Annotated in this window: 61 protein-coding genes and 2 pseudogenes (2 of these 63 cut by a window edge); 27 read left to right on the forward strand and 36 right to left on the reverse strand. The window is 48.0% G+C overall.

Annotated features, from left to right (window positions below):
- Together RIF25_RS04950 and RIF25_RS04955 are read left to right on the forward strand one after the other, a co-directional pair.
- A protein-coding gene (locus RIF25_RS04950; RefSeq protein ID WP_322877439.1) for a Rad52/Rad22 family DNA repair protein crosses the window boundary here: on the forward strand, nt 1-358 show its 3' end. 380 nt of this gene lie to the left of the window's left edge; the window shows 358 of its 738 coding nt (coding positions 381-738); the start codon falls outside the window, past its left edge; it ends in the stop codon at nt 356-358.
- A gap of 64 nt (nt 359-422) precedes the next feature.
- Nucleotides 423-611, forward strand: a complete 189-nt coding sequence (locus RIF25_RS04955) for a hypothetical protein (RefSeq protein WP_322877440.1) — start codon at nt 423-425, stop codon at nt 609-611.
- A 58-nt stretch (nt 612-669) separates the two neighbouring features.
- On the opposite strand, the gene RIF25_RS04960 is transcribed toward RIF25_RS04955, so the two are convergent.
- The 5 genes from RIF25_RS04960 to xisR form a co-directional block, all read right to left on the reverse strand.
- Nucleotides 670-1,377, reverse strand: coding sequence for a phBC6A51 family helix-turn-helix protein (locus RIF25_RS04960; protein WP_322877441.1), 708 nt, complete (start codon nt 1,375-1,377; stop codon nt 670-672).
- Nucleotides 1,378-1,437: 60 nt separating this feature from the next.
- Complete coding sequence (locus RIF25_RS04965; RefSeq protein WP_322877442.1) at nt 1,438-1,905, reverse strand: RuvC family protein; 468 nt, start codon at nt 1,903-1,905, stop codon at nt 1,438-1,440.
- A gap of 177 nt (nt 1,906-2,082) precedes the next feature.
- Entirely contained in the window at nt 2,083-2,742 is a 660-nt protein-coding gene (locus tag RIF25_RS04970; RefSeq protein WP_322877443.1) for an MT-A70 family methyltransferase, read from the reverse strand.
- Entirely contained in the window at nt 2,739-5,789 is a 3,051-nt protein-coding gene (locus RIF25_RS04975) for a hypothetical protein (protein ID WP_322877444.1), read from the reverse strand. Before RIF25_RS04975 ends, RIF25_RS04970 begins: the two co-directional genes overlap by 4 nt.
- Nucleotides 5,790-5,913: 124 nt before the next feature.
- Nucleotides 5,914-6,168 carry an excisionase family protein gene (xisR, locus tag RIF25_RS17140; RefSeq protein ID WP_407682327.1) on the reverse strand — a complete coding sequence of 85 codons (255 nt, stop codon included), beginning with the start codon at nt 6,166-6,168 and terminating at the stop codon, nt 5,914-5,916.
- Nucleotides 6,169-6,283: 115 nt separating this feature from the next.
- Between xisR and RIF25_RS04980 the strand changes: the two genes are divergently transcribed.
- The 3 genes and pseudogenes from RIF25_RS04980 to RIF25_RS04990 form a co-directional block, all read left to right on the forward strand.
- The gene (locus RIF25_RS04980) at nt 6,284-6,874 is read left to right on the forward strand and encodes a helix-turn-helix domain-containing protein (protein WP_322877445.1); all 591 of its coding nucleotides are present in this window, start codon (nt 6,284-6,286) and stop codon (nt 6,872-6,874) included.
- Nucleotides 6,864-7,964 (forward strand): tyrosine-type recombinase/integrase, encoded by a 1,101-nt coding sequence (locus RIF25_RS04985; RefSeq protein WP_322877446.1) that lies wholly within the window; start codon nt 6,864-6,866, stop codon nt 7,962-7,964. The genes RIF25_RS04980 and RIF25_RS04985 overlap by 11 nt, the downstream gene beginning before the upstream one ends.
- A 322-nt stretch (nt 7,965-8,286) precedes the next feature.
- Nucleotides 8,287-9,045: pseudogene (locus tag RIF25_RS04990) on the forward strand (IS1 family transposase); the annotation flags it as partial.
- Between the two features lie 40 nt (nt 9,046-9,085).
- Here RIF25_RS04990 and RIF25_RS04995 read toward each other — a convergent pair.
- The 7 genes from RIF25_RS04995 to RIF25_RS05025 all read right to left on the reverse strand — a co-directional run bounded on the left by RIF25_RS04995 (nt 9,086) and on the right by RIF25_RS05025 (nt 14,140).
- Nucleotides 9,086-9,592 (reverse strand): SH3 domain-containing protein, encoded by a 507-nt coding sequence (locus RIF25_RS04995; protein ID WP_322877447.1) that lies wholly within the window; start codon nt 9,590-9,592, stop codon nt 9,086-9,088.
- 169 nt (nt 9,593-9,761) lie between these two features.
- Complete coding sequence (locus RIF25_RS05000; protein ID WP_322877448.1) at nt 9,762-9,995, reverse strand: hypothetical protein; 234 nt, start codon at nt 9,993-9,995, stop codon at nt 9,762-9,764.
- A 47-nt stretch (nt 9,996-10,042) separates the two neighbouring features.
- Nucleotides 10,043-10,294: a KGK domain-containing protein gene (locus RIF25_RS05005; protein WP_322877449.1), complete on the reverse strand. Its 252-nt coding sequence runs from the start codon at nt 10,292-10,294 to the stop codon at nt 10,043-10,045.
- A gap of 30 nt (nt 10,295-10,324) precedes the next feature.
- The gene (locus RIF25_RS05010) at nt 10,325-10,696 is read right to left on the reverse strand and encodes a KGK domain-containing protein (RefSeq protein WP_322877450.1); all 372 of its coding nucleotides are present in this window, start codon (nt 10,694-10,696) and stop codon (nt 10,325-10,327) included.
- A gap of 41 nt (nt 10,697-10,737) precedes the next feature.
- Entirely contained in the window at nt 10,738-11,271 is a 534-nt protein-coding gene (locus RIF25_RS05015) for a KGK domain-containing protein (RefSeq protein WP_322877451.1), read from the reverse strand.
- 19 nt (nt 11,272-11,290) lie between these two features.
- Nucleotides 11,291-11,641 carry a KGK domain-containing protein gene (locus tag RIF25_RS05020; protein ID WP_322877452.1) on the reverse strand — a complete coding sequence of 117 codons (351 nt, stop codon included), beginning with the start codon at nt 11,639-11,641 and terminating at the stop codon, nt 11,291-11,293.
- A gap of 30 nt (nt 11,642-11,671) precedes the next feature.
- On the reverse strand, nt 11,672-14,140 hold the full coding sequence (locus RIF25_RS05025) for a dynamin-like GTPase family protein (RefSeq protein WP_322877453.1): 2,469 nt from the start codon (nt 14,138-14,140) through the stop codon (nt 11,672-11,674).
- 811 nt (nt 14,141-14,951) lie between these two features.
- Here RIF25_RS05025 and RIF25_RS05030 point away from each other — a divergent pair.
- From RIF25_RS05030 to RIF25_RS05040, 3 genes are all read left to right on the forward strand, one after another.
- Nucleotides 14,952-16,064 carry a sodium-dependent bicarbonate transport family permease gene (locus RIF25_RS05030; protein WP_407682331.1) on the forward strand — a complete coding sequence of 371 codons (1,113 nt, stop codon included), beginning with the start codon at nt 14,952-14,954 and terminating at the stop codon, nt 16,062-16,064.
- 88 nt (nt 16,065-16,152) lie between these two features.
- Nucleotides 16,153-16,485 (forward strand): P-II family nitrogen regulator, encoded by a 333-nt coding sequence (locus RIF25_RS05035; protein ID WP_322877455.1) that lies wholly within the window; start codon nt 16,153-16,155, stop codon nt 16,483-16,485.
- Between the two features lie 722 nt (nt 16,486-17,207).
- Nucleotides 17,208-17,618 carry a hypothetical protein gene (locus RIF25_RS05040; protein ID WP_322877456.1) on the forward strand — a complete coding sequence of 137 codons (411 nt, stop codon included), beginning with the start codon at nt 17,208-17,210 and terminating at the stop codon, nt 17,616-17,618.
- On the opposite strand, the gene RIF25_RS05045 is transcribed toward RIF25_RS05040, so the two are convergent.
- On the reverse strand, nt 17,586-18,230 hold the full coding sequence (locus RIF25_RS05045) for a phosphoribosylanthranilate isomerase (protein ID WP_407682328.1): 645 nt from the start codon (nt 18,228-18,230) through the stop codon (nt 17,586-17,588). The genes RIF25_RS05040 and RIF25_RS05045 overlap by 33 nt on opposite strands.
- A 215-nt stretch (nt 18,231-18,445) precedes the next feature.
- Entirely contained in the window at nt 18,446-18,781 is a 336-nt protein-coding gene (locus RIF25_RS05050; protein WP_322877458.1) for a slr1957 family protein, read from the reverse strand.
- Nucleotides 18,782-19,182: 401 nt separating this feature from the next.
- Here RIF25_RS05050 and psaD point away from each other — a divergent pair, with 401 nt between their 5' ends.
- Complete coding sequence (gene psaD / locus RIF25_RS05055) at nt 19,183-19,605, forward strand: photosystem I reaction center subunit II PsaD (RefSeq protein ID WP_322877459.1); 423 nt, start codon at nt 19,183-19,185, stop codon at nt 19,603-19,605.
- Between the two features lie 99 nt (nt 19,606-19,704).
- Nucleotides 19,705-21,099, forward strand: coding sequence for a dihydroorotase (locus RIF25_RS05060; protein ID WP_322877460.1), 1,395 nt, complete (start codon nt 19,705-19,707; stop codon nt 21,097-21,099).
- Nucleotides 21,100-21,117: 18 nt separating this feature from the next.
- On the opposite strand, the gene RIF25_RS05065 is transcribed toward RIF25_RS05060, so the two are convergent.
- Entirely contained in the window at nt 21,118-23,397 is a 2,280-nt protein-coding gene (locus RIF25_RS05065; protein WP_322877461.1) for an FUSC family protein, read from the reverse strand.
- Between the two features lie 53 nt (nt 23,398-23,450).
- Between RIF25_RS05065 and RIF25_RS05070 the strand changes: the two genes are divergently transcribed.
- Both RIF25_RS05070 and RIF25_RS05075 read left to right on the forward strand, forming a co-directional pair.
- Nucleotides 23,451-24,410 (forward strand): alpha/beta fold hydrolase, encoded by a 960-nt coding sequence (locus RIF25_RS05070; protein ID WP_322877462.1) that lies wholly within the window; start codon nt 23,451-23,453, stop codon nt 24,408-24,410.
- A 172-nt stretch (nt 24,411-24,582) separates the two neighbouring features.
- Nucleotides 24,583-26,004, forward strand: coding sequence for a cation:proton antiporter (locus RIF25_RS05075; protein ID WP_407682332.1), 1,422 nt, complete (start codon nt 24,583-24,585; stop codon nt 26,002-26,004).
- Between the two features lie 194 nt (nt 26,005-26,198).
- Here the strand turns inward: RIF25_RS05075 and RIF25_RS05080 are convergent, their stop codons facing one another.
- The 5 genes from RIF25_RS05080 to RIF25_RS05100 form a co-directional block, all read right to left on the reverse strand.
- Entirely contained in the window at nt 26,199-26,852 is a 654-nt protein-coding gene (locus RIF25_RS05080) for an LbetaH domain-containing protein (RefSeq protein WP_322877464.1), read from the reverse strand.
- A gap of 33 nt (nt 26,853-26,885) precedes the next feature.
- On the reverse strand, nt 26,886-28,862 hold the full coding sequence (locus RIF25_RS05085; protein WP_322877465.1) for a ribulose bisphosphate carboxylase small subunit: 1,977 nt from the start codon (nt 28,860-28,862) through the stop codon (nt 26,886-26,888).
- Nucleotides 28,863-28,870: 8 nt separating this feature from the next.
- Nucleotides 28,871-29,173 carry a EutN/CcmL family microcompartment protein gene (locus RIF25_RS05090; RefSeq protein WP_322877466.1) on the reverse strand — a complete coding sequence of 101 codons (303 nt, stop codon included), beginning with the start codon at nt 29,171-29,173 and terminating at the stop codon, nt 28,871-28,873.
- Complete coding sequence (locus RIF25_RS05095) at nt 29,173-29,514, reverse strand: carbon dioxide-concentrating mechanism protein CcmK (protein WP_012627077.1); 342 nt, start codon at nt 29,512-29,514, stop codon at nt 29,173-29,175. Before RIF25_RS05095 ends, RIF25_RS05090 begins: the two co-directional genes overlap by 1 nt.
- A gap of 138 nt (nt 29,515-29,652) precedes the next feature.
- Nucleotides 29,653-29,961, reverse strand: coding sequence for a carbon dioxide-concentrating mechanism protein CcmK (locus RIF25_RS05100; RefSeq protein ID WP_015124453.1), 309 nt, complete (start codon nt 29,959-29,961; stop codon nt 29,653-29,655).
- 632 nt (nt 29,962-30,593) lie between these two features.
- On the opposite strand from RIF25_RS05100, the gene RIF25_RS05105 reads away from it, so the two are divergent.
- The 4 genes from RIF25_RS05105 to RIF25_RS05120 all read left to right on the forward strand — a co-directional run bounded on the left by RIF25_RS05105 (nt 30,594) and on the right by RIF25_RS05120 (nt 35,485).
- A complete protein-coding gene (locus tag RIF25_RS05105) occupies nt 30,594-32,450 on the forward strand; it encodes an NAD(P)H-quinone oxidoreductase subunit F (RefSeq protein ID WP_322877467.1) in 1,857 nt (618 codons plus the stop codon).
- 4 nt (nt 32,451-32,454) lie between these two features.
- Entirely contained in the window at nt 32,455-33,948 is a 1,494-nt protein-coding gene (locus RIF25_RS05110; RefSeq protein ID WP_322877468.1) for an NADH-quinone oxidoreductase subunit M, read from the forward strand.
- A 10-nt stretch (nt 33,949-33,958) separates the two neighbouring features.
- Nucleotides 33,959-35,101 carry a CO2 hydration protein gene (locus tag RIF25_RS05115; RefSeq protein WP_322877469.1) on the forward strand — a complete coding sequence of 381 codons (1,143 nt, stop codon included), beginning with the start codon at nt 33,959-33,961 and terminating at the stop codon, nt 35,099-35,101.
- Nucleotides 35,102-35,281: 180 nt separating this feature from the next.
- Nucleotides 35,282-35,485, forward strand: a complete 204-nt coding sequence (locus RIF25_RS05120; protein ID WP_322877470.1) for a DUF2442 domain-containing protein — start codon at nt 35,282-35,284, stop codon at nt 35,483-35,485.
- Between the two features lie 33 nt (nt 35,486-35,518).
- Here RIF25_RS05120 and RIF25_RS05125 read toward each other — a convergent pair whose 3' ends face one another.
- The 9 genes and pseudogenes from RIF25_RS05125 to RIF25_RS05165 all read right to left on the reverse strand — a co-directional run bounded on the left by RIF25_RS05125 (nt 35,519) and on the right by RIF25_RS05165 (nt 41,574).
- Nucleotides 35,519-35,716 carry an antitoxin gene (locus tag RIF25_RS05125; protein WP_322877471.1) on the reverse strand — a complete coding sequence of 66 codons (198 nt, stop codon included), beginning with the start codon at nt 35,714-35,716 and terminating at the stop codon, nt 35,519-35,521.
- A 55-nt stretch (nt 35,717-35,771) separates the two neighbouring features.
- A pseudogene (locus RIF25_RS05130) lies at nt 35,772-36,206 on the reverse strand (Eco57I restriction-modification methylase domain-containing protein); the annotation flags it as partial.
- Between the two features lie 102 nt (nt 36,207-36,308).
- Nucleotides 36,309-36,971, reverse strand: coding sequence for a hypothetical protein (locus tag RIF25_RS05135; protein WP_322877473.1), 663 nt, complete (start codon nt 36,969-36,971; stop codon nt 36,309-36,311).
- A 2-nt stretch (nt 36,972-36,973) separates the two neighbouring features.
- Nucleotides 36,974-37,978: an ImmA/IrrE family metallo-endopeptidase gene (locus tag RIF25_RS05140; RefSeq protein WP_322877474.1), complete on the reverse strand. Its 1,005-nt coding sequence runs from the start codon at nt 37,976-37,978 to the stop codon at nt 36,974-36,976.
- A 313-nt stretch (nt 37,979-38,291) separates the two neighbouring features.
- Nucleotides 38,292-38,531: a hypothetical protein gene (locus RIF25_RS05145; protein ID WP_322877475.1), complete on the reverse strand. Its 240-nt coding sequence runs from the start codon at nt 38,529-38,531 to the stop codon at nt 38,292-38,294.
- A complete protein-coding gene (locus RIF25_RS05150) occupies nt 38,512-38,760 on the reverse strand; it encodes a hypothetical protein (protein ID WP_322877476.1) in 249 nt (82 codons plus the stop codon). The genes RIF25_RS05145 and RIF25_RS05150 overlap by 20 nt, the downstream gene beginning before the upstream one ends.
- A gap of 2 nt (nt 38,761-38,762) precedes the next feature.
- Nucleotides 38,763-39,485 carry a hypothetical protein gene (locus RIF25_RS05155; RefSeq protein ID WP_322877477.1) on the reverse strand — a complete coding sequence of 241 codons (723 nt, stop codon included), beginning with the start codon at nt 39,483-39,485 and terminating at the stop codon, nt 38,763-38,765.
- An 80-nt stretch (nt 39,486-39,565) separates the two neighbouring features.
- On the reverse strand, nt 39,566-39,841 hold the full coding sequence (locus RIF25_RS05160) for a nucleotidyltransferase family protein (protein WP_407682333.1): 276 nt from the start codon (nt 39,839-39,841) through the stop codon (nt 39,566-39,568).
- 125 nt (nt 39,842-39,966) lie between these two features.
- The gene (locus RIF25_RS05165; protein ID WP_322877479.1) at nt 39,967-41,574 is read right to left on the reverse strand and encodes an NAD(P)H-quinone oxidoreductase subunit 4; all 1,608 of its coding nucleotides are present in this window, start codon (nt 41,572-41,574) and stop codon (nt 39,967-39,969) included.
- A 483-nt stretch (nt 41,575-42,057) separates the two neighbouring features.
- Between RIF25_RS05165 and chlP the strand changes: the two genes are divergently transcribed.
- Complete coding sequence (gene chlP, locus RIF25_RS05170) at nt 42,058-43,281, forward strand: geranylgeranyl reductase (RefSeq protein ID WP_322877480.1); 1,224 nt, start codon at nt 42,058-42,060, stop codon at nt 43,279-43,281.
- Nucleotides 43,282-43,515: 234 nt separating this feature from the next.
- The gene (locus RIF25_RS05175; protein ID WP_322877481.1) at nt 43,516-44,124 is read left to right on the forward strand and encodes an HPP family protein; all 609 of its coding nucleotides are present in this window, start codon (nt 43,516-43,518) and stop codon (nt 44,122-44,124) included.
- Nucleotides 44,125-44,164: 40 nt separating this feature from the next.
- Here the strand turns inward: RIF25_RS05175 and RIF25_RS05180 are convergent, their stop codons facing one another.
- Complete coding sequence (locus RIF25_RS05180; protein WP_322877482.1) at nt 44,165-45,730, reverse strand: protein kinase domain-containing protein; 1,566 nt, start codon at nt 45,728-45,730, stop codon at nt 44,165-44,167.
- Between the two features lie 200 nt (nt 45,731-45,930).
- On the opposite strand from RIF25_RS05180, the gene RIF25_RS05185 reads away from it, so the two are divergent.
- From RIF25_RS05185 to RIF25_RS05200, 4 genes are all read left to right on the forward strand, one after another.
- Nucleotides 45,931-46,878, forward strand: a complete 948-nt coding sequence (locus RIF25_RS05185; protein WP_015124465.1) for a F0F1 ATP synthase subunit gamma — start codon at nt 45,931-45,933, stop codon at nt 46,876-46,878.
- A gap of 102 nt (nt 46,879-46,980) precedes the next feature.
- Entirely contained in the window at nt 46,981-47,235 is a 255-nt protein-coding gene (locus tag RIF25_RS05190) for a DUF433 domain-containing protein (protein WP_322877483.1), read from the forward strand.
- 14 nt (nt 47,236-47,249) lie between these two features.
- Nucleotides 47,250-47,510 (forward strand): DUF5615 family PIN-like protein, encoded by a 261-nt coding sequence (locus RIF25_RS05195; RefSeq protein ID WP_322877484.1) that lies wholly within the window; start codon nt 47,250-47,252, stop codon nt 47,508-47,510.
- An 11-nt stretch (nt 47,511-47,521) separates the two neighbouring features.
- On the forward strand, nt 47,522-48,580 hold the full coding sequence (locus RIF25_RS05200; RefSeq protein WP_322877485.1) for a glycosyltransferase family 4 protein: 1,059 nt from the start codon (nt 47,522-47,524) through the stop codon (nt 48,578-48,580).
- Here RIF25_RS05200 and RIF25_RS05205 read toward each other — a convergent pair.
- From RIF25_RS05205 to RIF25_RS05215, 3 genes are read right to left on the reverse strand one after another with little or no spacing between them, the layout of a single operon-like run.
- Complete coding sequence (locus RIF25_RS05205) at nt 48,569-49,639, reverse strand: DUF3326 domain-containing protein (protein ID WP_322877486.1); 1,071 nt, start codon at nt 49,637-49,639, stop codon at nt 48,569-48,571. The genes RIF25_RS05200 and RIF25_RS05205 overlap by 12 nt on opposite strands.
- Nucleotides 49,624-49,827: a hypothetical protein gene (locus RIF25_RS05210; RefSeq protein WP_322877487.1), complete on the reverse strand. Its 204-nt coding sequence runs from the start codon at nt 49,825-49,827 to the stop codon at nt 49,624-49,626. Before RIF25_RS05210 ends, RIF25_RS05205 begins: the two co-directional genes overlap by 16 nt.
- A 24-nt stretch (nt 49,828-49,851) precedes the next feature.
- A complete protein-coding gene (locus RIF25_RS05215; RefSeq protein WP_322877488.1) occupies nt 49,852-50,184 on the reverse strand; it encodes a 2Fe-2S iron-sulfur cluster-binding protein in 333 nt (110 codons plus the stop codon).
- A gap of 30 nt (nt 50,185-50,214) precedes the next feature.
- Here RIF25_RS05215 and RIF25_RS05220 point away from each other — a divergent pair, with 30 nt between their 5' ends.
- From RIF25_RS05220 to RIF25_RS05240, 5 genes are all read left to right on the forward strand, one after another.
- Nucleotides 50,215-50,352, forward strand: a complete 138-nt coding sequence (locus RIF25_RS05220; protein WP_322877489.1) for a hypothetical protein — start codon at nt 50,215-50,217, stop codon at nt 50,350-50,352.
- Between the two features lie 174 nt (nt 50,353-50,526).
- The gene (locus RIF25_RS05225; protein WP_322877490.1) at nt 50,527-51,033 is read left to right on the forward strand and encodes a hypothetical protein; all 507 of its coding nucleotides are present in this window, start codon (nt 50,527-50,529) and stop codon (nt 51,031-51,033) included.
- Between the two features lie 12 nt (nt 51,034-51,045).
- Nucleotides 51,046-51,798, forward strand: a complete 753-nt coding sequence (locus tag RIF25_RS05230; RefSeq protein WP_322877491.1) for a Uma2 family endonuclease — start codon at nt 51,046-51,048, stop codon at nt 51,796-51,798.
- 62 nt (nt 51,799-51,860) lie between these two features.
- Nucleotides 51,861-52,748, forward strand: a complete 888-nt coding sequence (locus tag RIF25_RS05235) for a hypothetical protein (RefSeq protein ID WP_322877492.1) — start codon at nt 51,861-51,863, stop codon at nt 52,746-52,748.
- 313 nt (nt 52,749-53,061) lie between these two features.
- A complete protein-coding gene (locus RIF25_RS05240; RefSeq protein ID WP_322877493.1) occupies nt 53,062-54,306 on the forward strand; it encodes a cation:proton antiporter in 1,245 nt (414 codons plus the stop codon).
- Between the two features lie 20 nt (nt 54,307-54,326).
- Here the strand turns inward: RIF25_RS05240 and RIF25_RS05245 are convergent, their stop codons facing one another.
- The 3 genes from RIF25_RS05245 to RIF25_RS05255 form a co-directional block, all read right to left on the reverse strand.
- Nucleotides 54,327-54,533 (reverse strand): hypothetical protein, encoded by a 207-nt coding sequence (locus tag RIF25_RS05245; RefSeq protein WP_322877494.1) that lies wholly within the window; start codon nt 54,531-54,533, stop codon nt 54,327-54,329.
- Nucleotides 54,534-54,738: 205 nt separating this feature from the next.
- On the reverse strand, nt 54,739-55,065 hold the full coding sequence (locus tag RIF25_RS05250) for an STAS domain-containing protein (RefSeq protein ID WP_322877495.1): 327 nt from the start codon (nt 55,063-55,065) through the stop codon (nt 54,739-54,741).
- A gap of 106 nt (nt 55,066-55,171) precedes the next feature.
- On the reverse strand, nt 55,172-55,738 hold the 3' portion of the coding sequence (locus tag RIF25_RS05255; protein ID WP_322877496.1) for a YdeI/OmpD-associated family protein. Its footprint extends 9 nt past the window's final position; the window shows 567 of its 576 coding nt (coding positions 10-576); its start codon lies beyond the right edge, outside the window; its stop codon occupies nt 55,172-55,174.

The following is a 55,738-nucleotide window of genomic DNA, read 5'->3' on the forward strand; positions in this document are numbered from 1 at the left end:
TCTCAAACAAATCCAATCTGCATTGTCCCGCCCATTGCCCCAGGCTTTACTGGCATCTAAAAAAATGGGAGGTCGTGACATTACCTATATCCCTTGGTATCAAGTCAATCGGATTCTTGATAAATACTGCCCCGGTTGGACTTGGCAGATTGTCCGCATGGAGTTGACCAGCAAGCAATTATTTATGGTCGGTGAGTTGGCAGTCCACACCCGTGATGGCCTGGTCGTGCGCTCTGCCAGTGGCCGTGAGGATTTGGATTGTTCTAGCTATGGTGACCCATCCAGTAACGCAGAATCTATGGCCTTTAGACGCTGTGCTGCCAAGTTTGGCCTGGGTTTGTACTTGTACGACAAATAATGCTGATTTTCCTGGGAAGTGACTAACCAGGGTTTACTATTCACCTACTTTGAGGATTCACCCAATGGACAGCAAAGAATTGATTTCCTCGTTAGAAACTGCGCTTGCTGAAATTGAGGACAATCTGCGTTCAATTCAACTCATTAGCGATGAATGTATTGAAGGTTTTACGGAGCCTAAACCGGAAATGATGATGCAGATTCACATCCTGGCAGAACAGGCACTTAAGCAGGTTAAAACCATCAAATCCTAAACTCTTTAACCAGCCCGTTCTCTCTTAAATTGAATCAGTTGGGTCAATGTTGACATAATTATTCCTCGACTTGCTCAAAATCGACATCCAGGGTCATTTTTGTAACTAGTTTCTCATACCACCTATCCCGTTCCGCCTCCATCCAGGCCAAGGTAAATTCTGGGGTTTCTTTGATTCTGGCTTCTTGATACCAGGCTGCTAAATCTGGGTCAACTGCGGTGGATTCTGCGCCCTCTAGCCGTTGTTTTTCAATATCAAGAATGATCGCATAGATTGCTTTTTGGGCCTCCGACCAGGCCATGTATTCCTGAATAGATTCAACAAATCCAAGCTGGACAAAATGATGCCCAATATTTTCCCATTTGGATAGGAAAAGTTGCTCAGCGAGTTCAGAATACTCATTCAACAAAGCTTGATATCGTTGTGGATCAACGCCTTGGGTGGGTGCTTGTGGTTCCATTCCCTTAACCCGGTCTAGCACCTCTTTAGAAGCTGCTAGTTGAACGTGATACGGGCACTCATCCTCACTGATTAGTTCACCAAGCCGATTGGCGGCATCTAGGGCGTAGCTTCGTAATACTCGCTTGCAATCTTTTTGCAGTGCCTGGAGTTCAGCATCTACAACCGCCATAAAATCAGGGTCTTTTTTCCATCGAATAATTGTGCTTCGGTCGCAGCCGATTTCCCGTGCTACAGCTGCATTGGATTGGCCTTGAGCCAAAAGGGTTGCAGCCTGGGTTTGTTGGAGGGAAATTAGTTTGTTCATGGGTTATTTTCCGTTGCATAGTGTTTCAACTTTCTGCATTTCACCTGGTTTCACCTGGTTTTACCTCGTTTCACTAAAAACACGCCGTCCATATTCCAGTAAACACAGCGCATCAGCCATCCCGTCATGGGGCTTGCGACACCGTGGGCCTGGGAGTAACGACACCTGGGGGAACGCTCTACGACAATAGTCAATGGCGGCATTTTTGTCTTTTTGGCTACCCGCCAAGACGACTTTCTTCCAGGCCTGGGGCGTAACCAGTTCAACCGAGATATTCAGGGCGGCGGCGATTCCCAGGATGGCTCCAAAGCCTTTACCAAAGGTGAACATACTCGCAACACCTTGGCCTGGCATGGAGTGAACTTTTTCTACCACTACCAGGCCTGGGTTTGATTCCTTAAGCCATTGGGCCAGGGTAGCCAAATCTAAATCCTTCCCGGCAATAGGTAGGGGTTTCGCGATGACGTTCCCGCCGTGGAGGATAGCCAGACCTCCTGACAGGCCTGGATCAACTGCCGCTAGATTCACTTTTCACCTCCTGTAGATATTTCTCGATTTCTTGCGCCCGCAATCCTGTGACACAACCGCTATCGGCTTCCAAAAGTTGGATTCCCCACTGGTTAGGGGCAGTCGTGACCGTATACCAGGCCGGCTTCTTGAAGTGAAGCGGGGTTCTGAGTAGGAGCCTTTGCCCGATCTGGTACCTCATGCGGTAGCCTCCTGTTGAACTTTTCCGAGATACTTTGAACGCTTACGCCCTTGCTCATCCCGCCAACATCGGTATTTATAGCGGTTGCCTTTGATGAGCTTGGTTTCTTGCCATCCTTGGTTAGGTGGCATTGATACAGACTTGCTCCCTAACTCGTTGCCAAAGCTGTCCCATCCCGGCCGTGTCTCCCTGGCAAACAGTTCTAAGTAAGGGCCTGGTAAATTCCGCTCTGCATAGTCATGGAGTGATTCAGGTTTGCGACTATGCTTAAACCGCTCGCTGCATAGAATCCCCAGGTCTGAACTGCGGGGAGCTTGAGCATTGCCCCTGGATGCAATCAGGATCAACTCACTGCATCCTCTAATCCAATAACCAGTCCCATAGACTAAAGTCTCACTCTCAGCATTTTGGAGCTTGATCCAAGGGAATGCAGTTTTGTAAGTGAATCCCCAGGCCTGGATGACATCTAGGGCATTGGGTAAACATGGGTTGGTTGCCCATAGCAGTAGAACACAGTCTCTCTCTGCCAACTTGCTAACAGGCAAGGCTTTGATCTGCGCTGCCGTCATCGTGGGGTAATGCTTTGCCGCCGCCCCATTTTGACGGTTGCTGTAAGCCCAGGGAGGATCCGCAATGATGCAACTGTACTTAGTCATGATTGCCCACCTTCACAGGCCCGCACTTTTGCCATCGGATAGGTTTCAGGATGCCCTGGTGCTTCGGCTAACTCCACGATTGCCAGGCCATTGATGTTTTTTCCTCTGTAGATGTAGCCGTTCTCCCACCCCAAAGTGGGATGCTTCACCTCACAGGGTTGGCCTGGTTGCAAACCACCAGAAAAGTTGTTTTTAGCTAACTGCCCAAGATGGTCAAGATGCCCAAGATTGTCATCACTAGAAGCCTTATCTGGTAAAGGTTTGAGGCTGTCTTGACCAGTTTGCATCTCAGGCTCAACTGCCCAAGATTTAGGGGGCAACTGCCCAAGACGCGAGCCATTTTGACTGTTCAAAGTAGGTTGATGCCCATTGCCAGTGCTTAAGTTTTTCAGTCCCGACTCTGGGGGAAGTTCGGCCTCATCATGGGCAGATATGGCTTTTGTCTTGGGCAGTTTGGGGTCTATCTTGGGCAGTTGTGAAACTGGTAAAGATTGCTGTACCTCTTGCCCTGTTTGAGTTTCAGAGCCTCTATCTTGACCATCTTGGGCATCTTGGGCAGTTTTACCAAAACAACTTTCTTGGGGAGTTTCTTTGAACGAAATTCCATGAATGACGGGATGGTAGTTCTTAGAATCTTCAACCTGTTCTCTGAGCTTCTTGGCTTTGGGGAAGACTTCAAGAAACCGGGCTGCAACCTGATTAACGCCCCGGACGTTCTTATCGGAGCGTTTGGGCTGATCCACCCAAGTCAGTTTCTCCTTTCCCTTGGCAGTTGTGGGAGGCTCAACAATCAACGTGCCTTGTTCGATGTACCAGGCCCGGAGCCGTTCCCATAGCTCCTTAACTGTCTCCTTACCGTCAGGATTGGCCACCAGGCCCGTATCTTGGCAAAACTGCAGCAGGTGACAGCTTTCCCGCTGAATTTCCTCCAGGTAGTGATCCGTTGCGCTGTAGTCAATCCCCTCGGTCACCACTAACTGAAGGTGCTTAATCAAGTCATTCAGGAAAGCCGGGAGTAACTTTTCTTGGATAAATTCAGGGTCTTCCTTGTAGCGTGAATCTGCCTGTAGTTGGCCTGGGACTGGGTTTCTGGCATAGGTTTTGTTGAAAGGGATAAATCCCCACCGGGATTTGGTTGCTTCCAAATGAGCCACCAAGTCAGGAGCCTCGTTGACGTTGAACAGAAACACGGCTTGGGGAGACTCTTGGATGGAGTCAAGATACTTCCGTTCAAAGTCAATCGGATCCCCGGTGATAGCTGCCCTTAATCCCTTGAGTTGGTCAATCCGTCCCACATCTACGTTTTCACTGGGCCAACTAATTGAACTACCCCGTAAGGAGTAAACCCCAAACTTTCGTCCGCTATCATAGGCTTGCCAGTCAGTTACAGACACTCCACAAATGCGGCCATGCCCCATGAGTAACTGGCATAGAACTCTCAGAGTATCTTTACCGTTAGAGCCATCGCCTTTGAGAAAGACAGCCTTTACGCCCCGCCCTTTGTGCTTCCGCACCGTTGCAACATCAAAGCTGGCGGCAATGGTTTTTAGGAAAATCTCACGGGGTTTATCCTCCAAGCACTCCATCAGTTGTTGGTATTCAGTTGGATCCGCCTTGGGGTTGTAAATTACTAAGGGTTCACCGGTGTAGAGATGTTGAGCTGGATCGTGGGGAACTAACTCAGTCTTGAGAGTTTTACCCTCCCAGTGAAAGGTCAAAACACCATTGCGACAGTTCAGACCTGGGGGATTGATTTCTGTAACTGTGCAGCCCTGCTTTTGCCATTCCAAAATTTGCTTGACGAATCCAGGCTTTGCAAATGGATAGGTTGAGAATTCCCCTTCTGTGGATTTATTGATTTTCTTGACCGCGTAACGGTTGCAAAACTCCCTTAACCTGGGGTATTCCGCCTCATCTGGGACTGGTTTGTAGTAACTTCCCTCCCACTGGTGAAGCACACCGCCAAAGCAAATCCAATGCTCATCACTGGGATACAAGGCTGCACAGGCCTTCTGTAGGAATTCGGTGCCATCCTCTGTTTTCCCTTGCGGTGTCTCACCTGGGGCCTGGGTTGCCTGGGAACCTGCCACCTTAGCCTTGGGTTGCTTCGTAGCCGCCGTCAAACAGTTCTCTAATTTATCCTCAGATAAAGATGGGCCTGGGTTATCACCTTCCGCGGATCTCCAAATCATCTCGGCTTCACGGGGTTCCAATGGGGGAGAGCAACGCCCACAGTAGTTATCGAATAACGCCCGCGGGTTGGGATAAACCTCTTTGCCCCGTAGCCATTGAGTCGTTCCGATCAAGTCTCTGGCCAATGCTGCCCCTGACTTATTCCGGGTTCCTTCCGCTGCCCCACTATTGACCAGGCCACGGTTAGCCACTGCCAAACAGGCCAGCAAAATCTCATCATCAGATTTTGAGATGGCCGGCTGTGAAGCTGGGGCCTGGGAACCCTGTTCAGTTGGGATAATTGCCCGTAGCTCGCCAAAGCTATACCTTTTTCCCGAGTTCAGGATAATGGTTGATTGCTCACCGGTGGCCTGGTGAAAAGCCCCAGCAAGCCGCAATACCCGGCTAGGATCCTTTAACGCCCGGTCAGCATCGGCAAAATCCAATAAGTCAGCCTGGAGTTTCACCCAGAGAGCGGGGCTAATCGGCTCGCTTAAAACCCAATAGGAATGGATAGATTTGCCTCCGGTATCAATTTGCAGCGTGGGTTCAGGTAATTCCAGTCCACGCCATAGCTCGGCCGAGATGGCTTTATCAAGATTGTCATGTTCATAGAAGACGGCCCGACACTGGTGAACATCACTCTTGCGGTGGCCACCACCATTGACAACAAAATAAACACCCCGCCCCTGTTGCTGCCAGGCCTGGATTTGCTCAATGGGTAAATCACTCGCTACGGCCTCACACTTGCGGCCTTTGTCCCCTGCCTGCCTGGGGTCGTTTGAAGAATAGAACGACCTTAGAAATACCGTTTCGTCTTTGCTGTAGCTAAGGGCTTTGAGTTGGGCCTTGGCCTGGTCTAGATTGAATTTCACAAGGTTTCTCCATTAAGTAATTGGACAGAGAGAAAACCTGTGCATTAGACTTAAGTTGTTGCAAAAGCCTAATACACAAGCTTTTTGAAACCCTGGAGATTCGCCTCTCCGGGGTTTCGCGCGTTCAAGGGCCGCCGCCCATCAAACTTTCCTGATATTGCAAACAAAACTTTTCGTGAAGCTCCGGCTCGTGACGGGTTTGAAGCCAATGTTGGCAATTTTCTAGGTGATAAAGGATTTTCCTAGGCCCTCGGCCGGTCTTGGCACGCCAACAATTCCGATCCCCCAAAGCCTGGTAGTGGATCCCTTGGATCCAAATCCCCCGGAGTCGGTAATTTTTGGCGGTCCCCTCCGAAATTCCTAGTTTCTCAGCAACCACCCTTTTATCCACCCAGGCCATGCGCCCCTCCTTATCTAAAATTCCCTAGTCATCGCCAAGAATAACAAAATAAAATAAGCTTGTGTTATATCTCGCTGTAGCTATACTTTTGCTTATGAGCCTTTATTGCTGTTTGGATGAAATTCTGAAAAGCCGCCGGATATCCATGAAATCCTTAGCCGCTAAGACAAAGCTTGCCTATAGCACTGTGTTTAGAATTTGCAAAAATGATTTTGAACGCATCGAAGTTCATTCCATCGATGTCATTTGCCAGGCCCTCGACTTAGTGCCGGGTGACTGGCTCCGATGGAGGAGTGACAAACCCGGTGAAGTGAAATTAGTAGATGGGATGTCGGGGGCGCGGGTCATGGCCATGCTCCAAACTATCCCCCTCACCACTGCGATTTATCGCCACAGTCGCAACCTCAAGGATCAAGAATCCCGGCATATCCAAATCGCCAAGAGTATAGACACCCATCTCCGGGGATTGCTGGCAGAAGAACGCCAAGTCATTGAGCAGGAAAATATCGAGACATTGCGGAATACAACCAACTTTCTTTTGGATGTCATCGCAAATTATTCCGGGGATACTGCCGCCGATGAAGCTCGGAATACCGTTAACGCTCAACTAAAAGAGCGTGGTATTCCCCTCGCTTTAGAACGTCCCGACTTTAGCCTGTTAGAGGATTTGGAAAATGAAGAATAAAAGGGGTTCTGTCTCAGTTGGGGTTCGGTCTCAGTTGCTCCGGTTGCGGTGGCGTTATCAGGAAAGGGAATTTCACTTATCCCTAGGGATGCCTGATACACCACTAAATCGCAGTATTTCCCGCCGCAGGGCAAGCGAAATTGAGCAGGACATTCACCTGGGACAGTTTGACTCAACTCTGAAAAAATACCGCCCCCAGTCCCACAAAGGAACCCTAACCACCGTGCAACTGTTTGAGCAGTTCACCGCAACCCGTGAAGGTTTGGCATCCCCCCAAGCCATCAAAAGCCGCTATTATCCGTTGCTGAATAACCTAAAACGGTTTGGGCAGGACATCACCAGCGAAACCCAGGCCAGGTCTTTTGTGGATATGCTCCGGTCTCGACAATCTGCACTCATCGCCAATCAAAACCTCTCACTCTTAAAGAGTTTCGGGGATTGGGCTATCAAATCAGAACAATGGGAAACGAATCACTTTGCCAACATTGAACGGCTAAAAGCCACCCGTACCATTAACCCTAAGCGGTTGCCATTCACCAGAGAAGAAACCCGCAAGCTTTTAGACGCTGCACGACTGCATCCCCGCTGGCATGGCTACCACGATTTTGTGATGACATTGCTTTACTTGGGGTTGCGCCCATCTGAAGCTATCGGGCTGAGATGGCAACACCTCAACTGGCAACAAAAGACAATCACGATCTGCGAAAGTCTGAGCCGTTCACCCTCTGGCCGCCGGGCAAAACCAACTAAAAACAACAAAACCAGAGTCATTGATTTGCATCTCGATTTGTTGGCTATGTTCCAGGGCCGGCTCTCCGGTGGCAGGCCACCCCAGGAACTCATCTTTACCACTGCCACAGGCCAACCGATTGACGATCACAACTTTTGCCAACGAACTTGGAAAGACCTCTGTAAAGCGGCTGGTATTCCCTACCGAGTTCCCTACGCAGCCCGTCATAGCCTGGGGAGTCATTTACTAGAAAATGGAGCATCCATCCCGCAAGTTGCAGAAATTCTGGGGAACAATCCCGAAACCACAGCCCGGTATTATGCCCATGCCATTAACCGCCCTCAGATGCCAGGTTTTTGAACCTCTGCACGTAATTTGCACGCAAACTAATCTAGTCCCACTAAAAAATAACTAAATTTAGCTAACAAATTTGGAGCATAAAAACCCGCAAAACCTTACACAGAGCCTACAGCGTTCACCTGGCATGGGTTCCAGAAATTACTTACAGTCACTTTGACATCGTGGGGGTCACTGGTTCGAGTCCAGTTGTGTCCATAAAGCTAAAACCCTTATTTGACAAGGCTTTCAGGGATTGAAAAATTTGGTAATCTCTTTTAGTAAAGGGCAGATAAAATAAGGGAAGATTGTTCTTTTAGTGCCTATGTGAAACGTCCCTGGTTTCCTACGTTGCCCGACCTGTGGCTCAGACGACATCATGAAGAATGGGACGACCAGACGGGGGAAGCAAAACTATAAATGCCGTGATTGTGGTCGCCAGTTTGTGGAGAATCCTGAGTGGAAACGACGAGCCCCAGACACGACGGCAATAATTGACAGCTTGCTATGAGAGAAAATCCGATTGGCCGGTATTGCTCCTGTGCTTCAGGTGTCAGAGTCTTGGTTACAAGGATATGTCAATCAATACGATGAAACAGCCGTGACACGCCAATTGCAGGTCATGCCTAAGCCCAAAGGAGCATTAACAGTACAAATGATGAGTTGTGGTCATTTGTCGATGACAAAGGCAACAAGCAGTGGGTATGGCTGGCCCTTGATGTCACAACATGAGAGATAGTCCGTTGTCACATTGGTCTTCGCTCAAAAGACTCTGCTCTAAGATTATGGCAATTACTGCCAGCAGTGTATCGACAATGCGCCATGACTTACACCGACTATTGGGAAGCGTACAAGACCAGATTACCGAGTAAGCGACATTGTGCCGTGGGCAAGGAAACGGGCTTGACCGTTACATTGAACGCTTCAACAACACGTTATGACACGGGTATCACGATTAGTGAGACAGATGTTATCGTTCTCCAAGAAGCTGGAGAATCACATTAGTGCTATTTGGGATTTTATCCATTACTACAATGAACAGATTCGTTTAGAGAAGGCAATGAGTGCAAATCAAGCTGTCTTTTCCTCATCCGTCACTAAATAGGACTACCGATAAGCTTATTGAAGCCACATAACACCAAAATTTATTGGGAATTGGAGTTAATGTTGGGGCTGGGGGACTCTGGGGATGGGCTAGGGATAGGCGAATTGGCTTGTACCCCGGCAGCGATGACCCAACCTTCCAGGCCACCACTGGTTTTAACTCGGTAGAACTTCCCATCAGAACTGGCTTCGAGAATAGTGACGGTTTCATTCAAGGCTACTCCCCCTAAGGTGACTTCTGCACGACTGGGGCCACTACGAACACTCAAGCCAATCGGTTCGATCACCGTTCCATTCGACTCTGGGGCTGCGACTGTGGAAGTTGGGCTCGGGGTTGGGGTTGATTGAGGCACAGGTGGACTGGCAACTGGGGTAGGTTTGGGTTTGGGAGGCGGGCCCGTAATCGGGAATTCATTTTCAAATTCGGGGCGCGGAGGTGAACCAGTCAAGGGCATAACCAGTAAATAGTATCCACCAGCCAAAAGAAACAGGATAATTCCCAGGCCCAGGATTGTTCCTAAAGTTTTTGACCACATCAGTTTTGCCATCTCAACACGGATCAGCCGCAACAATTTTAGATAATCATAATCAAGACTTTAACTAATCAACTGTCATTTGTCGAATTTCATCTAGAGTCGTTTAATCTGTAGAATCTGAAGAATTGGAGTCAAACTCAATTGCAAATTTAATGCGAGCTTTGCCTTTGATCCAACTTGTTTAACCTAGCTCTAAAAGTTCTGCATCAACACCCGTTGTAGAAATTTCTGGGTTTAACTCAACATAACCTTTATTTAGTTCGCTAATAGCTGAAGCTAAATCATCTAAAAATTGATAGGAGTCGCTGATAATTCCTTGAACTAGTGGATTTAACAGGAGAGAAAGACGAAACTCTCCCATACTTAAGGACACTACTGAGTTTTCATTTTGGACATGCTTAAATCTAGGTTCCATTTCAAATCTCCAATTTATTCTAAAAATAAGTAGTTATTCAACATTCATTATTTTCCACTCACCCAATCTCCAGAACCAGGTTCGAGACTTTCGCAGTTTATACCAATGTTAAAAATATTTGTATCTTGAGTAAAGTTACCTAGACCAGCTTGCTGAATCGTGCTAAATAGCTCATTGAGACGAGTCTGAGATGTAAAGTATTGATCAACGCTTCTCTGCAATTTGTCATATTTGAAAGCAGTTTCGCCAACAAGTAAAACCATTTTTTCGTTGTTAATTGGCTTAAATTCAGTATCCATTGATATTTATCCTACTAAATTGGTTTAGAACTAGAGTGTCAAATCTTTCATTTGCCGGAGTGCATCGAGATAAGATTCAGTTTTTGTTTCTTCATCAGGCTCAAATTCAAGAGAGATTTTTATGCGTAGTTTCCCTTTCTTCCAACTCACTTCACCAGGCCTGAGAATTTCACACGGCACGCCCTCTCCTAACCACTTTTCCCGCTCACCATCACCCCAAACCGGAATCCCCCCTTTGGATTTTGTAAAATCACCGAATGCGTCTAGTCCTTTTGTTTCAAATGCTCTAGTTAGTAGATAAATGAATTCACTAAACTTAAACATTGTTTTTGTCTTAAATTCATGAAAGCAAACAGGAGCATCTTTGAATAAGCCTTGAACATCGAGGATTTCAGATTTCATAGCATTACCAGTACCCTAAAATTTAATAAAAAATGATTTAGCTATTCAACACTCATTTGACGAATATCATCTAGAGATGGCTCAAGCAAATCATCTTCTTGATCGGGATAAAAATCTAGCCTAATCTGAGTATCAGACATTAAATCTGGTTCTAACTGAAGTTCATTAAGCAAAGACCGAATTGAGTTTATATCAAATTTGGCATACTCAATTTTAATCTCATTTAAACGTTCTACAAAAACAGGATCAAAAATCTTGAAATTAATATTCATCAAAATTTTGAGCTTGCCATGTAACCATTTTTGCCCTCCGACTTGTAATAACTCACACTCTAAACCTGTCTCTGGAAAGGAACTGCCTGATATCTGCTCAAATCCAAAACGGAAGTATGAATTTAATGTTGAAGAGTGAAGATTGAATAATCCATAACAGAGGATACTATAAGCTAAACTCTCCTTGATGCTTTTTAATAAATCATTTTTGAAATCACCAACTTTGATTAATCCTTTTTTATTGGGCAGGATTACATCACCATCATTTACAAGAAGAATTGGTAAAGATTCCGAGGTACTCATGAAAATAAACTCCTATAGGTTATTCAACACTCATTTGGCGAATTTCATCTAATGTTGACTCCAAGGGCATGTCGCTAGAATCAGGTGCAAACTCAATCACAAACTTAATTCGAGCCTTACCCTTTACCCAAGTTGTTGAACCTAGCTCTAATAATTCTGCTGGTACACCTGTGGCGAAAAATTCTTGAGTGAGTTCAATGTCTCCTTTGTCCATCTCGCTAATTGCTGAAGACAAATCATCTAACATTGCATAGGAATCATCAGTAATCCCTTTAGACAATAAAGTTGAAAGCAAAGCTAAACGAAACTCTCCAGTACTCAAAGAGATAACTGAGTTTTCATTTTGAACTTGCTTAAATTTAGGTTCCATAATTAGGCCTCCAGTACAAAAATGGAAAGTTTACGAATTGACAGTTACAGAATCAGTATTAGGCAAAGGTGGCAACTCAGGCGAGATAACATAAGCAGTGGCAGGGTTTAAGACTAAATCAGTTTTTGCAATTAACGGTAATTTCTTCCGATCTAGGCCCATGAGTTCCAAACAAGAATTGATGCTGTTCACAGAAGAATTATAGGCTTGAATTTTTTCCTCCAGTTCGGCTTGTTTACGTTGATTAGCTTCGAGAGTTTTTTCTGCTTCTTTAGCCAAGGTTTTCCCTAAAAATTGCCTTGCATGATCGTATTGTTGCAAAATCGCCTCGGCTTGAGACGTTAAGACATCCAAAAGCGTACTGTTTAAGGTTTGGTTGACCTTTTGGCGATAGGTAAAGACAATCGTGCCACGGACTTTCCGCTCAAAATCTAACTTCAACAGGTCACGAATTGCGGGTTCTGCATCAATTAAGCTCTGACAATCCGATTGTTGACAGGCCCGTTGAAAGGCTTGCCGGAGTTGCCAAATAAAGACCGTATCCTCTGTGTAAAATTCTGGCCGTTCCCGCACATAACTATCACACTCATTAACCGCCGTAGTTGTAATCGCATCCAAAGCCCGTTGCTTGACCTGCCCTAACCGTTGTTCAATGCCGCCATCATGGCCCAACATTCGATACAGATCACGATAGTAGGGTTGTTGTCGCACTTGTTCTAGCAATTTATTGAAAAAGTTATTCACCGTTTCTTGAGAGGCTGCGACTAAGGTTTCTTCCAGGCCATTGGCAAGGTAATAAAAGGCTTCAGCGAGGATTCCTAAAATCGGCACAGTTGAATTCCGTTTATGGCTGGCCTGGGCATTGCGATATACATCACCAACCGAAAAATTCGCCAACAATTCATCTAAACGGTTAACCATGCGCTGACTGAGTTTAAGAAAATCGCTTTCATAGGTTTTGTTTTCCTTACTGGCAATGGCCTGGTTGAGTTCCTGTTCAATGTGGTGGCGAAATTCATCCCCAGCTTGTTTTAGTTCATGGTTGAGTTTGCGTAAATCCTGCTCCTGCATCGTGGCAATATCGTTGGGCTGAGCTTCCAAGTTTTGCCAAATTTCGAGATAGTGTTTCCGTAAACTAATGCATAGGGGTTGCAAATCATCGGCCAAGTTGACCATTAACAATGGGCGTTTTTCTTCAGTTAAATAGCGTGTTACCCCTGAACGAAATTCTTCTACCCCACTATCAGTTACCAGTTGTTCAATTAAGCCTTGGTGGTGTTCTTGCAAAATTCGGACATAGTTATTATTTGGCGTATCCGTACCACTGACAAATACATTGAAACTCTTACCCAATAATTTTCCAGAATTCGCACAGTAGTTATTAAAGGCATAGACAAATTGAGGCGTTTCTTCATTACCACCTGTATTTTTCACACTTTCGGCAAAAATACTATCCAGGCCAAACCGATCACTGGCTGAAGTTCGCCGCACTTGACTCCCATAAAACCCTAATAAACCACTGGTGCGATAAATCCGTAAATTCCCGGTAAACTGATCATTCATTAACTGTTCGAGCCGAAGTCGCAGTTGGGTGTTATACCAGGTTTCATCAATCCGATTAAAGACATAAAAGACCCGATCCCGTACCCCCTGATTGCTGCGAGTTTTTTCCAAAAGTTCTGTTTCTTCTGTGCTCAATTCCCCGGAAGCTGCGGCCTTTAAGACACAAATTACCGCCGAAGTATCCGGATTCTCAATTCGCTGGTAGGCTAAATCAGCATCTTTTTTGACCGGCGCATCAATTCCAGGCGTATCAACTAGCACATTGCCATCTTTGAGCAAATCATGGTGACAGTAATATTCAATTCGTTTTAAGACTGCACTATTAATTCCCCGCCTAGCAAAACTCGCCGCTTCTTGGATATTGGCAAAATTAAACTGCTCCATTGAAAAGGTATTGTTATTTTGGGTATGGATCCGCTCCCGATTATGCATAAATCCGGCCAATAAGTAATTTAAGGCACTGGCTTGTTTGGCTAATTCCGACTTACTTTCCCCGCCTTCCTGTTGAATGATGGCCTGGGCTTGTTTTTGGAGAGTTTGGACAGCACTGGGATCGTTGAGCTGAATGGCGGCTGGCAACTTGAGGCGATTGACTAAGATTAAAACCTGCTCCCGAATTTCTGCTTCACTGAGGAATGTTAAAACAACTCGCTCCTGTTGGGGTTCGGCATAGGCAATTAAACATTCGGTTCCGGTAGCATGGCCCTCGGCACTATAAAGAAGTTCTCGTTCCAGCAAGGCATTAATTAGCATGGATTTTCCCGCACTGAAAGCCCCGGCAAAGACAATTTGAAATGTGGGGGACACTGCTTTACCGAGGGAGGTTCTGGCCTGGGTCGTATCAAGGGTTTGCAGGGTTGGCTCTTGGTGAATCAGTTGCAGGAGTTGATCAACCGTGTTTTGCAGGTCGGGGCACAGATGGATGAGGGAAGACATAATTAACTATTCCTTAATTCGGATAAAAATGTTCCTTAACCAGGCCGGGTATTCACTCTCATCCCAGTTAATGCCCTTAAACTAGCACAATTTTTCTAGCAATCAATTTTCAAAATTATGTTAAGCCCAAGCCATTTAACTTAGACTTTTGATACATAACGCCATGAATTTGCGAAGGGGGTGGGAGTGGTCGGACTCAAGATGGAGATACTCTACTTTGGCTTGGTGTTTGGGGCTGGTTTTGGCCTGGGCATTGTGAGAACCATCTAGCTTGTGCCTTGGGTAGGGACGCGCTGGGCTGAATTGTTAGAAATGCCATGAATGTTAATGGTAATTATTCTGTCTGCTCAATGGATTGTGAAAACGACCTCAAGCGAACCTCAAGCAAATCGAAATCTAAGTCTATTTATAAGAACCTCTTCGATGAGTTCCGTAACATTTTTCTATACTGAAATTCTTTTCGCCAACTAAAATCGAAAAATTTTTAAGTTCACTAGAAGCTTAGATAGTTTGCTTAGTTTAACTATTCTAGATTGTAAAGAAGTAACTGCATTGTCATTATCAAAAGTTTGTCTTTTAATTTCGCAATAGAAGCCATAAATAAACTCCATAAATCAATTCTGAAAAGCTGGCCCTCTTGGATGTATGGTATGAACCATGGATCTCTGAAAATAATGGTACTTCCTTGAAAACTGAAACTTGTAGCTGACAAAAATCTCAGGAAGCATAAGCTGAACTTATGACCCTCATTGGCAGAGAACCATTTATTTATACTTTGTTCTCTTCCTGTGATGTGTCACAAGGAGTAGTTGTGGATTTCTTGTTTCTTTTTTTGAAGGACTTCGTCATTCAATTGCAGTCCCCAACCCTCGGTTTTTTGATTGGGGGAATGATCATTGCTGCCCTCGGGAGTGAATTGGTAATTCCAGAGGCGATTTGTACTCTCATTATTTTTATGCTGCTGACCAAAATCGGTCTGACGGGTGGCATTGCGATCCGTAATTCCAACTTGCTGGATATGGTGTTACCCATGATCTTTGCCATCATAGTGGGGGTGATTATTGTCTTCATTGCCCGCTATACACTGGCTAAGCTACCAAAGGTCAAAACCGTTGATGCAATTGCGACTGGGGGATTGTTTGGAGCCGTTAGTGGTTCTACCATGGCCGCCGCCCTGACTCTCCTGGAAACGCAAAAAATTGGATATGAGGCCTGGGCTGCGGCACTTTATCCCTTCATGGATATCCCCGCACTTGTCACTGCAATTGTGGTAGCTAATATTTATCTTAATAAAAAGAAGCGTGGTACAGCATCAGACGCTACTATGCAGGAGTCTTATAGTAAGCAGCCCGTTGCAGCAGGTGATTATCCCAGCACTCGGCAGGAGTACCGCAGCCAGCAGCAGGATACTAAGGATCATCGGGTTAAGATCTGGCCGATTATTCAGGAAAGCCTCCGGGGGCCGGCCCTATCAGCAATGTTATTAGGCCTTGCTCTTGGCATACTGACTAAGCCAGAAAGTGTCTATGAAAGCTTCTATAATCCCCTTTTCCGCGGCTTGCTTTCAATTTTGATGCTGGTCATGGGGATGGAGGCTTGGTCGAGACTCGGTGAACTACGCAAGGTAGCCCAGTGGTACGTCGCCTATAGTGTGGTAGCACCGTTTGTGCATGGGCTTATTGCCTTCGGTCTTGGCATGATTGCCCACTATGTAACAGGATTCAGCTTGGGTGGTGTTGTGATCCTCGCTGTTATTGCTGCCTCTAGTTCAGATATCTCAGGGCCACCCACGTTACGAGCTGGTATTCCCTCTGCTAATCCCTCCGCCTATATCGGTGCTTCCACAGCTATTGGTACGCCAGTAGCGATCGGCTTGTGTATACCGTTCTTTATTGGACTGGCTCAGGCGATTGGTGGCCGCTAATCCGAGATGGTTTTCTGTCTGCTGGGCCAAAGGAATGTCCACAGAACAAGTAGACAATATATAGATGTTGTTTAAGGAGGTAACCAACATGGCCAAACCAGCCAAAAAGCTTGTCATTGTCACGGAAAAGATTCTGCTGAAAAAGATCGCTAAGATCATCGAAGAAGCCGGGGCGACTGGTTACACGGTGATGGAGACAGGCGGTAAAGGCAGTCGCAATGTGCGCTCGTCGGGACAACCCAACGTTTCCGATACCCAAGCGAATGTAAAGTTTGAGGTGCTTACGTCCGACCGGGATATGGCCGAGAGTATTGCCGATGAGGTCGCAGTAAAGTTTTTCCTCGATTTTGCGGGCGTTATTTATATCTGTGACGCGGAGGTACTGTACGGACACAGTTTCTGTGGGCCAGAAGGCTGTTAAATCGAGACGGTACTTATTTACCTACGTCACTACTGATGAACGACTAGCTTGTCTCAATCTGGGCAACCGCATTTAGAGCATGACCGCTTTTGATCGGTTGCCTTTTGCATATCTCCCCTAGTTTCATGGTTCCCTACAGCCTTAACTACCTTAAACTCATAATCTTGTCCAACTGTCTGCCCCCTTTTAGTGGAGAATAGCCGCGCTTAGGAATCCAATAGCTTTCCTGGCAGCGCAGTTGTGGCTCAGGCTTAACCGATTGTTCTGTCTCGCTTATTGTTGACGCGCGTGTTTATTGATCGTCATGCCTGCCAAAAGTGAGACAATCAAGGCTATAGCATTACGCAGACTGTTCTGAGAGAGTAGAAATGTCAAAAAGACTGCTCATAAAGCATTTTCTGACTTGTCCCCATTTCACCCTAAATGAGTAACGCTATAGCACTGGTGATGGTTTTAAGCATTTCTGTGTTTCATTCTTAAGGGAAATGACTATATCTTGGTTTCAAGAATTTTTATTTAGTCTCCATATAAAATAACTATATGGCAAACAGTAATGATTCGTGAGATTAGCCCAAGATTATTTGTGTCTGATAAATTTTGACTTAACCCTAGACTTAAAGAAGGGCTACTCCTTGCCAAGGGCAGTGATGAGCAAACAGTCTCACAAATGAAGACGGATTGCTATATAAAGCAATCGATGAGTAGCTGAGGTGGAGAAACTGTTGATGATTAAATGGGGTCTGCTCTACTTTGGCCTGGTGTTTGGGGCTGGGTTTGGCCTGGGCATTGTGAGAATGATCTGGCTTGTGCCTTGGGTAGGGACGCGCTGGGCTGAATTGTTAGAAATGCCATGGATGTTAATAGTGATTATTCTGTCTGCTCAATGGATTGTGAAAACGACCTCAAGCGAACCTCAAGAAAATCAAAAACACAGCTATTTTGGGATTGGGATCATCGCCTTGGCTTGTTTATTGGCGGCTGAAGTTGGAGTTGGGATTAGCTTACGGGGTATGACCATCACCCAGGCCCTATTGGCACGGGATCCTATTTCTGGGACTGTTTATTATCTCTTACTTTTGGTTTATGCTTTGATGCCTTGGTTATGGGCGAAACGGCTGCAAAGTTTGAATTAGGGCCTGGACTTTTGTTAAATTCTTAACCCCTGGACTTAACTCAACCCCACTGGAGAGGTCAATGCCATCAGGATTAGTTAATCTAATTGCTTCAACAACATTGTCTGGGTTTAAGCCCCCCGCCAACCACCATGGACAACCTGGCCGAAAGTGCTTGAGTAAATTCCAATCCCAGGCCCGGCCAGTGCCGCCGAGTTGTTCCGGGTGATAAGCATCCAACAGCAAAATATCCACTAATGGAGCATAGATTTTGGCCTGGTCTAAACTGGCTTGATCTTTAACTCCTAGGGCTTTGATTAGGGTGTAATTGGGGAATTTAGTTCTGAGGGTGGTGACAAATTCCGGTGATTCTTGGCCGTGCAATTGAATTGTATTAATTTGCCCAATATCAACTGTCTTTTGGATGGTTTCTAGCTCAAGATTGGCAAAAACACCCACCCTTAATAGGTTTGGAAACCCAGCTAATTTTTCGGTAATCTCCTGGATTTTGAACGGGTCAATATAACGGGGGGAAAGGGGCACACAAATAAAGCCAATGGCATCTACACCCAACTTGGCAATTTCTATCGCTTGCGGGGCTTGGGTCAGTCCACAAATTTTGAGCATTAGCATTCCAGTTCTCGTTATCGGGTCGCTGATTGACAGATAGAACTTTTTTGTGTTCCTGACCTGAAATGACTCTACTTAGCCAGATTGAACAGCAGGGCCGGGGTGATTAAAGTTAAGGTTATAGGTAATTGGTGGTGTGATGAGTTCTTGGTGTAATACCTGTGATGACAGTCGAAACAGTGTCTCAAAAATTTTTGACTATACAATTTAGTGCGATTTTATGGCTCACCCAGGCCAACAGCAATGGCACAGGCGGCAAATCCGGCCACTAAGATCACGGGGGAATGGGTGGCAAAGCTCGTTAAAACAGACCCAATAGCAGCCGTAAACACCAAGGACTGGGAAAGGACTTGACGGGGACTGAGATCAGAATTAAAGGTAACTTCCTCTAAAGCACATTCCGGCAAGGGTAACGGCATCACGCCCCCCGGTGGAAAAGCCCAAAGCCGATATTGTTCAATAAAGAGATCGCTCCAGCCATTTTCCTGACACCAGGCCCGGGCCACGTCTAGGGAATATTTCAAGAGGGGGGTGGATGTGATGCTGGTTTTCATTGCCTTACCTCGAAAATTCTGGTCGCCAACTCAAAAACAAATGTCCCAAAATGTATTCTGAGTCACTCCAAACGTGCCAGATCATCGGTTTTGTTCTACTTGTGACCTTAACAGAGGGGCCAATAGAGAACCCAGCGGTTGTTGTAAGTCTTAATGTCTATTTGAGGACACAATTGGGCTAGATCAAGCAACATCCCAGGCCAGGCCAAGAATAGAGCTATTTGCGAAGATTCTAAGAACTGTTACAGATTCTCAAGAAAATGCGAAAACCTGTAAAGCCCAGTGATACGATTCCTTCAGTTATTAGCGTGCGTGCCCCTTTGGCCGGCTGATTTGACTACACAATGACTGACACAAACAAACTTTTACCTTGTAGAGTGCAAGATTGGGAGTTGTAGCTCATGCCTGAAACCTTGACTGGACAACCGCCTCTGTATGCTGGTAGCACTGGGGGCCTGTTAACCAAAGCTGAAGTTGAAGAAAAGTATGCCATTACCTGGACTAGCCCGAAAGAACAGGTGTTTGAAATGCCCACGGCCGGCGCGGCAGTGATGCGGGAAGGTGAAAACCTCGTCTATTTGGCCCGGAAAGAGCAATGCTTGGCCCTGGCCGCTCAACAGCTAAAGCCCCGGAAAATTAACGATTACAAGATTTACCGTGTCTTTCCCGATGGAGAGAGTGTCTTATTACATCCCAAGGATGGTGTTTTCCCCGAGAAAGTCAACGCTGGCCGGGAATCAATTAATGCTGTCCCGCGCTCTATTGGCGAAAACCCCAGCCCCGGCCAAATCAAGTTCTCTGGGAAACAGCCCTACGATCCTTAATATTGGTTGAACTCCTGAAGTAATTTCTATCATTTTGCGGGGGTGGGTTGCTGCTCCCGTTTTTTATTGGCTAGGGTTGAGAAAACTTGGATAAATCTCATGGCTGCCCCAATTGAACCAATCTTGATTCAAAATGCTGATGTCCTGCTGCCAGAGGGGTTAAGTCGGGTGGAGGTGCTACTTACAGGGGGTAAAATTGCCGAAATTAGCGAAAGTATTGATCACGGGAATTTAGAAAACTTGCGGGTGATTGATGGCACGGGTTTAGTCCTCATGCCGGGAGTGATTGATCCCCAAGTTCATTTTCGCGAACCCGGCCTGGAGCATAAGGAAGATTTATTCTCAGCCAGTTGCGCCTGTGCCCATGGGGGAGTCACCTCGTTTTTAGAAATGCCGAACACCAATCCCCTGACGATCACCCAAGCAGCATTGACAGATAAGCTCCAGCGGGCCGCCCAAAAGTCTCTGGTCAATTATGGGTTTTTTATTGGGGCCACCGCTGAAAACTTACCCGACTTACGCACCGCCACCCCCACCCCTGGCATCAAAATTTTCATGGGTTCAATGCACGGCGATTTACTGGTGGATCAAGAAGCAGTGTTGGAGCCGATTTTTTATCGTGATTTGTCTGATCCAAACTATGAAAACCGCTTAATTGCTGTTCATGCCGAAGACCAGGCCCGGATTAAAGCACGCCGCCAGGAGTTTGCTGGACGAACAGATGTCGCGATTCACTCCCTGATTCAAGACAACCAGGCCGCCCTCAATGCGACCCAACTGGCCCTCAAACTCTCGAAAAAATATCAACGCCGCCTTCACATTCTCCATATGTCCACCGCCGAAGAAGCGGAATTGTTGAGAGTAGAGAAGCCGGCCTGGGTGACTGCAGAAGTTACGCCCCAACATTTATTTTTGAATACCGATGCCTACGAGAGCATTGGTACCTTGGCGAAGATGAATCCGCCGTTACGTTCTCCCCATGATCAAGCGGTGTTATGGCAGGCCCTTGTGGATGGAGTGGTGGATTTTATTGCTACGGATCACGCCCCCCATACCCTAGCGGAAAAAGGTCAAGACCAGATTGATGAACCCCTGGCCCAACATCCCGCCACTGTTTTTCTGGAACCTGCTAATGCCCCCTCAGGAATGCCCGGTGTGGAAACCGCCTTACCCTTAATGCTGACCCAGGCCGCCCAGGGAAAATGTACCATCCCTCAAGTGGCTCAATGGATGTCCTTGAATGTGGCCCAGGCCTACAAAATTCCCAATAAAGGCTTAATTCAACCGGGCTATGATGCCGATGTAGTTTTAGTAGATATGAAAACCTATCAACCTGTCCGGCGAGAGGAACTGTTGACCAAATGTGGCTGGAGTCCCTTTGAAGGTTGGAACTTAACAGGTTGGCCAGTCTATACGATTGTGGGTGGGCAAGTGGCGTTTGAAAACGGTAAGCTCAACACAGAAGTTCGGGGCCAGGCCTTGCAATTTGGTTAATTACAATCGAGGCCGGGATCAGACAGTCTTTTGGTGGCGGCGGGGCTTAGGCAAAGTCAAGAGTAGGGGTTGGAGAATATTGTGGAGAGCTTGGAGGCTGCGGGCGATAATTTGGAGTTGCTCGACTATGAGGGTGCCATCAATAATTGCTTGCCGAGTCGGGGTTTTGGGTTGCTGTTGCTTGAGTTCCTGAATTCGTTGTTGGCGAAGTTGTCCTAAATCTGTTTCCAATGCTGCGAGTTCTTGGATTAGCTCTGGGGGAAATGGAATCAGCGGAACATCGGACAGTAGAGCGGCTATTAAATTGCCTAAAATTGCCGTCAGTTGATTCGTGATAATTGCTAAGTTAGGCATAGAAAACTGCTTTTGAAATTGTAATAAATGATTTCCTAACAGACTGAGGGCAATAAACAGGCGTTGACTGTAAGAAAGCAATTGTTCAACCAGTTGAATTTCCTGAGGGGATGAATGGGGTTCATTCAGGAGTCGCTGCCAGGCCTGGTGGGTATTACTGAGTTTGAGTCGAGATTGTTGTTGAATATTTAGCAAGGCCTGGGTTGAGATGGGCTGATTGGATTGATAGCCCCAAAAAACAGTTGTGAGTAAGCTAGATAGGGTTGTGAATAGTTCTGCCAATTGGTGACTTAATCGCTGCGGTTCCCATTGGGGTAAGACAATATAGTTCACAGCAAACGCCACACAGGCCCCGATTAAGGTATTTAAGAGTCGTAGTTCTCCCAATATCCAACTATCAGCCAGTCCCGCTGTGAAGGGATTATCAATACTATCCATAATGATCACAATCGGGGTGTATAACAGGACAAACACAAAGTAATTAACTGGCAGAAAGCTCACCATCAGAACAATCAGGAGAATCATAGACAGTATGAGAATGTAGGGATTCTGCACATAACTGACTAGGAGAATTGCCCCTAACGCCCCACCCACACTGCCCACAACCCGCTGTCCTCCTCGCTTAGAGGCATCACTATAATGGGGTTTAAGAATGACTAATACGGTCAACGCCATCCAGTAGCCATAGGGTAAATTCCAGGCACTATAAATCGCAACCACCAGGGTTGTGCCCAGGGCAATCCGTAAGCCGTGCCGAAAAATTACGGAATCAAAAGTGAAATGAGTTTTTAAGATTTGCCACCCGACCGGAGTTGGTTCGAGTTTCAAGGTTAAGTCATTGGGGCCTGGAGTGATCGTGCCTGTGAAAACGTTATAGATTTGGTTGAGATTATGGGCGATTTGTTTCAGGGATAATAAAGCATAGTTTAACTCGAGGGATTCATCATAGGCAGTGAATTGATCGGCTCCCTGAAAGACAATTAACTTTTGCTGTTCAAATTTCTGATCCAACTTTTCAATTCTTGCGGTTAAATCAAATTGCTCTAAATGATGATGTTCTTGGATGATTTGTTCTGTGATCTGGTTGAGATTGAGAATTAGCTGATCAATATCCTGATCAATATCCGACCAGATAGATTGAAATAAATTTGACCGTTGCTGCTGCAAAATTTCCGTCAACATCAGAATGGCTAGATACAGTTGCTCACTCAGCTTTAGGAGCGTTGCAAGGTAGGTAACTTTCTGGCGTTGTTGGATTTGTTTTGCTGTTTTGGCATGGCTGGGGAGATGAATTTGGGCCAAAATGGTTTGGGCATTGAGGATTCGTTGCCGATTTTCGAGGGTGATAGCCTGAAATTGAAGGAGATCCGGTGGTGTTTGAACCCCGGCCTGGAGATACTGGGTAATGCCCTGTAAGACTTGGGCCACACTCTGGCGTAAGGGTAATTCCGGTCGCAGTGGCCAGGCCAAGAGCGCTAAACAGGTTGCCCAAAGCCCTCCTAAGGCGTAAGCTCCCCCCGAAGAGATGGCATTGGCCCAGGAATGATCGCTCGCGTGGATCGCAAATAAAAAGCAACAACCAATTAATACCCCGGCTAAATTTCCCTCTTTGCCAAAGGCATCCAGAAAGCCACAGCCAAAGCCCCAGACAAACATCAAAAACAACGTCAGGCCCAAAACCCCGCTAATTAAAATTCCAACCCCGATACTCAGCCCCCCCGCCAAGGCAATGGCCAGCAAGGTAATCGCCCGCCGCCGATAGGCTCCCCCCGGATCCCCAATCCCCACATAACAGGCTCCCCAGGCCGCCCAATTCCACTCAACGGCTCCAGTCATGATTTGAAACATTAAGGGCACAATCACAGCAATGGCGGTTATGGCTCCTTGCCGAAGTAAGCGGGGATCTAACTGCCAGCGTTGTCTGAGTTGGGCGAAAATCCACATAAATTAGTTGGATTGGTTATCACTATAGGGTAGGACGAAAAAAGTAGGCTTTGATGGTTAACGTATCTTCTACTCCAGTCGCTGTATCCCAGAGTATCTGCCAACTATTACCCCAGGCCTGGTCTTGGCGCGGTCATTCCATCTGCTATCGGCAAGGGGGCGAATCTGGGCCGGCGGTGGTCTTAATTCATGGCTTTGGGGCTTCCAGTCTGCATTGGCGCAAAAATATCCCCATCCTCGCTAAATCTGCCCGTGTTTATGCCCTGGATTTAATTGGCTTTGGTCAGTCGGCAAAACCTACCCCTACTGAAAATCTCAGCTATACCTTTCCCACCTGGGCCGAGCTAGTCAATGACTTTATGACCGAAATTGTTGGTGAGCCAGCCTTTTTAATCGGTAACTCCATTGGCTGTGTGGTGGCCCTACAAGCGGCGGTGGCACAACCAGATCAGGTGCGGGGGCTAGCCCTGTTAAATTGCTCTCTGCGTCTCCTCCACGAGAAAAAACGGCAAACCTTACCCATCTATCGCCAATGGGGAGCTGGAGTCCTCCAGCAAATTCTCCAATTTAAGCCTCTGGGGTATTGGTTCTTTCAACGTCTGGCTCGCCCCAATGTGATTCGGAAAATTCTCCACCAGGCCTATGCCAATCCCACGGCCATTACCGATGAACTGGTGGAAATCCTGTATCAACCCTCCCAAGACGCGGGCGCGGCCGATGTTTTTCTGGCTTTTGTCACCTACTCCCAAGGCCCGCTCCCGGAAGACCTACTCCCCCACGTCCAAGCTCCGGTCCTAATTCTTTGGGGAGACGCAGATCCCTGGGAACCCATTGCCCTCGGCCAGGACTGGACTAGTTATCCTACGGTTAAGGAGTTTATTCCCCTGCCTCAGGTTGGCCATTGCCCCCAGGATGAAGCCCCAGAGTTGGTCAATCCCATCCTGCAAGAGTGGTTAGAACGGCATCACAGCCCCACCCACAAACCAGCATCTGCCCCCCAGAGTCATGCTTGATCCCCCCTCTCGACTTGGAACGGGCAGTCAAGGGCTAGTTTGAGCCGGCTTGCGAAAAGGCCAATTGCGGGCAACTCTGATCGCAACTCAAAGATTGTCTTCGGAACTCGGGGCTTGACGATGGGGACGTTCATCATAAACTAGGGTAAATCTGCCAACAAAATCTATGACTATGCCCTTATCATCCCTACTTCCCTTCTACTCCCATCCCCTCTGGGCTGATCTAGCTCTTGACGTTGATCCTGCCGAAACGGGGCCGTTAATCTTAGCTGCCGTGCTCCTGAGCTTGGTTGTGATTTATCTAGCCAGTAAGGTGGGGGGGGAAATTTGCCTGCGGATCAACTTCCCGGCGGTGTTGGGGGAATTAGTCGGCGGTGTCATTGTCGGGATTTCTGTTTTACATCTCCTGGTGTTTTCCGAGGGTGGGGCCGTTGAGCCATCCCTGATTTCGACCTTGCTGCAACAAACGGCCGGGATGGAACCAGATTTAACCGCCCTGATTAGCCAAACCAGCAGTGAAGTCATCTCCGTGATGTCAGAAATTGGCGTGATTATCCTCTTATTTGAAATTGGCCTCGAATCCGACTTACCGGGACTGTTGCAAGCCGGTTTACAGGCCGCAGTGGTGGCCATAGTCGGGGTGGCTGTACCCTTCATTGCCGGGACGATTGGCCTGATTTATTTCTTTCACATTGATACAATTCCGGCGATTTTTGCGGGGGCGGCCCTGACAGCAACCAGTATTGGGATCACGGCCAAGGTTCTCGCTGAAATGCAACGGCTGAGTTCCCCGGAGGGGCAGATTATCATTGGCGCGGCCGTGTTGGATGACATTCTTGGGATTATTGTCTTGGCCGTGGTGGCCAGCTTGGCTAAAACCGGCACGGTGGAAATCAGCAATGTTGTTTATCTAATCATTAGCTCGATTGTCTTTTTGGTTGGCTCGGTGGTGCTGGGGCGGCTATTAAGTCCCTATTTCCTCGGCCTGGTGGATCGCTTAGGCACAAGGGGTAGCTTACTAATTCCTTCCTTGATTTTTGCCTTTGCCCTGGGCTATGTGGCGGTGGCGTTACAGTTGGAGGCAATTTTAGGGGCATTCACCGCTGGCCTGGTCTTAGGAGAGACTGATCGGCGGCGGGAGTTGGAAGAACAGGTGGTGCCCATTGCCGATATGCTCGTGCCTATTTTCTTTGTCTGCGTGGGGGCCAAAACCGATATTAGTGTCCTCAATCCCCTAGTTCCTGAAAACCGGCCTGGCCTGATCATTGCCTCCTTTTTGATTGTTGTTGGCATCCTGGGCAAAGTAGTAACGGGATTAACTGTCTTTGGCCGACCGGGAATTAACCGCTTGGCGATTGGGGTCGGGATGGTGCCACGGGGGGAAGTAGGCTTAATTTTTGCCGCAGTCGGGACAGCCAGTGGGGTTCTCTCTAAATCCTTGGATGCCGCCATTATTGCGATGGTAATCATTACTACCTTTGTTGCCCCGCCCCTGTTGCGCATTGTCTTTAAGCCTGCTGCCGTCACTATTCCCGCCTTAGCTACTGAAGAGGGCCTCGCTATTGCCAGTGAAGCCAGAGAGTCAGAATCCTAGGCGGAGTCAAGAAACAATATTGTAAAGATTGGTCAGCTAGGGCGTTGGGCATCAATAATTCAGGCAAGCTGCGATGCCTGTGGCAATCCAACAAGCTTCTATCTCACACCCGGACAAGCATCAGATTTAGACAGGACTGTAGAGCTTTGCTGTACCTCCAGTAGGCGAACGCCAACGTTCTGAGGTGACACACCCTAGGTTTGCCAAGGGTCAGGTGGCGGTTCTGGTCGAGGAGAACGATTAAACATATGTTGTAACATCTGATTCACATAAACCTGCCCATAGATTGTCTTAGTAGAGGTCTCTGTAATTTGCTCTGTTGCCTCAGTCACAACATCTAGGGTTTCTTGGCTTGTTTTCATTACTGCGGCTTCTGGCAGACCAAATGCTGGTTCCTCCAAAGGTTCAGTAGTGGGTGACGGAGATGGTGGGGCAATTTCCGGGCTATCCTGGGTCGGCTCCAGGGTTGAATGTTCTAAAATGGGCACTTGCCGACTTGTATCACCCAATAGGGAGCCAGGCGGAATTACGGCCCCCGCGTCCACGGATGTATTGATTAAGGTAGTGGCAGCCCCAATACAGGCCTGGGCAGCAATTTCACCGGAGCCAATAAACAAGACTCCGGCTCCCAAGCTAGCTCCCGTAGCCACCACCATCTTGCCCCCTTGGGCGTGGAGAATCGTCCCCATCCCAATACAGGCCCCGGCAGCAATTTCTAGGCGGCTTCCTGATTCGGCCCAGAGCAACACTCCAGAGGCAATCACAGCATGGGGATGAATGAATACCTCTCCCACACAATGGGCCTGGGGATAATTTAGGGGCACGAGGGGCGGTAAGTGCTTAGCCATCAAGGCCAGCCTCCCGAAATGGGGCAAACGTACTTATTTTTTTGTCGGTTGTTGGATGATCACTTCTGCCACCCGTTTTTTGGCTTTCGGGTCGATGCCAATTAAGCGGACATATTCCCCAGAAAATTGTTGAACGGAGGCTGCTAAAGCTGCAACAGCTTCTCCCTCATGGCGGGCATTGATGACCGGGCCACTTTGCCAAGAACTGGTGCGATAACGGCGGGGATCTGCGTGTTCGGTTCCTAATTGATAACCCTGTTGCAGCAGTTGGCGAATTTGAGCCACAACCTCATGACTGAAGCTATTACTACTGCTGGCCTGGGTGTGAGTTGCGGGAGTCGAGCTAGGGGCAAACCCTTTCGATTTTGTGGATTTACCATTACTGCTAGGGGCTTTACCACCGGGCGCACCCTGGGGCCGTTGAATAATGATTTCGGCAACGCGAGTTTTGGCCTTGGTATCCACCCCAATTAACCGGACATAATCTTTCGGATGGGCGGCTAAGAAGCTGTTTAACTCGGCCTGGATGTTGCTACCAGAGAGTTTCCCACCACTGTGCCACGAACTGGTTTTGAAGCGACGTTGATCCGCATATTCCAGCATGATCTGACAACCGCGCCGGACTAAATCTTGTACTTGAGTATCCAGGCCAGGATCAGTTCCACCACCATGACTTCCAGAGGAAACAGAGACACCACCTCCAGAGGCAATCACGGTTTTACCATCGGGCCGTTGAATCACCTGCTCCAGCACCCGGCGTTTGTTTTTGGCATCAATCCCAATCAAACGGACATACTCGCCACTGTGTTCAGCCAAACAGGTATTCAAGGCTGCAATCACATCGGGTTCACGGGTCGCTGTAATCGGGACGCAGGTATGCCAGGAATTGATCCGATAGCGGCGAGGGTCAGCGTGTTCGGTGCCAATTTGATAGCCCTGTTGAAGTAACTGCCGGACTTGCCCAATCACAGAATGATCTAAGCCGGAAACCCCACTTGCCACGGGAGCAGATACGGGCCGACTTGAGACACCAGGGGTAAAACTTGCAGGGGCATCACCCGGCCGTTGAATGACTTGCTCTAAAACCCGGCGTTTATTTTTCGTGTCAATCCCAATCAGACGGACATATTCGCCACTGTGTTCAGCTAAACAGGTATTCAGGGCCGCTACCACATCCGGCTCACGGCTGGCGGTAATCGGGGCGCAGGTATGCCAGGAATTGATCCGATAGCGGCGGGGGTCAGCGTGTTCTGTGCCAATTTGAAAGCCTTGTTGCAACAGTTGCCGGACTTGTGAGACCACTTCTGACGTTAAACCCATAGTGCTATCCTGCTTGCTTAAATGTTTGACCTGTTTCTGTGGAGTGGATTTGGCGGTGCCGGTTTTGAGTTCATCACGAAGAGGGGCAATACAGGCGACATTATCCACGCACCGATACCCCGACCGTAGAGCATCATTAATTTCGACAACGTGCTGGGCAAAGTGAACATCCGTGGCTTCCACATCTGGTAAGCGGTCGGCCTGGGCCTGGGTGGTAATCACGGCTCCTGATGGCACATACTTTCCAGGGGGCAACTCAACATCCTGCACCAAGGCGTGCATCATGACAATACAGCCTTTCCCCAGCCGGGCATTAAACACGGTAGAGCGAAAGCCAATAAAGCACTCTGCCCCGATGTAGCAGGGCCCGTGAATCAACGCCATGTGGGTAATAGAAGCATCCTCACCAATCCAGACGGAATACTCCTGACCGTCATCCCCTTGCACTCGCCCCTGTTCCAGGCCATGAATCACCACCCCATCTTGAATATTGGTGCCAGCCCCGATATAAAAAGGTGTGCCCTCATCGGCCCGAATTGAAGTACTGGGGGCAATATGCACATCGGCCTTCACCCGCACATCCCCAATCAGATTGGTAAAGGCGTGGACATAGGCGGAGGAGTCAATCTGGGGTTCGGCTAAGTCTTTCGACCAAGGGGTAGGAGGAGCCGGGTAGGTTTGCACTGCCATATTTATTCTTAGTAGTATTGTTGTCGTTTGCTATACAGCAGGCCGTTATCTAAACTCACGGTGTCAATAATGGCCACAACTGCGGCATCAATGGGTTTTTCAAGTGCCCCCGCAATGTGTCGGGCCCCACTGCCGCGACTGATCAAGACCCATTCCGCAGCCCCGGCCCCCACGGTATCGGCAGCCACTTCATAGCCTGGAATTGGCTCACCCTGTTCATCAAGAAGCTGTACCACGAGGAACTTAACCCCCGTGAGACTACCTTCTTTTTGCGTGCTGGTCACGGTGCCGCGGACTTGAGCAATTTGCATTATGGCCGGCCTAGGGGACGAATACCGCTAACACTTTCCCGGAACTGTTCGACCGCTTCGGTGTAGCGAATAGGCAAGACGTATTCCAAGTTCTCATGGGGACGGGCGATGATGTGGGTTGAAAGCACTTGACCACCATTAACCCGTTTGACGTTTTCGATCCCTGCCGCCACCGAGGCCTGGACTTCCGAGACATCTCCCCGAACAATGACGGTGACGCGCCCACTGCCAATTTTTTCATAGCCAACGAGGGTAACACGGGCAGCCTTCACCATTGCATCAGCGGCTTCGACTACGGCGGGAAAACCCAAGGTTTCAATCATTCCAACTGCAATTGCCATTGTTAATAACTCCTAAGATTTTGGGATCAGAAAACTGTTAATTCACAAGCAATAAAATCAAAACAGGTGAATTATTGCCAGGCCGGAAGTTCCTGTGAAAACTTCTGTCAGATTTAAGGCCACACTCTAACAATTTCGCTAATTTCGGAACTGTTCAACCGCTTCGGTATAGCGAATCGGCAGGACGTACTCCAGATTCTCATGGGGACGGGCAATAATGTGAGTGGACAACAGTTCCCCGCCGTTCACCCGCTTAATGTTTTCAACCCCTGCGGCAACCGAGGCCTGGACTTCGGAGACATCACCCCGAACAATCACAGTAACTCGACCACTCCCGATTTTTTCATAGCCAACGAGGGTAACACGGGCGGCCTTCACCATTGCATCAGCGGCCTCAACCACGGCCGGAAACCCGCGGGTTTCAATCATTCCTACAGCAATTGGCATCAGTTAATTCTCCTGGAAAAAATGAAGCTAAAATTGTTAATAAACTCCACAACGACTATGGGCCGCCTGGCATTTTAAGACGGTTAAACTTAAATCATCTGCGGGAACTAGGTTCTACAGTTGACGGGGAGACCATCTTACCTATCTGTTATTAAGAGTAGGTTTAGGGGGATCATTTGACAACAGAATCCCCGATAACGATTTCTGGCTGGGATGATTACAAAACCTAATCCATTTCTGATTTATGACCGGACTGGTCTCAGTTAGCAATCTGCAAAAATAGAGATTAGCCTATTGTTATTTATTTTGTCATTGACTATGCGCTAATTATGGAACAGTAGAACTCGTGAATTGCTCCTCCCATAAGACTTTTCAATGATGAAAACGATTTTAATAAGCTTAAGTCTATCTACTATTTGCAATATAGTGACATGAAAGTTTGTGATTATTTTCCTGATGTTGTGATTCTTTGAATAACCCATACCTAATTCACCCGGCCTGGGGACGTGAAAAGGGGTTTTGGAGACAAGTCAAGAGTTAGGATGAGGTTTATTGAGGAATTCCTGAGCGGGCCAGAACTGGCATTGAGTTTGGCAGGGTTGAGGATGATTGGAAAGAGGCAGCAATAGCTTATGGCCGATATTTTAGTGGCAACAAGTTGGTTAGTTCCCTGCTATGGACTGCTGGGGGCATTGGCTACTTTACCTTGGGCTACGGGCTGGATAAAACGGACTGGTCCACGTCCGGCTGCTTATCTTAACTTTTCCTTGACGTTTATCGCTTTTGTCCATGGTCTTTTGGTATTCCGGATTCTAGAGGCTACGGGGCCAACGGAATTGATTTGGCATTGGTTGAGTGCCCCCGGCCTGGATATTGCCTTCCCGCTGAGTATTACGCCCTTAAGTGTCGGGGCCATGGAGTTGGTGACTGGCCTCAGTCTCTTGGCCCAACTGTTTGCCCTTGGGTATATGGAAAAAGACTGGGGCCTGGGGCGGTTCTTTGCCTTAATGGGATTTTTTGAGGCGGCATTAAGTGGTCTGGCCCTGAGTAATTCCCTTTTGCTCAGTTATATGTTGCTGGAGTTGTTGACCCTTTCGACCTATTTGTTAGTCGGTTTTTGGTATGCCCAGCCTTTGGTGGTGACAGCGGCCCGTGATGCTTTTTTAACGAAGCGAGTTGGGGATATTTTGCTGCTGATGGGGGTTGTGGCATTGGCAACCCAGGCCGGGAGTTTAGATTTTCCAGTCCTTTACGATTGGGCCGAAAACGCAAATTTATCCCCAGGCCTGGGCTTTTTATTAGGTTTAGCCTTGATTGCTGGGCCGACGGGTAAATGCGCCCAATTTCCCTTGCACCTGTGGCTGGATGAGGCGATGGAGGGGCCAAACCCGGCTTCAATCATGCGAAATTCCGTCGTTGTGGGAGCGGGGGCCTATGTCCTGATTAAACTCCAGCCGATTTTAGTGCATTGCTACGGCTCGGATGTCATTTTAATAACCTTGGGGGCGGTGACAGCAATCGGGGCCTCCTTGGTGGCGATGGCGCAAATTGATGTTAAGCGGGCGTTATCCCATTCCACTAGTGCCTATTTGGGGCTAGTGTTTGTGGCTGTCGGCTCTCAGTGGATTAATGTTGCCTATTTGGTCTTGTTGACCCACGGGATTGCGAAGGCCCTCTTGTTTATGACCATGGGCTGTGTGATCAATACCACCAACTGCCAGGATTTAACGGAATTGGGCGGACTCGGAAAACGAATGCCTGCAACAGTGACCGCGTTTGTGGTCGGCAGTGCGGCCTTGGTCGGGGTGTTGCCTTTGGGGGGCTTTTGGGCTGGCTATCGGGTGATCACGCGGGTCGGGTTTGAACAGCCGGGAATTGTGGCGGTGATGTTGATCGTTAATGCCCTCACGGCTTTGAATTTAATGCGGATGATGCGCCTGATCTTTCTAGGAGCACCCCAACCGAAAACCCGCCGCGCGCCGGAAGTGGCCTGGCCGATGGCTGTGCCGCTCGTGAGTTTGACGATTTTGTGTATTCTAGTCCCGGTGATTTTGGCACGATTTCAACTGTTACCCCTGGCCGCAGATTTGGACTGGACAGCCGTGGTTTTGTTAACCGGATCGGGAATTATTGGCATGGCGGCTGGGGGCCTGGTGAACTTAAACCGAACTTGGTCACGCCCCCTCCAAGGTCAGTTACGGTTTCTCCAGGATCTGTTTGCCTACGATTTTTATGTGGATCGGCTCTATCGGGTGACGGTGGTGGCCGGGGTGCAAATCCTCTCGCAGTTGAGTACCTGGCTAGATCGTTATGTGGTGGATAATGTCGTGAATTTGACCGGGCGGGCGGCCCTGGCGGGGGGAGAGCTACTCAAATATGGCACCAGCGGTCAATCCCAGGCCTATTTAGTGCTCATTTTTACGGCTTTATTAATTGCCGGGATCCTCTTGTTGAGTCCCCTAGGTCTGACATTGGGTTGGGGAGGCTAAGTCAATGCTGAGTTTATTGTTACTGTTGCCCTTGCTCGGGGGACTAACCTTTTTTGTGTTACCCAGTAAGTTATCCAGCCCCACCTATCGGATTGTGGCCTTGGTGATTAGCGGACTGGTCTTGGCCTGGACAGCCGTAGTCGGACAACAATTTAATCTCTCCCAGGCCAGTTCTCAATTAACCGAAAATTTGGATTGGTTGGCCAATTTGGGCTTGAATTACCGCTTGGGCGTGGATGGCCTCTCATTGCCGTTGATTTTCCTGAATAGCTTCTTGACGGTGATTGCCATCTTTGCCAGTCCCTTAGAAATTAACCGTCCCCGCCTTTACTACAGTTTGATTTTGCTCCTCAATGCCGGGGTGGCCGGGGCCTTTTTAGCCGATAACTTGCTCCTGTTTTTCCTGTTCTATGAAGTTGAGTTGATTCCCCTCTATTTGTTAATTGCCATTTGGGGGGGAGCGCGCCGGAACTATGCCGCCACCAAGTTTTTGATTTATACGGCTCTCTCTGGGGTGCTGATTCTGAGTGGGTTCTTGGGCCTGGCCTGGTTGACCGGGAGCTTGAATTTTGACTATGACCCGTTGATGGCCCAGGCCTTGCCGGTGGTCTCTCAATGTATTTTGTTGGGTTTTATCCTCGTGGGGCTGGGGATCAAAATTCCCCTCGTGCCGTTTCATACCTGGTTGCCCGATGCCCACGTGGAAGCCTCAACCCCAATTTCAGTCTTGTTAGCGGGTGTGTTGCTCAAACTGGGAACCTATGGCTTGATTCGCTATGGGGTGCAACTCTTTCCCCAGGCCTGGCATCTATTAGCCCCCTATTTAGCAACATGGGCTGTGGTCAGTGTCCTATATGGTTCCTTGATGGCGATTGCCCAGAAAGATATGAAAAAAATGGTCGCCTACAGTTCGATTGGGCATATGGGGTTTGTTCTCTTGGCCTGTGCGGCGGCGACCCCCTTGAGTTTATTGGCGGCAATTTTACAGATGGTCAGTCACGGACTCATTTCGGCGTTGCTGTTCCTGTTGGTGGGTGTGGTCTATGCCAAAACCAAGAGCCGGGACATTGAAACCTTGCGGGGCCTGTTGAATCCAGAGCGGGGTTTACCCTTGATTGGCACGTTGATGGTCGCGGGGGTGATGGCCAGTGGCGGGATTCCGGGGATGGTCGGGTTTGTGGCGGAATTTATGGTCTTTCGCAGTAGTTTCCCGGTGTTTCCGGTTCAAACCCTCTTAACTATGGTCGGGACAGGCTTAACGGCGGTGTATTTTCTCTTGCTGGTCAACCGGGTGTTCTTTGGCCGACTCACGCTTGAGCTTGCTAATTTACCGCCTGTGAGTGCTCGGGAGCGATGGCCGGGGGTGATCCTTGCAATTTTGATTATTATTTTAGGCTTGCAACCAAACCTGCTGATCCAGTGGAGCCAAAATACAGATAGCCTTTTAACCGCCTTTCACACTGCCCCCCAGGCCCTACTCACCTCCTTGCCTCGCTAAATTAACTGCCATGAACTTAATGACTCCCACCGCCGCAACGGATACCCAACAGCAACTGGATACGGTCTTTAATGCCCTGCAATCCGGCCAGGCCCTACTCCCCGATTCTCCCCAAAACGTGATGGAAGTGGTCGGAATTCTCAAGAGTTATGGAATTGTCCTGCAAGCCTATGCCGAGAACTTAATTTATATCGCCGATCATCAGTTTTTGGTCCTGTTTCCGTTTTTTAAGTATTTCAATGGGGAATTTTCCTGGGGCAAACTCTGGCGGCACTGGTTCCATGACCGGATTAATTTTGAATATGCGGAATATTGCTTGCGGGTGATGCTCTGGCATGGGGGTGGGGGCCTGGATGCCTATTTGGATTCTGAGGAATTTGTTGGCCTGGCGAAGAAAGCGATTGCGGCCAAAACTGCGGATAATCCAATGATGCGGCTCCTGAACTACCTCTTTCCCGAATTTTTACCAGAAGTCGTCCGGCAGTGGGCCTATTACAGTGGCCTGGGGCAGTTTTGGACGGTAATGTATCCAATTTTCTTAACTCTTAGCGATGAATATGATGCGGGTCGGATTACGACAATTTCCCAAGTGGTCGCCCATATTCGCAATGGCCTGGTGGCAGATGCCAGTAAACCGATTACCTACAGCGTGGAAATTGATGGACAAACCTATGATATTCTCCCGGCCAGCGCGGGTTTAACCTTTTTGATGGATACGGCCGTGCCCTATGTGGAAGCCATTTTCTTGCGAGGTACACCTTTCTTTGGTACCGTCTCTTACAATGCCCAGGCCCAGCAAATTTCCCCAGAGCAAAGTGAGTTTGGCTATGGAGCCTTGTTTGCAGATCCTTTACCCACAGGCGCGGCTGGAATTCCTCCCACGCTAGTTATGCAGGATATGCGCCATTATCTACCGGATTACTTATTAAAGTTTTATCAACAAAAAAATCGGGGTGAAGATGATCTGCGGGTAAAAATTTGCGAAACTTTTCAAAAGTCTATGTTTTGTGTAACGACTGCGGCAATCACGGGGTTAACTCCCTACCCTTGGGATACCACTAATTCGACTGAGAAAGAAGCAAATGGAGAGTTTTACCAGGCCTGGCTCCAACGCTTGCAAACTTCACAATTAATTACAGTTCAAAACACCTAAAGGTTCTCAATCGCGACTTTGAGGTAAAAAATGACTAAGTTTCACCATGTTCATGGCCTGGAGTTTGAGGGGGACGATCTCGTTCTCAAGGTATAGCGTTACGCAGGCTGTTCTGAGAGAGTAGAAATGTCAAAAAGATGCCCATCAAGCATTTTCTGACTTGTCCCCGTCTCACCCTAAATGAGTAACGCTATAGATAACCAAGTTGCTCGTATCCCAATCTGTGAAATTTCGCCACGATTAGCCCAGGCCGGCCAACAAGAACGCTCTATCTATCAAGTTTCCCCCGCCGGATATGGAATTCACTGGCCGCTGATTGATGAGGATTTGTCTATTGAAGGGTTGCTGAAGATTGCCCAAAAATTATCAGTCACTACGGTTTAACTTCTGTCATTAAGGTGATAGCCTTCAATTTGGCTAATCTCTAGTTTCCATGAAGTCATCTGAAAACTGGTCTAAACTGTCAAACAATAATTGCCAGGGATGATCTTTAGAAATGAGAATGATTGAATCACCAACTTTCTTGATATAAAACTCAGTGCCAGAAAGTTCTATTTCTTTGGGAAGAATGACGACTTGGTGATCGCCCTCGGTTTTGATTTGAGCGGTATTCATGGCCTGGGTCTCTAAGCTAGCTTCTTTAATTATCATTGATCGAACATCTAATCCATTAAATTGGACGGGGGATGGGCATTCTTGGCGGGGCAGTTTTCCACATGAGATCAATTTCTTCAGGGGTGAGGCCATAGGCTTGATTAACTAAATCTGAGAGTTGAATTTCCAAGGTGAGGGCTTCGGCATTGTGGGCCTGGATTTGGGGGGCATAGCCTTGATAGGCTTCTCGGAGTTCTTTCAAACCCTTGGGACTTGGGCTCTCGGTTTTGGGCTTTCTGGCTCTGACTTCTTGAACAAACTGATCACTATCTAAGCTGGCAAAGTTTTCGAGTTTTTGGCCGAGTTTGGCAATGTTCTGCTCGGTTTGGAGCCAATCCAGGAGTTCTCGATGACTGGCCTGGTTTTGTTGGGTGATTTCAATTAAGCGACTAACTTTAGGCTCAACTTGCGACTTTATTTCACCAGTGGGTGGGGCAATCGGTAAGGTTTCAAACATATATTCCAAACGGCCACGGGAGAAGACTTTTAGTGCTTGTGATGTGCGCTTCTACTGTGATAAAAAAATCATGAAATTTTAGCTAGATTATTGGGATCATGGATAAGGAGCTAAAAGGTCATTTGCTTCTTGTTTTAATATCCTGATGCTCTCCGTTAATACCCATAAAGTATTTTTAGATTCCGATTTTAGTCCAGATCCAAAAGCTGACTTGATAGACTTGTCGCAATTTCGCCGTGGGACAATGACCTCTTTTATTGTTTCAAACCCATAAATCTCAATATTTTTGAGAACTAACTGCTCTAAACACCAGATTCGATGTCTAAGTATTTCTACTTGGGGTAAGTTTACCTGAGCTAGGGCTTTAATAAATCGCTTATCACCTGTGAACTGTAGGATGTCAGCACCGTTTTCAATAGATTGGATTGCGTAGGTGGTTAAAATTGCTCCCCCCTGGTCAATATCCTCCGTGTTGGCTAGTTCTGAAAACAGGACGAAATCCGGTACTTCTTTGATGGAAGGTAAACTTTCTGCCAGTGCTAGAGTTTTCTCGTAGTCAATGATCCGATCCACATCAGGCTCACGACTTCTGCCCTTCTGAAACCTTTCCCATTTGCTCCTAAATGTTCGCTTTGCTGTATCTAGAACTCTAATATCTTGGTGGTTAACATCAAAAGCCTGAATTGTTTTTTCAAACAGTTGAAAGGTGGCAAGTTTCTTGAGGATGTCATTATCAATGCAATAGATACAATCGGACAATACTAAGCTCCAAGAATCTTTTCTAAATAGTCCGCTTGATCGTCAGTTAACTCTGACCAGTCAATCTGTTGGCATAGGGCGTTATTGATGATTTGATCCCCTCCCTTGCCGCAGCCCAAACTCTGAGCTAGCTTTATGGAAAGTCCCCAGTGATTATCATTATGATTATGCCAGCTATAGTTAAAACCCATCGCACACGGATCAATTGTTGAATCCTGCTGTAGAAGTTTATCAATCGCTTTATGAAATTGTTTGGTATTCCGAAATTCGCATGTCCCAAAATAATTATCAAATTTATTCACTAATAGCCGCACTGCTATTTTTGTACTGGCCATTTCTTCCTGGTCATTAGAGTCAGGGTCAATCGTGTCATCTACAAGGATGCCTTCGCCTGATTGAATATGTCCCAAGGCTAAATGCCCTAGTTCGTGGCCTAAGTTAAAGGCTAGGCGGGCCGGAATAGTTGATTTACCGCTAAGAATGATTACAGGCTTAGAGTCTTGCCACTGAATCATGCCCGTGATTTTGCGACTATTATCTGGGTAGTTGTTAAAGTAGGCTACAGCGATTCCATGTTCCCAGCAGTAAGCTAACAAGCTCTCTAGCGTGACTCGAGGATATTGAGCGAGAATTTCAGCACGAATTTCAGGAGCGTTATCAGGAATGGGGCGATACTCAGTCGGTGTTGCCCTAGCCACAACTGCAGCTAGCCGGGAAGCAAGTTGATGAGCTTTTTCTGGAATATCCTTTATTCCTTGGAGGTGATACTTAAACTTTGTAGGTGGAATATCCTTAAACTTAGGAGTCTCATTTTCTAGCAAGAGGCTTTTGAGGTCTAAATGGAGGCGTTGGGCAATATGGCCAGCCCCTTCGAGAACACTTGCCGGATTTTCGTTCAGTTCATCGTCCCACCAACTGGGAAGCCCTATTTCTCTAATATATTTTTTAGAAAAGCCTAACTGAGAAACCTTACTCAGGATTACGGGCATTGTTAGTGTTTGTGTCATTGGCTTGCCCTCTCTAGAAAAATTTGAGCAAGAATGGGTATGTGAGCTGAAGACCTGAAAATCGAATAGTTATTTCCCTTTGCAAAATCAAGAGTGGCCTGGATAATATAGCTCTATTCTGGCCGATCCATGGCCCACAATCCACTACTGTTGTTACAAAACTATGACCAGCACACCGGGACTGCGCCTTGAACAAGGAAGCTATGTTCTTGAGTGGAAGCCACCATTTAGCTGACCTGTTCATACCCTGAAAACAAAGTCCCCCAGAATTGCCTAGAAGAGCATTGTTTTATTGCGTTGGATAGATAACTACCTAAGCATGAGTTTTCGCACCCTGGAGAGCAGAGATCACTTGCAACACCTCAATAAACTTTTCATGAGGTAAGCGTTCACTGAGTGCTGAGACAAATTGCTCCAGTTCTTGGTTAACCAGAGTCTCGACCTGTGACTGAATGGGAGAATCCAGGCCAAGCAACTTGTACCGCCGTTCACTGATTTTGATTGCCGTATTGATTGCCTTGGGACAACCTTCATCAATCCCAGGCCTGGCCACTGCCCTGAATCACGGATCGATAGCCCAAGATGGCCTGGAAAATATCCGCTAAAAAACTGCCATGAAGCGAGGTTTCCTTGACCTGATCCAGCGTTCCAGACTTCAACGTATCAATCCACTGCAACACCTTCCCTTGCCGCTCGGACAAGCCAGCCGGAAAGGTAAACGCCCGAATTGCTGTAGTTAGAGTCTTGTCATGGAAAAGCGTGTTTGTTGGCTGTCGAGACATCGTTACGCCAGATCATTTCTCTCTATACTGGCATTCCCTTCGGGACTCTGCGACTCTTCTAATCGTTTATAAATTAAAGGGTGGGTGTAGAGATTATGTAAAGCTACAAATAAAGCCATCAAGCTTGGCAGAGCATCCATGCACGTTTTTCCATAATCAGGAGGTATTGCCCAGGCTGAGCCATCATGGAGAAATTTATTACGCATTCTTGATGCTTCTTTCATTAAGGTGGAAACATCACAAAAGTCAATACTTTTAATCTCAGAAATATTTGCTATTGCTTTATCCCATTTATCACCCGTTATAACTGAGAATAAGTCATTGAACTTCTGATGAGTCATTTTATTATCATCAAGTAACTTATAAATTATGCTTTTCGGTAATTGATTTGCTCTCATATTTTGCAGTAGAAAATCATTTATTAATGCTTCACGTAAAGTGCAAAATAAAATGAGAATGCTAATATTCTTGGATTCTGGACGATATAAATTTTCTATGGCTGATTTTGAGTGATAGGCTTCATTTATTAGATTAACCAGAGTTGAAATATTCAGGTGAAATGCCAAACGCCCTGCATCATTCGCTAATCCACAAACCTTACATTTTTCGCCACGACGATATCTGTCTCTGTCACGATCAATAAAACTGCAATTTTGACATATCAAATAATCGCAAATTAATGTACTTATTTCTTGTTGAAGCCGAATTTCTGAGAGTTTGTTCATAGTTTTTTATAAAAATTTAATCATACAAGTTTAATCACCTATAACCTCGGCAATTGAGTAAAATCGATTATCCATCACACTCATAGCTGTTGAGCTTCAAATAACACCCACTCTCGAATTAATGGGCTAATCCCCTTCTCCGTTAACACATCTACCCGACAGCCCAGCAAATCCTGCAAATCCATCAACAATCCACCGGTCAACCACAGCGTAACCTGACTAGCATCATAATCAATCAAAAAATCAACATCGCTGTCTGCCGTATCGTCTCCCCGCACCACCGAGCCAAACACCCGGACATTAAACGCCCCATTTCGTGCCGCAATCGCTAAAATTTCATCTCGCCCGGCCTGCACCGTAACGCCATAGACCTTAAAACATAAAAAACAGCCATAAATCTGCTGGAGAGCTTCAACGCTGACTACCAAGACTGTTTATGGCCGTTCGTAAATTGGGGGTTAAAGATAACTGACGATGTGCTTTAGCGACCCTGCATCATGGCAATCGTGGTTTCTTGAGGGGCTAAACTGGGGGCCTGGTGGAGTTGAGCATAGAGCGGGAAGGCCTGGGAAGCAACGGTCGGCACACCCCGTTGAATCTGATCCGCCACAGCCACAGTCGTCACATCATAGGTTTGGGTTGCTAACTTGGGATAGAAACCAACGATTAAAATTGGCACTAGTAAGCAAGCAGCAATGAAGACTTCCCGCGGTTTGGCATCACTGATGTACTTATCAAACATTTCCCCACCTTCCCCAGAGCCAAAGAAGACCTTCCGCAACATAGAAAGTAGGTAAACCGGGGTTAAGAGCAGGCCAACGGCAGAGAGGAAAATCACACCCACTTTGAAGATCGAGGTGTAAGTATCGCTAGCTGTTAAGCCGACAAACACAGTCAACTCGCTGATAAACCCACTCATCCCAGGTAAGGCCAAGGAAGCCATTGAACCAACTGTAATCAGAGCAAAGGTTTTCGGCATAGATTTAGCCAGGCCACCCATTTTTTCCATGACTAGGGTATGTGTCCGTTCGTAAGTGACCCCAGCCAAGAAGAACAAGGCAGCGGCAATCAAACCGTGGGAGATCATCTGCAACATTGCCCCATTCAAACCAACCGCATTCAAGGTTCCTACACCAATCAAGACAAAGCCCATGTGGGAAATTGAAGAACAGGCCAAGCGGCGTTTTAGGTTTTCTTGGGCAAAGGCCGTTAGAGCACCATAAACAATATTGACCACACCTAAGATGATCAGGACGGGGGCAAAGTAGAAATGGGCATCGGGGAGCATTTGAGCGTTGAAGCGAATCAACCCGTAGCCACCCATTTTGAGCAAAACCCCAGCCAAAACCATAGACACAGGGGCAGAGGCTTCACCGTGGGCATCGGGCAACCAAGTATGGAGCGGAAAAATCGGCATTTTCACCCCAAAGGCAATCAAAAATCCGGCATAGGCCAGCAGTTCCAATGCCATTGGGTACTCTTTCATTCCCAAGGTGGCCATATCCAGAGTGAAGTTCCCTCCAGAGAAAGCCATAGCCAGGCCAGCCACAAGAATGAAAATGGAGCCGAGGGCAGTATAAAGAATAAATTTTGTCGCCGCGTACTGACGCTTTGGCCCACCCCAGATGGAAATCAGCAGATAAACAGGCACTAATTCCAATTCCCAAATCAGGAAAAAGAGCATTAAATCTTGAGCAGCAAATACACCAATCTGAGCCGAGTACAACGCCAACATCAAAAAGTAGAAGAGGCGGGGCTTGTGCTGGACATTCCAGGCCGCAAAAATTGCCACTGTATTAATTAAGCCTGTTAACAAAATCAGCGGCATCGCCAGGCCATCCACCGCCAAAGACCAATTCAAGCCAATTTGGGGAATCCAGGGAATCACCTCTGTCATTTGAAAATCAGGCAGCAGCGGGTCGTAATGCTGACTAAAGGCATAAACAGATAAGCCAAAAGTCACCAGGCCAACCACAAGGGCATACCAGCGAACAGTCTTACCTTGTTTATCGGGCAATAAAGGAATGAAGAACGCCGCAATCACCGGCAGTAGTGTAATTAGCGTCAACCAAGGAAATTGAGCAGCCATCAATTATCCCCCAAAGGGTAGAAACTATGTGTCGAATCGGGGTAGCTCTGGTAATTACTGTGGGAGGAAATGTATCGCAGACACAGGTGACTCACCGCCCCAATAAGAATATATACCTAGTTGATCTATTGTTGCAAATTGTTAAGTTACGCCGACTTTGATAAAGCTCCCCTGGTTTCAAGCCCCATAAGCCAGGCCTGGCAAGAGTTGTAGAAATATAAAGAACTGTAACATTTAACTTATTCTATAGATGAAATGCAAAAAACAAATTATTTTTCATGGACAGACCGACCAGCGCAAGAGCGTCCTGCCCCCCATGAATTGTTTTTCCCCCTGAGCAGATCTAGGTTGATGGTTGAAAATCTCCTCGCTCCATTACAGACTGTTACAGATTTGTAAGTTGCCGCGATATATTACTGAACCGTTAAAAATGCCGTGTTACCATCCAAACTGTTGCCGTTATTGCATTTTGGGAGAACGACCTTGGCACTTCGGGTTGCGGTTGTCGGATCAGGGCCGGCGGGATCTTCAGCAGCAGAAACACTCGCCCGCGCTGGAATCGAAACCTACTTATTTGAACGTAAATTAGACAATGCCAAACCCTGCGGTGGCGCTATTCCCCTGTGCATGGTGAGTGAGTTTGATTTGCCCCCCCACATCATTGATCGGCAAGTCCGGAAGATGAAAATGATCTCCCCCTCCAACATTGAGGTCAACATTGGGCATACCCTCAAAGCCGATGAATATATTGGGATGTGCCGCCGGGAAGTCTTGGATGGTTTCTTGCGGGAGCGGGCCGCTGGCTTTGGGGCCAATTTAATTAATGGGACAGTCTTTAAGCTAGATATTCCCGAAAATAATTCCAAGCCCTATGTCCTCCACTATGCTGACCTCTCCAACGGTGGTCCAGAAGGCATTGCCAAAACCCTCGAAGTAGATGTGGTGATTGGGGCTGATGGAGCCAACTCCCGGATTGCTAAAGAAATTGATGCTGGTGATTACAACTACGCCATTGCCTTCCAAGAGCGGATTCGGTTGCCCGAAGACAAGATGGCCTACTACAACGACTTAGCCGAAATGTATGTGGGTGATGATGTCTCCCCGGATTTCTACGCTTGGGTTTTCCCCAAATACGATCACGTGGCAGTCGGTACCGGCACCATGAAAATCAACAAGGAAAAAATCCGTCAACTCCAGGCCGGTATCCGCACTAGGGCCGCTGCCAAACTGGAAGGGGGACAAATTATTAAAGTCGAAGCCCATCCCATCCCAGAACATCCGCGGCCCCGGCGTGTGGTCGGTCGAGTGGCCCTGGTTGGGGATGCCGCTGGAACTGTGACAAAATCTTCTGGAGAAGGGATTTATTTTGCCGCCAAATCAGCCCGGATGTGCGCCGAAACCATTGTTGAGTTCTCGAATAACGGCCAACGCATTCCCACCGAGGCAGATCTGAAGGTCTATCTCAAACGCTGGGATCAACGCTATGGCATGACCTACTTGGTGTTGGATTTGCTGCAACGGGTTTTCTATCGGTCTGATGCGACCCGCGAAGCCTTTGTCGAAATGTGCGAAGACATTGATGTGCAACGGCTCACCTTTGACAGCTATCTCTATAAAACCGTTGTCCCAGCCAATCCCTTGGTGCAGCTAAAAATCACGGCAAAAACCATTGGCAGCTTGCTCCGGGGTAATGCCTTGGCACCCTAGGGATGATCACCAATTAAGGATCACAGAGGGCTTGGGTTTAAGATTCTTTTGAGAGTTTTAAGCCTGAGCTTTTTCTGTTCTAACCGTTGGCATGAAGCTATCACATCTGATAAACCCAATGATGAGAAACCCCTATCACCCTTAACCCTTGTCTCTCCCCCTAAACCTGAAACAATAAATTATGCCTGGATTTTGTAGCAATTGATACTATTTGACCAGGCCTGGGGGGGCTGCTTGGACATTTCTCAAAAACAAATCTCATCTGAGCATAAAAAATCACCTCGTTGGCAGAAACTAAAATTATTCCAAGACCTGAAGGCCTATCGCCGGATTATTCTCCAGGCCAAGAAGTCCAGACGTAAGGGCAAAGCCTATCAACCCCAATTCAGTTTTACCCAAGGCCTCATCTCCTGGATCGGCAGTTTGGTCGGGATTGAGATTTTGGCCTATTTATCCCTTGCTACCCACTTCCCCTTGATTGCGGCTCCCTTTGGGGCAACAGCGGTTTTGGTCTATGGCATTCCCGATAGTCCCCTGGCCCAGCCTCGAAATGTAATTGGGGGTAACTGCATTGGGGCGTTGGTCAGCATTATTTGTGTGCAGTGCTTTGGCGGAGAACCCTGGGTCATGGGCCTGGCAGTGGCTACCACCATCAAGTTGATGAAACTAACCCGGACTGTCCATCCGCCGGGGGGAGCCGTAGCCTTAGTTGGGGTGATGGGCCAGGCCTCATGGGGATTTCTTTTCACACCTGTGTTCCTGGGATCCCTAGTTATTATCCTATGGACATATATCTTCAACAACATAACACCTGGCCGCAGTTATCCTCATCATTGGCTTTAGGGAGTCTTCATAACCCGATAGACTCTGATTCAACTGAGACTTATAAGATTTTTGAGAGCAAGGTATAAATCAGCAAAAATATCTGGGCAATCACCACCAGGCCAACAGCAATCATCCCCGAGATCAGTAAAGCCTGAACGCCGACAATTGGCAAAAACGGTGCAAACCAAACAATGGCTCCTGAAATGACCGCAATCACCAACTGCTCCCACTTCTCGATCACCCCTTTAAACTGCAAAAAGATCAGCAAGGCCAGGACTACACCCACTCCCCCTGCCACCAGGCCAAGGGAAGCCCACCCCTGAGTTAACAGGCCATGACCAACTAACCCGATAATTCCCGCCTCAAATCCCGTAAACGCCGCACCAGTCAGCACTTTCAGCATCGGTAATGGGGGAGCCGGAGGTTTCGCTGGTTTCGGCTGTTTTGGAACTTTGGGGGCTTTACCCTGGGGTTGGCGGGGCGTAATCGTGGGTTGGTTAATATTTTGACCCGTAGCTTGGGGAAGCGGTGGATTGGGAGTCCCCACAGAGCCTTGCAGATTTGTCCCAGTTGACGGGGCCGGAACACTCACGGTCGCAATAGGTGGGGGGGGCGTTGACAATGGCCGGGTTGAGAGGGGCGGCGGATTGGGAATAATTGAGCCTTGGGTCAGGGCATAGTAGGCCTCACTGGCAGATTGAAACCGCTGGCTGGGTGCGGGCAGGAGCATCCGATCTAAAACCTGGGCTAATTGCTCCGTCACTTGGGCATGGGGTCGCCACTTCCAGGAGTTGGTATAGGCCTCATAGAGATCGCTGGGGGGTTTGCCGGTCAGTAAGACCACACAAGTCACCGCTAAGGCATAGAGATCGGAACTCGGAAAAACCTGTTCACCGCGACTTTGTTCTGGGGGCGCAAAATGGGGGGTATAAATGCCGGTCATCTTACTCGAACCGCCCAAGGTTGCCAATTGCTTCACGGCTCCAAAATCTAAAAGGTAAAGACTGGCCTGGCCGGGAACTTTAGTTTTATGGGGATATTGCCGCATGATATTGGATAGCTTAATATCCCGATGAATCGAGCCGTTATCGTGGACATACTGCAACACAGGCAAAATTTCCCGGAGCAATTCCACCACCTCTGCTTCTGAAAACTGCCCTTTCCGGCCCACCTCTTCCTCTAGGGTTTCCCCATCAATAAACTCTTGGGCGATATAGAAATAAGGTTCTGACCGGCCCGTTTGGAGATTCGCTACATCCAGTTCAAAGTAAGCATATAAATCCGGGATTTGGGCATGGGTTCCCAGGTTTTCTAAAACTTCTCCTTCCCGTTCAAAGAGTTCCTGGGTTTTGGCCAAGGTTTCCGGATCAGTCGTATTCACCACCAACTGCTTAATCACACATTCCCGTAATCTCGGCGTGTCCAGGTCTCGGGCAAAATAGGCCGCGCCAAATCCTCCCTGGCCCAGGAGCCTTTGGGGAACATAGCGATTTCTGAGAATTAAGGGCATCCCACAGGCCAGGCAAAACTTTTGCGGTGATTTTTTCCGTACTGCTGGGTCATCTAATTCTGGAAAGTTATTGATCGGTTGGGGACATCCAGGCCGGGTGCAGTGAACTTGCATAGTAACGGGCCAACTCTTGGGGAAAATGGCAACAAAATTGACTCTATCCTGGCATGAGTCTAAGGCCAATGCGGTGAGACTCTGGTTTGGACCAGCCCCCTAAGACCCCTCGCGCCAAAATGGATCTAGAAGCCAGGCCCCCTCTACGTTAAAATCCTGAGAGAAGCGCAGACTTAGGTTGGGATTTAAGGACGGTAATTGTGGCAAACCTCAAATCAATTCGGGATCGGATTCAGTCAGTTAAAAATACCCGCAAAATCACTGAAGCAATGCGTTTGGTTGCCGCTGCTAAAGTTCGCCGGGCGCAAGAACAAGTCACAGCCACTCGCCCCTTTGCCGATCGGTTGGCCCTGGTTTTGCATGGGTTACAGGCCCGGTTACGGTTTGAAGAAGCCAATTTGCCCCTGTTGGCTAAACGACCAGTGAAAAAAGTAGCCCTCTTGGTGATTACCGGCGATCGGGGCCTCTGTGGGGCCTATAACTCCAGTGTGATTCGCCGGGCCGAAGATCGGATTAGGGAACTCCAGTCCGAGAGAATTGACTATACCCTCGTAATTGTTGGCCGTAAAGCTGCTCAATATTTCCAACGTCGCGAACGCCCCATTGATGCCGTATTTACCGGATTGGAGCAAATTCCTTCAGCCACCGAAGCGATGCAGATTGCCAATGAACTCCTGTCTTTGTTCTTATCGGAAACCGTGGATCGGGTCGAATTGATCTATACCAAGTTTGTTTCTTTAATTAGCTCCCGTCCCGTGACTCAAACCCTGTTGCCCTTAGACCCCCAAGGCCTGGAAGCAGAAGATGATGAAATTTTCCGGTTAACCAGCCGCAGTAGTAAACTGGAAGTCAGCCGGGAAAAAGTAGCACTGCCGACAACCCCTTTAGCGGCGGATATGATTTTTGAGCAGGATCCTGTGCAGATTTTAGATGCGCTCTTGCCCTTATACCTGAACAATCAACTCCTGCGCTCTATGCAAGAGGCCGCCGCTTCAGAACTGGCCGCCCGGATGACTGCCATGAGTAATGCCAGCGATAATGCCACAACCTTAGTCGGAACCTTAACCCGTTCTTACAACAAAGCCCGCCAGGCCGCCATCACCCAGGAAATTTTAGAAGTCGTGGCTGGGGCCGAGTTATTGCGCTAACTTCTCACATTTGCCAGAGTTGCTATGCCATTGACGATTATTAGCGAATCCCCACCTTTAGTCCTTGATTTAGGGGATGTGATGTGAGTTGCGGTTACAAGAGTGACTTTAGATACGGTCATTGCCGCCTTTTTAGATGGGAATAGTGCCGAAGAAATTGTTGCTCAATATCCCTCACTGAATCTGGCGGACGTTGACTCGGTGATTGATTATTACCTGCATCATCGTCAAGTCGTTGATCAGTACCTCCAACAACGTGAAATAAAGGCAGCTCAAGTTAAACAAGCCAATGAAGAACAGTTTAATCCGATTGGACTTTGGGATCCCTTAATTGCTCGCCAGTCCCAGCGTGCTTAATTTTTCTTGATGGCATGATTTATTGCCTCGCTGCTGAAAACTTTAATCAACAGATTGTTACTGGAGTCCTGGGGCAATCTACGGTCTGCAATATTGTCCGGGTTCAGGATGTCGGCTTAAGAGCAGCAACAGATCCGCTGATTTTGGCCTGGGCTGCTGAAGAAAACCGCATTCTCTTAACCGATGGGGTTGAAACAATGACAAGTTTTGCCGATCAACTTACCCTTGCCTTAGGCATAAATTCCCTTTTTGGTGCTAATTTTTTAATTCATTGAATGAGGTGAGCGTGAAACTTTTATTCCTCTCCACATCGGTTGGCCCCCTCGGTTCTGGCTTAGGGGGTGGAGTTGAATTAACCCTGCTAAATATTGCCCAGGCCCTCGTCACCCTTGGCCACCAGATTACAGTTGTTGCTCCCCAAGGTTCAAAACTGCCCTTACCCGTGGAGATGGTTGAAATTTCCGGCGCATTACAAGTCCCAGCCCAAACCCAAACCCGTGACCAGCCCATTGAGATGCCACCCAACCCGGTTTTAGGGCGGATGTGGGATTATGCCCGCCAAGTCCAGGCCAGGTATGACATTTTGGTGAATTTTGCCTATGACTGGTTGCCGTTTTATCTGACCCCATTTTTGCAAACGCCGATGGCCCATTTAGTGAGTATGGGTTCCCTCAACGATGTCATGGATCAAATTGTGGGGGCCGTGGTTGACCAGTTTCCAGGCAGTATTGGCGTTTATACCCGCACCCAGGCCGAGACATTCCCTTTTGCGAATCAATGTGTGGCCTTGGGCAGTGGTTTAGACCTATCACTGTATGAGTTTTGTCCAGAGCCAGAGGCATCTTTATGTTGGCTAGGGCGGATTTCTCCCGAAAAGGGCCTGGAAGATGCGGTGGCAGCGGTTAATAAAACCAGAACTCCCCTCAAAATTATGGGCCAGCTCCAGGATGTTACCTACTGGGAAACCATTCAAGCCAGCTACCCCAATGCACCGATTCAATATCTCGGCTTCAAAACAACTCAAGAAATGCAGGAAATTTTGAGAAAATGTCGGGCCTTACTGGTCACCTCTCGCTGGGTTGAAGCCTTTGGCAATGTCTTAATTGAAAGCCTGGCCTGTGGAGTTCCCGTAATTGCTTATGCCCGTGGCGGCCCGACCGAAATTATTCAGGATGGTCAAACAGGCTGGCTGGTGAGACCGGATTCAGTCCCTGGGTTAATTGCGGGCATCCAAAAACTCGATCAAATCAGTCGCCAGGCCTGTCGAGACCAAGTAGAGCAGGATTATGCCTTGCCAGTCTATGGAGCCAGAGTCGAGCAGTGGTTAAAGAACCTACTCCTTTGAGAGTTCCTGTAATCGCCCCATCCTTGGCCATAACCGTGACACCGCGACCCCCGCTTTCATGGCCGCTAAGACCCCAATGGCTTCTGCATAGGATTGAACTGCTAGAGCCTTAATCCCCAGGCCCTCAGCGGTCACATTTAAGGTTGTTGGATTGTCTACAACGGTAATGATTTGAGCTTGGGTCTGGCTCAAGGCTAATAAGCCTGGCCCTCCACAGGCCCCGGCTGGACTAATGACTACATCCACACATTGCCGATCAATTACATCCGGCCGATCGTGGAAAACCTGAGGATCGAGAGAGACAAATTGGGGAGCTTGGCTCAGACCCACTAAGACCGAGGGCAAAAACGTATAGCCCAGTTCTTCCGCTGCGGCCTGGGGACTAAGAGTGGCATCTAGGGGCAGGGGCATCAGGGCAGGGGCATGGGCGGCGGGAATTTGAAACTCCCTGACCACTAAGTGGCTAATGATGGCTTCGGCTCCAGCTAAGGGATCCACCCCCTGACCTTGGCGGTAAGCACTGAGGGCCTGGGCATCAATTTGGTCGGGAAAGCGGGCCACAATGGCAATGGCCTGGGCCTGGGCAGTCTCAATTAATTTGGCGGCGGCCCTGAGTAAACTATCAGGATGTTTTAAGGTTCCCCAAGTTGCCCCAGATGGTGAAGTCCGCAATTCCACCCCCAAGGGCTGATCCGTGATCACATAGTCCGTGAGCTTGAGTCCCAAGGTTGCCCGACAAGCCTCGGCCGCTTGTAAATGTCGCAATCGTAAGTCTGGTTCAATGGCCTGGTCAAACAAGAGGCCAATCCGATTTGCACTCACCCGCTTTAAACCCCAGGCCCCGGCCGCAAATTGATCCAGGCCATAGCCTTCCACATAGGCCACATTCGGCATTGACCAATAGAGTTGGGCCCCATTCAACACATTTGGATGAGTAATAATTTGGTCACAGACTTGCCCCAAGGCCCGGACTACAGGAATGGCATCTCCAGCATACCCACCCATGGCCGCCCCAATTCCCGTCGGAATGATTAAAACCGTAGTTAACGCGCCGGGCATAAACGGTCAGCACTAATCTCAATCGGAGTCACTACGGCCTCAACACGAATCATCCCCAGCTCTGGGAGTTCCGTAATGGCCCAACGCAGCGGCATCCCCACTTTTATCAGTTCTTCGGTAATTAGAGAAATTAACTGGCCGGGATCAGGAGGCTGGAGCAATTCTAGGGTGATAAATTGTGTTGTCATTAATCCATCATCCGCAGAGAAGACCTAACTGGTCTGTTGAAACTGTCCAAACTGGAGATCATAGACCTCATCTTCTTTTTCGCTAATGATTTTCAAGTCCGACTTGGGTTTGGCTACACAGAGCAAAACGTAGCCCTTTTCTCGCAGTTCGGGACTCAAGCCCATGGCATCCCCATGATCCACTTCACCCAAGACAACCAGGGCCGAGCAGGTTGTACAAACTCCAGAGTTACAGGCACTCGGTAAGGTATCCATCCCAGCAGCATAGGCCGCCCGCAAAATCTGCTTATCTTCAGAGACGCTCAGGGTGTAGGTTTGCCCTTGATGTTCAATTTCAACGGTGTAACTTTGGCTCATGGGGAGTGCTTCGGCAGGTAAAAATTGTCAATGACTTTAATTATCTCCCAAATCTTGCGCTTACATCACCGGAAATATCTCCAGCAGTTGCTTGGTCAATGGCAGACCCTCACTTTCCTGCAAATCACCTCTAGCCCCAGATCGGTATCGTCACCCGTGGCAGAATAGATCCAACTCCTGGGTTTGCACTTGATGATTCTTGGGGGAATACCGGACTACCCATAGTTCAGCGGCAAAAATATTAGACTAGCCCCTTGCTGGGATTTGCCTTTAATCTTTCCCCGTTGTGCAGAAATGGTTGGGTGGTGCAACAGTCTGTGATCTTTTCAGGGAGGCTTGTTTGTGAATCGTCTCTATCGAATTGCGGTTAGCGTTTGTTTAGTGGGCTTACTGCTAATTACGGGCTGTACCCAGGCCCCGCCCTCCCCCTTTGAGCAGGCCCAAATTGAAAGCACCCAACGCACCGCCACCCCCGCAGTTGCCGAAGATGCCACCCAAGGGAGTGAATTTAACAAGTTCTTCCCCAGCCCTGAACCCGGCTATGAGCGAGTCTATACCCAAGAGAAAAAGGGATTTGCCGAAGCCAAACTCATTAAAGACGGCCAGGATTTGGCCATGCTAGCCATTTTCGACACCACCAGCCTCCCCAGTGCCGCGGCTAAGTTTCAGAACAGTCCGAATCAAGTTGCGGGCTATCCGGCCGTCGAAATTGGCACGACCCAAAGCGCAATTTTGGTAGCGGATCGGTATCAAGTCAAGGTGCTTTCTCGGGATCCCAGTTTCACCGCCGCCGACCGCCAGGCCTGGATTGCTAAGTTTAACCTCGAGGGCCTGGCCCAACTACCTTAAAGGTGACTGCTGATGTTGCTCTATGATCCCCAGACCCAAGCCCTGCCCACAGCGGAAGACCTACCCTGTTCGGATGACACCCCGGTGGATAATGAATGGCAAAATCTGATCCCCAATCTTTTATTGGAACTCTTATCGCGATATTGGGCAGAGCGGCCAGACTGGTTCTTTGGGGTAGATATGGGGGTTTATTACGATCCTCACCGGCCAGCCGTCGTCCCTGATGGGTTCTTGAGCTTAGGTGTGCTGCGCTTTCGGAATGGAGCCGGGCGTTTAAGCTATGTCCTTTGGGAAGAGGAGAACGTGATCCCGATCTTGGCCTTGGAAGTTATCTCTAAAACCTATGGAAAGGAATATGAAGCCAAACGGGATCTCTACGCTGATTTAGGTATTCGTTACTACGCCATTTATCGCCCCATGCCCAACTATCGGCCCAAACGGCAACCCTTGGAAGTGTATCGTTTAGAAAACGGTGCATATATCCCCATGGTGGGAGAGCGGATTTGGTTCCCCGAAATTGGCCTGGCATTAGGTCGGGAGATTAACAGCTTTTGTGGCTACACTCGGGAATGGCTCTGCTGGTACACCCAGGCCGGGGAGCGGTTAATTAGTTCCGCAGAAGCCTACCAACAATCCCAGCAGGAACTCCAGGACACTCAAGAGGAACTCCAGGAAACAGCGATCAAACTTCACCAGGCCAAGCAGGAGTCCGCCCGATTAGCCGCCAAATTACGGGAGTTAGGCATTGACCCCAGCCAGCTATGACAAGGAAACCCGAGGGATTGAGGTCAGCCCCCATCAACTAATATTTCAGCGAGGACTTTAGCGTGAGTGATTCAATTTTTAAGATTGTTGATCAACTGCCCACAGGCGGGGTGACAGTCATGGCTTTGAAGGCCCTGGATTTTGTTATCCCTGGTCAATGGAATAATTTAGTGGGGTTTGAAAATACCATTCGGGAAGTGACGGGGGAAACCGACCCAGGCCTGGTGCAGCAAATTGGCGAGCGGGCTGTTTATCTATTTAATGACAAATCCCAAGGCTATCAACGGGCCCTCTGGCTCTATCAAACGGTGGACAATACGGATTCTCTCCTCGGAGCCGCGGCCTTGGCCAATAAAGTTGGGGAAAAAATCTCATTTCTGGGATTTCTCGATAAGCTCACCCCCAAACCGGAAAAAGCCCAGTCCTTAGATTTGACCATTAAACTGGTGGTCGAAGTTGTTGCCTTTTGCCAAATCAATGGGATTCCGGGGGACAGTATTAGCGACTTTTTACGGGCCTTGGCCGACTACGGCGGTGAATCCCTAATGCGGATGGCAGCCTTAGTTTGTTTTGATGGCCTGATCCCCCTTGGCCCAGATTTTATTTTGAAGTCCTTGGATGTCTTAAGAAATCTTCAACCCAAAGAACTGACGGAAAATCCCACCTTCAAAGCCGTTTCTAAGTTCATTCCTGGCCATGGCCCCGTTGAACAACTCGGTTTTGTTTCCCAAAGCTTTAGCTCAGTCCAGGGCTGGATGGGGGATTTTATCGCCTCCCGAGACTTAACGCCCGAAAAAGTGGTTAATAGCCTCCAACGCTCCGTGGAATTGTCTAAGGATAACTTGGATGTTTTAGGTGCCTTTTTAGACATGAGTACCAACTACTACTATCACACCGGAGTTCAAACCCTGGCCCGGCGGCTCATTGAACGGGCCGTCGCCGAAATCTAGCCACAGGTTCGGCAATGATGCTTCTGATGCTGGACTGCATGGGTCTCGTCTTGAGCGTCGCAGCAAAGCCTTGCTGGTGGGTAAACATCGTCACCCGGAACAGTTTCACTTTCTTGTCTTTAGAAACCCCCCGGATTTTGATAAGCTGCCTGTGAGCTAAGGCTTGAGAATCCCACTCTAGATTACCCAGCTGAATATAGGGATGCCTCCGCTGACGGTCATCGACGCGGCGGTTATATTTAGCGGGCAGTAGTCAACTTCCAATCCATTGATTTCCCCAAAGCGGGAATGCTCTATCACCAGGCCTGTCTTGATGGAAACCCAAACCCTACTCTTAATTTTGGTTGATATTTGTCTGATCATTGGCCTGGCCAGGCTCGTGGGTAATCTATTTACGCGGATCAATCAGCCACCTGTGATGGGAGAAATCGTGGCGGGGATTATGCTGGGGCCGTCTCTATTGGGTTGGCTGGCTCCCCATACCGAGGCCATCCTGTTTCCGAAGGATGTCATGCCCTCCATTTATTTACTTTCACAGATTGGTCTGATTTTCTTCATGTTTTTGGTCGGGCTAGAGGTGAGTCCAGAAAATATGCGGGGACGGCTACGGGTGGCAATGGCGACATCCAGCATCAGTATTTTAGTTCCCTTTACCTTGGGAGTGAGTTTAGCCTTGACCCTGTTGCAGCCTTTACGGACTAACCCTGAGATTTCCAATTTGGCCTTTGCCCTTTTTTTGGGGGCGGCGATGTCGGTGACGGCCTTTCCCGTTTTGGCTCGGATTATTCAAGAAAAAAATCTCCAGAAAACTCCATTAGGATTATTGGCCCTCACCTGTGCCTCTGTAGATGACATCACAGCCTGGTGTTTATTGGCGATGGCGATTATTGCGACCCGTTCCAATGATATTTTCTCGGCCTGGCCAACCTTGGTGGGGATTAGCCTCTTTACGATGTTGATGATGACAGTGGGGCGGCGATGGATTGAACAACAAATGCGGGCCTGGGCGCAACGGGGCCCCTTAACCCTCAGTCAACAAACCATCATTTATATTTTCTTAATCCTCAGCGCAATTGGGACTCAGTTACTCAACATTGATGTCATTTTCGGTGGATTTATTATGGGGGTCATTATGCCCAAGAATTTGGCCAGTACAGTCTATCTCCGAGAGCGAATTCAAGATTTTGTCACTATTTTCCTTTTGCCCTTATTTTTTGCCTATAGTGGCATTAACACCCAAATTGGCCTGGTGAATACACCGACTCTTTGGGGTTTAACTATCCTGATCCTCTTAGCCGCAGTGTTAGGGAAGTTTGGGGGGACTTACTGGGTCTCGCGTTGGACAGGCTTACCGGCTGGGGAGGCTGCGGCCTTGGGGCTGTTGATGAATACACGGGGGTTAACAGAATTAATTATTCTCAATGTGGGCTTGAGTTTGAAGGTTATTTCTCCAGTCTTATTTACAATGCTGGTGATCATGGCCCTAGTGACCACGTTTATTGCCTCTCCGCTGATGGATCGGGTGTACCCAGGCCCCCTGAGTGACCCCAGCAGTTAGGTAGATTCAAAAAATTAATTTTAGAAATTCAAAAGTTTACCAGCAATCCACCCCAACGCCAGGCCAATCATTAGGGCCCAAACTTGACCCGAGTCAACAAAATTATTCCAAGACTTAGCAAAGTCGCTGCCGAGGGTATCCTTAAATTGTTGGGCAACAATAATTTGCTGCTGATGGAGTTCAATTTTAGCAACGAGGGGTAAATAGGGAGAAGTTGGGGCAACCATAGGTAAACAGAATCCTGAAAGAAGGGTGGTGATTGAGTCTTGTTAATCTTAACCTGTGCCTTGGAATCTGACTGTGGCTCTCCAGCAGAATATTTAGTGTAAGTTTCTCATCTGGTTGAGGGGGAGCGGTAGAAGTTTAGCGCGCACAAGGGTCAGGAGGGAAGGGGTTTTCGGTTGGGCCAAGTCCAGGCCAGTCTAGACTTAACTATAAGGTTGGGCGAATTGTGGTTTCAAATTCGGCTTGATCCTTGAGGATGCGAAAGACTTTATCCATACTGGTTAATTCAAAGAGCATTTTTACCTGTTCTGTCACACCACAGAGAAACAATTGTCCATTGGTTGTCCGGAGGTTTTTTAACGCCACTACCAATGCCCCCAGGCCAGAACTGTCCATAAACGTAATCTCTTGGCAGTCAATTAAGACCACAGTGACCCCAGCCTGGACTAAATCTACAATTTCCTGGCGAAAGGCTGTTGCTTGGGGGCCACCAAAAACACCAGTGGGCTGAATAATTTTGATCGGGGTACTCATGAGCTAGATTTACAGGGGGGATCCAACCCAATCAGTATAGCGGCAAAATACGGGGCCAGTGGGTCTAGGCAGATTGTGACACGCTCAGGAATCATCAGGATTTAACTCAGGGGTTTTGATTGAGAGCCATAGCATTAACCGTTTGGACAATTCGTTTCTGTCTAGTTTCGGCCCGCTTGGCACTATCGATCCAAAAGAGAATGTTTTTCTTGGCTGAGTTACTTAGGGCTTGAAAATTCTGGTTAGTCAGCGCATTGGTGGCCAAGGCCTGCTGCAAATCTGCGGGGACAATCAAGGCCTCAATCTGATCAAGGCTTGTCCATGAACCATCTTCTTTGGCCCGGTTGATCATCTCCAGTCCAGCTTGTGTCATTAGCCCTTGCTCAATCAGGTCTTGGACATAGGATTTATTGAGCTTTGACCAGACACTCTTGGGTTTGCGGGGGGTAAAAACCTGCTGATAACGTTCTGCATCTATTGACTTGACCTTGCTATCAATCCAACCAAAGCAGAGGGCTTCTTGAACGGCCTCACTGTATTGAATACTGGGCTGCTGACTCCTGACTTTGTAATACAGAAGCCAAATTCCTGCTGATGCCCGGTGATTCATCTTCAGCCACTCCCGCCAGGCCTGGCGATTGGGGGCATAAAACGTCTTAAGTGTGTCATCAAA

It is taken from the genome of Pseudocalidococcus azoricus BACA0444, from assembly GCF_031729055.1.
Lineage (GTDB): Bacteria > Cyanobacteriota > Cyanobacteriia > Thermosynechococcales > Thermosynechococcaceae > Pseudocalidococcus > Pseudocalidococcus azoricus.

What these genes read in the sequence shown, in the direction of transcription:
- RIF25_RS05105 (WP_322877467.1), top strand. Translation starts at nt 30,594, where the DNA reads ATGGCCGATATTTTAGTGGCAACAAGTTGGTTAGTTCCCTGCTATGGA.
- RIF25_RS05155 (WP_322877477.1), bottom strand. Translation starts at nt 39,485, where the DNA reads ATGAACAAACTCTCAGAAATTCGGCTTCAACAAGAAATAAGTACATTA.
- RIF25_RS05010 (WP_322877450.1), bottom strand. Translation starts at nt 10,696, where the DNA reads ATGAAATCTGAAATCCTCGATGTTCAAGGCTTATTCAAAGATGCTCCT.
- RIF25_RS05165 (WP_322877479.1), bottom strand. Translation starts at nt 41,574, where the DNA reads ATGGCTGCTCAATTTCCTTGGTTGACGCTAATTACACTACTGCCGGTG.
- RIF25_RS05110 (WP_322877468.1), top strand. Translation starts at nt 32,455, where the DNA reads ATGCTGAGTTTATTGTTACTGTTGCCCTTGCTCGGGGGACTAACCTTT.
- RIF25_RS05240 (WP_322877493.1), top strand. Translation starts at nt 53,062, where the DNA reads ATGGAAACCCAAACCCTACTCTTAATTTTGGTTGATATTTGTCTGATC.
- RIF25_RS05195 (WP_322877484.1), top strand. Translation starts at nt 47,250, where the DNA reads ATGATTTATTGCCTCGCTGCTGAAAACTTTAATCAACAGATTGTTACT.
- RIF25_RS05050 (WP_322877458.1), bottom strand. Translation starts at nt 18,781, where the DNA reads ATGAAAACCAGCATCACATCCACCCCCCTCTTGAAATATTCCCTAGAC.
- RIF25_RS05205 (WP_322877486.1), bottom strand. Translation starts at nt 49,639, where the DNA reads ATGCCCGGCGCGTTAACTACGGTTTTAATCATTCCGACGGGAATTGGG.
- RIF25_RS05180 (WP_322877482.1), bottom strand. Translation starts at nt 45,730, where the DNA reads ATGCAAGTTCACTGCACCCGGCCTGGATGTCCCCAACCGATCAATAAC.
- RIF25_RS05245 (WP_322877494.1), bottom strand. Translation starts at nt 54,533, where the DNA reads ATGGTTGCCCCAACTTCTCCCTATTTACCCCTCGTTGCTAAAATTGAA.
- RIF25_RS05220 (WP_322877489.1), top strand. Translation starts at nt 50,215, where the DNA reads ATGACTTTAATTATCTCCCAAATCTTGCGCTTACATCACCGGAAATAT.
- RIF25_RS05095 (WP_012627077.1), bottom strand. Translation starts at nt 29,514, where the DNA reads ATGGCAATTGCAGTTGGAATGATTGAAACCTTGGGTTTTCCCGCCGTA.
- RIF25_RS05080 (WP_322877464.1), bottom strand. Translation starts at nt 26,852, where the DNA reads ATGGCTAAGCACTTACCGCCCCTCGTGCCCCTAAATTATCCCCAGGCC.
- RIF25_RS05085 (WP_322877465.1), bottom strand. Translation starts at nt 28,862, where the DNA reads ATGGCAGTGCAAACCTACCCGGCTCCTCCTACCCCTTGGTCGAAAGAC.
- RIF25_RS05045 (WP_407682328.1), bottom strand. Translation starts at nt 18,230, where the DNA reads ATGCTAATGCTCAAAATTTGTGGACTGACCCAAGCCCCGCAAGCGATA.
- psaD (WP_322877459.1), top strand. Translation starts at nt 19,183, where the DNA reads ATGCCTGAAACCTTGACTGGACAACCGCCTCTGTATGCTGGTAGCACT.
- RIF25_RS05035 (WP_322877455.1), top strand. Translation starts at nt 16,153, where the DNA reads ATGGCCAAACCAGCCAAAAAGCTTGTCATTGTCACGGAAAAGATTCTG.
- RIF25_RS05060 (WP_322877460.1), top strand. Translation starts at nt 19,705, where the DNA reads ATGGCTGCCCCAATTGAACCAATCTTGATTCAAAATGCTGATGTCCTG.
- RIF25_RS05065 (WP_322877461.1), bottom strand. Translation starts at nt 23,397, where the DNA reads ATGTGGATTTTCGCCCAACTCAGACAACGCTGGCAGTTAGATCCCCGC.
- RIF25_RS05215 (WP_322877488.1), bottom strand. Translation starts at nt 50,184, where the DNA reads ATGAGCCAAAGTTACACCGTTGAAATTGAACATCAAGGGCAAACCTAC.
- RIF25_RS05140 (WP_322877474.1), bottom strand. Translation starts at nt 37,978, where the DNA reads ATGACACAAACACTAACAATGCCCGTAATCCTGAGTAAGGTTTCTCAG.
- RIF25_RS05070 (WP_322877462.1), top strand. Translation starts at nt 23,451, where the DNA reads ATGGTTAACGTATCTTCTACTCCAGTCGCTGTATCCCAGAGTATCTGC.
- RIF25_RS05020 (WP_322877452.1), bottom strand. Translation starts at nt 11,641, where the DNA reads ATGGAACCTAAATTTAAGCAAGTTCAAAATGAAAACTCAGTTATCTCT.
- RIF25_RS05100 (WP_015124453.1), bottom strand. Translation starts at nt 29,961, where the DNA reads ATGCCAATTGCTGTAGGAATGATTGAAACCCGCGGGTTTCCGGCCGTG.
- RIF25_RS05120 (WP_322877470.1), top strand. Translation starts at nt 35,282, where the DNA reads ATGAGTAACGCTATAGATAACCAAGTTGCTCGTATCCCAATCTGTGAA.
- RIF25_RS05230 (WP_322877491.1), top strand. Translation starts at nt 51,046, where the DNA reads ATGTTGCTCTATGATCCCCAGACCCAAGCCCTGCCCACAGCGGAAGAC.
- RIF25_RS04980 (WP_322877445.1), top strand. Translation starts at nt 6,284, where the DNA reads ATGAGCCTTTATTGCTGTTTGGATGAAATTCTGAAAAGCCGCCGGATA.
- RIF25_RS04970 (WP_322877443.1), bottom strand. Translation starts at nt 2,742, where the DNA reads ATGACTAAGTACAGTTGCATCATTGCGGATCCTCCCTGGGCTTACAGC.
- RIF25_RS05005 (WP_322877449.1), bottom strand. Translation starts at nt 10,294, where the DNA reads ATGGATACTGAATTTAAGCCAATTAACAACGAAAAAATGGTTTTACTT.
- RIF25_RS05210 (WP_322877487.1), bottom strand. Translation starts at nt 49,827, where the DNA reads ATGACAACACAATTTATCACCCTAGAATTGCTCCAGCCTCCTGATCCC.
- RIF25_RS05150 (WP_322877476.1), bottom strand. Translation starts at nt 38,760, where the DNA reads ATGTCTCGACAGCCAACAAACACGCTTTTCCATGACAAGACTCTAACT.
- RIF25_RS04985 (WP_322877446.1), top strand. Translation starts at nt 6,864, where the DNA reads ATGAAGAATAAAAGGGGTTCTGTCTCAGTTGGGGTTCGGTCTCAGTTG.
- RIF25_RS05090 (WP_322877466.1), bottom strand. Translation starts at nt 29,173, where the DNA reads ATGCAAATTGCTCAAGTCCGCGGCACCGTGACCAGCACGCAAAAAGAA.
- RIF25_RS05115 (WP_322877469.1), top strand. Translation starts at nt 33,959, where the DNA reads ATGAACTTAATGACTCCCACCGCCGCAACGGATACCCAACAGCAACTG.
- RIF25_RS04955 (WP_322877440.1), top strand. Translation starts at nt 423, where the DNA reads ATGGACAGCAAAGAATTGATTTCCTCGTTAGAAACTGCGCTTGCTGAA.
- RIF25_RS04960 (WP_322877441.1), bottom strand. Translation starts at nt 1,377, where the DNA reads ATGAACAAACTAATTTCCCTCCAACAAACCCAGGCTGCAACCCTTTTG.
- RIF25_RS05250 (WP_322877495.1), bottom strand. Translation starts at nt 55,065, where the DNA reads ATGAGTACCCCGATCAAAATTATTCAGCCCACTGGTGTTTTTGGTGGC.
- RIF25_RS05000 (WP_322877448.1), bottom strand. Translation starts at nt 9,995, where the DNA reads ATGGAACCTAGATTTAAGCATGTCCAAAATGAAAACTCAGTAGTGTCC.
- RIF25_RS04995 (WP_322877447.1), bottom strand. Translation starts at nt 9,592, where the DNA reads ATGGCAAAACTGATGTGGTCAAAAACTTTAGGAACAATCCTGGGCCTG.
- RIF25_RS05125 (WP_322877471.1), bottom strand. Translation starts at nt 35,716, where the DNA reads ATGAATACCGCTCAAATCAAAACCGAGGGCGATCACCAAGTCGTCATT.
- RIF25_RS05015 (WP_322877451.1), bottom strand. Translation starts at nt 11,271, where the DNA reads ATGAGTACCTCGGAATCTTTACCAATTCTTCTTGTAAATGATGGTGAT.
- RIF25_RS05025 (WP_322877453.1), bottom strand. Translation starts at nt 14,140, where the DNA reads ATGTCTTCCCTCATCCATCTGTGCCCCGACCTGCAAAACACGGTTGAT.
- RIF25_RS05075 (WP_407682332.1), top strand. Translation starts at nt 24,583, where the DNA reads ATGCCCTTATCATCCCTACTTCCCTTCTACTCCCATCCCCTCTGGGCT.